Annotated in this window: 58 protein-coding genes, 2 tRNA genes and 1 pseudogene (2 of these 61 cut by a window edge); 33 read left to right on the plus strand and 28 right to left on the minus strand. The window is 61.3% G+C overall.

From position 1 onward, the window contains the following. The 3 genes in view from NKI16_RS21265 to NKI16_RS21275 are tightly spaced (at most 32 nt apart) and all read left to right on the plus strand, a layout consistent with a single transcriptional unit that may run on beyond the window. Positions 1-449, plus strand: partial view of an anti-sigma factor family protein gene (locus tag NKI16_RS21265; protein WP_352471852.1) — the 3' portion only. It extends 325 nt beyond the left edge of the window; 449 of the gene's 774 nt are visible here — the last part of the coding sequence; the start codon falls outside the window, past its left edge; it ends in the stop codon at positions 447-449. Positions 450-473: 24 nt separating this feature from the next. Then, positions 474-1181: a Bax inhibitor-1/YccA family protein gene (locus tag NKI16_RS21270; protein WP_352621753.1), complete on the plus strand. Its 708-nt coding sequence runs from the start codon at positions 474-476 to the stop codon at positions 1179-1181. A gap of 32 nt (positions 1182-1213) precedes the next feature. Continuing rightward, entirely contained in the window at positions 1214-1768 is a 555-nt protein-coding gene (locus NKI16_RS21275) for a DUF2076 domain-containing protein (RefSeq protein WP_352621755.1), read from the plus strand. Positions 1769-1870: 102 nt separating this feature from the next. On the opposite strand, the gene NKI16_RS21280 is transcribed toward NKI16_RS21275, so the two are convergent. The 9 genes from NKI16_RS21280 to NKI16_RS21320 all read right to left on the minus strand — a co-directional run bounded on the left by NKI16_RS21280 (position 1871) and on the right by NKI16_RS21320 (position 11266). Further along, positions 1871-2461: a hypothetical protein gene (locus tag NKI16_RS21280; protein WP_352621757.1), complete on the minus strand. Its 591-nt coding sequence runs from the start codon at positions 2459-2461 to the stop codon at positions 1871-1873. Between the two features lie 203 nt (positions 2462-2664). Continuing rightward, positions 2665-3483 carry an MBL fold metallo-hydrolase gene (locus NKI16_RS21285; protein ID WP_023675062.1) on the minus strand — a complete coding sequence of 273 codons (819 nt, stop codon included), beginning with the start codon at positions 3481-3483 and terminating at the stop codon, positions 2665-2667. Positions 3484-3486: 3 nt separating this feature from the next. Next, positions 3487-4281: a TatD family hydrolase gene (locus tag NKI16_RS21290; RefSeq protein WP_023675061.1), complete on the minus strand. Its 795-nt coding sequence runs from the start codon at positions 4279-4281 to the stop codon at positions 3487-3489. After that, on the minus strand, positions 4281-5831 hold the full coding sequence (gene metG / locus NKI16_RS21295) for a methionine--tRNA ligase (RefSeq protein ID WP_023675060.1): 1551 nt from the start codon (positions 5829-5831) through the stop codon (positions 4281-4283). The genes NKI16_RS21290 and metG overlap by 1 nt, the downstream gene beginning before the upstream one ends. Before the next feature lie 153 nt (positions 5832-5984). Next, positions 5985-7040, minus strand: a complete 1056-nt coding sequence (locus tag NKI16_RS21300; protein WP_023675059.1) for a DNA polymerase III subunit delta' — start codon at positions 7038-7040, stop codon at positions 5985-5987. Continuing rightward, positions 7037-7711, minus strand: coding sequence for a dTMP kinase (gene tmk / locus NKI16_RS21305; RefSeq protein ID WP_352448921.1), 675 nt, complete (start codon positions 7709-7711; stop codon positions 7037-7039). The genes NKI16_RS21300 and tmk overlap by 4 nt, the downstream gene beginning before the upstream one ends. A 64-nt stretch (positions 7712-7775) precedes the next feature. Continuing rightward, positions 7776-8906, minus strand: coding sequence for a D-alanyl-D-alanine carboxypeptidase family protein (locus tag NKI16_RS21310; protein WP_352593887.1), 1131 nt, complete (start codon positions 8904-8906; stop codon positions 7776-7778). A 131-nt stretch (positions 8907-9037) separates the two neighbouring features. Then, positions 9038-10261, minus strand: coding sequence for a septal ring lytic transglycosylase RlpA family protein (locus NKI16_RS21315; RefSeq protein ID WP_352621760.1), 1224 nt, complete (start codon positions 10259-10261; stop codon positions 9038-9040). Positions 10262-10534: 273 nt separating this feature from the next. Then, a complete protein-coding gene (locus tag NKI16_RS21320) occupies positions 10535-11266 on the minus strand; it encodes a hypothetical protein (RefSeq protein WP_352568619.1) in 732 nt (243 codons plus the stop codon). Positions 11267-11726: 460 nt separating this feature from the next. Between NKI16_RS21320 and NKI16_RS21325 the strand changes: the two genes are divergently transcribed. The 4 genes from NKI16_RS21325 to rimO all read left to right on the plus strand — a co-directional run bounded on the left by NKI16_RS21325 (position 11727) and on the right by rimO (position 14822). Continuing rightward, positions 11727-11816: transfer RNA gene (locus tag NKI16_RS21325), tRNA-Ser, on the plus strand. Positions 11817-12098: 282 nt separating this feature from the next. Further along, complete coding sequence (locus NKI16_RS21330; RefSeq protein ID WP_352456770.1) at positions 12099-12506, plus strand: DUF930 domain-containing protein; 408 nt, start codon at positions 12099-12101, stop codon at positions 12504-12506. A 190-nt stretch (positions 12507-12696) separates the two neighbouring features. Continuing rightward, positions 12697-13356: a TerC family protein gene (locus tag NKI16_RS21335; RefSeq protein WP_023675054.1), complete on the plus strand. Its 660-nt coding sequence runs from the start codon at positions 12697-12699 to the stop codon at positions 13354-13356. A 152-nt stretch (positions 13357-13508) separates the two neighbouring features. Next, positions 13509-14822: a 30S ribosomal protein S12 methylthiotransferase RimO gene (gene rimO / locus NKI16_RS21340; RefSeq protein WP_352621762.1), complete on the plus strand. Its 1314-nt coding sequence runs from the start codon at positions 13509-13511 to the stop codon at positions 14820-14822. Between the two features lie 63 nt (positions 14823-14885). Here the strand turns inward: rimO and NKI16_RS21345 are convergent, their stop codons facing one another. The 8 genes from NKI16_RS21345 to NKI16_RS21380 all read right to left on the minus strand — a co-directional run bounded on the left by NKI16_RS21345 (position 14886) and on the right by NKI16_RS21380 (position 23160). Continuing rightward, positions 14886-15953, minus strand: a complete 1068-nt coding sequence (locus NKI16_RS21345) for a BMP family ABC transporter substrate-binding protein (protein WP_352621764.1) — start codon at positions 15951-15953, stop codon at positions 14886-14888. A gap of 47 nt (positions 15954-16000) precedes the next feature. Further along, the gene (locus tag NKI16_RS21350) at positions 16001-16975 is read right to left on the minus strand and encodes an ABC transporter permease (RefSeq protein ID WP_031211313.1); all 975 of its coding nucleotides are present in this window, start codon (positions 16973-16975) and stop codon (positions 16001-16003) included. Next, positions 16975-18087, minus strand: a complete 1113-nt coding sequence (locus NKI16_RS21355; RefSeq protein ID WP_352456777.1) for an ABC transporter permease — start codon at positions 18085-18087, stop codon at positions 16975-16977. The genes NKI16_RS21350 and NKI16_RS21355 overlap by 1 nt, the downstream gene beginning before the upstream one ends. Then, on the minus strand, positions 18084-19676 hold the full coding sequence (locus NKI16_RS21360) for an ABC transporter ATP-binding protein (protein ID WP_502893792.1): 1593 nt from the start codon (positions 19674-19676) through the stop codon (positions 18084-18086). The genes NKI16_RS21355 and NKI16_RS21360 overlap by 4 nt, the downstream gene beginning before the upstream one ends. A 151-nt stretch (positions 19677-19827) precedes the next feature. After that, on the minus strand, positions 19828-20805 hold the full coding sequence (locus tag NKI16_RS21365) for a quinone oxidoreductase family protein (protein ID WP_352456767.1): 978 nt from the start codon (positions 20803-20805) through the stop codon (positions 19828-19830). Between the two features lie 18 nt (positions 20806-20823). Continuing rightward, the gene (gene pcsA, locus NKI16_RS21370) at positions 20824-21600 is read right to left on the minus strand and encodes a phosphatidylcholine synthase (RefSeq protein ID WP_502897613.1); all 777 of its coding nucleotides are present in this window, start codon (positions 21598-21600) and stop codon (positions 20824-20826) included. 35 nt (positions 21601-21635) lie between these two features. Continuing rightward, a complete protein-coding gene (locus NKI16_RS21375) occupies positions 21636-22250 on the minus strand; it encodes a DUF1326 domain-containing protein (RefSeq protein ID WP_352471871.1) in 615 nt (204 codons plus the stop codon). A 13-nt stretch (positions 22251-22263) separates the two neighbouring features. After that, the gene (locus tag NKI16_RS21380; protein ID WP_352456764.1) at positions 22264-23160 is read right to left on the minus strand and encodes a DUF2182 domain-containing protein; all 897 of its coding nucleotides are present in this window, start codon (positions 23158-23160) and stop codon (positions 22264-22266) included. A gap of 103 nt (positions 23161-23263) precedes the next feature. On the opposite strand from NKI16_RS21380, the gene NKI16_RS21385 reads away from it, so the two are divergent. Beyond that, positions 23264-24472: a UbiH/UbiF family hydroxylase gene (locus NKI16_RS21385; RefSeq protein ID WP_352621769.1), complete on the plus strand. Its 1209-nt coding sequence runs from the start codon at positions 23264-23266 to the stop codon at positions 24470-24472. 221 nt (positions 24473-24693) lie between these two features. Further along, positions 24694-25017, plus strand: coding sequence for a heat shock protein HspQ (gene hspQ, locus NKI16_RS21390; protein ID WP_023675043.1), 324 nt, complete (start codon positions 24694-24696; stop codon positions 25015-25017). Between the two features lie 122 nt (positions 25018-25139). Here hspQ and NKI16_RS21395 read toward each other — a convergent pair whose 3' ends face one another. Continuing rightward, a complete protein-coding gene (locus tag NKI16_RS21395; RefSeq protein WP_023675042.1) occupies positions 25140-25769 on the minus strand; it encodes an invasion associated locus B family protein in 630 nt (209 codons plus the stop codon). Positions 25770-26000: 231 nt separating this feature from the next. Here NKI16_RS21395 and NKI16_RS21400 point away from each other — a divergent pair, with 231 nt between their 5' ends. Both NKI16_RS21400 and NKI16_RS21405 read left to right on the plus strand, forming a co-directional pair. Beyond that, a complete protein-coding gene (locus NKI16_RS21400) occupies positions 26001-27821 on the plus strand; it encodes an extracellular solute-binding protein (protein WP_352783316.1) in 1821 nt (606 codons plus the stop codon). 23 nt (positions 27822-27844) lie between these two features. Further along, positions 27845-28522: a DsbA family oxidoreductase gene (locus tag NKI16_RS21405; RefSeq protein ID WP_023675040.1), complete on the plus strand. Its 678-nt coding sequence runs from the start codon at positions 27845-27847 to the stop codon at positions 28520-28522. Positions 28523-28528: 6 nt separating this feature from the next. On the opposite strand, the gene NKI16_RS21410 is transcribed toward NKI16_RS21405, so the two are convergent. Further along, on the minus strand, positions 28529-28963 hold the full coding sequence (locus tag NKI16_RS21410; protein WP_352568630.1) for a hypothetical protein: 435 nt from the start codon (positions 28961-28963) through the stop codon (positions 28529-28531). Positions 28964-29591: 628 nt separating this feature from the next. Between NKI16_RS21410 and NKI16_RS21415 the strand changes: the two genes are divergently transcribed. Further along, positions 29592-31481 carry an ABC transporter ATP-binding protein/permease gene (locus NKI16_RS21415; RefSeq protein ID WP_352621773.1) on the plus strand — a complete coding sequence of 630 codons (1890 nt, stop codon included), beginning with the start codon at positions 29592-29594 and terminating at the stop codon, positions 31479-31481. A gap of 271 nt (positions 31482-31752) precedes the next feature. Further along, positions 31753-33117 carry a magnesium transporter gene (mgtE, locus tag NKI16_RS21420; RefSeq protein WP_352621775.1) on the plus strand — a complete coding sequence of 455 codons (1365 nt, stop codon included), beginning with the start codon at positions 31753-31755 and terminating at the stop codon, positions 33115-33117. Between the two features lie 57 nt (positions 33118-33174). Here the strand turns inward: mgtE and gor are convergent, their stop codons facing one another. The 3 genes from gor to rpiA all read right to left on the minus strand — a co-directional run bounded on the left by gor (position 33175) and on the right by rpiA (position 35977). Further along, entirely contained in the window at positions 33175-34563 is a 1389-nt protein-coding gene (gene gor, locus NKI16_RS21425; protein ID WP_352593576.1) for a glutathione-disulfide reductase, read from the minus strand. A gap of 117 nt (positions 34564-34680) precedes the next feature. Further along, positions 34681-35259 (minus strand): DUF2059 domain-containing protein, encoded by a 579-nt coding sequence (locus NKI16_RS21430; RefSeq protein ID WP_352593579.1) that lies wholly within the window; start codon positions 35257-35259, stop codon positions 34681-34683. Next, a complete protein-coding gene (gene rpiA, locus NKI16_RS21435; protein ID WP_352593582.1) occupies positions 35246-35977 on the minus strand; it encodes a ribose-5-phosphate isomerase RpiA in 732 nt (243 codons plus the stop codon). The genes NKI16_RS21430 and rpiA overlap by 14 nt, the downstream gene beginning before the upstream one ends. Before the next feature lie 144 nt (positions 35978-36121). Between rpiA and NKI16_RS21440 the strand changes: the two genes are divergently transcribed. The 4 genes from NKI16_RS21440 to NKI16_RS21455 all read left to right on the plus strand — a co-directional run bounded on the left by NKI16_RS21440 (position 36122) and on the right by NKI16_RS21455 (position 38346). Next, the gene (locus NKI16_RS21440; protein WP_352593585.1) at positions 36122-36805 is read left to right on the plus strand and encodes a phosphoglycolate phosphatase; all 684 of its coding nucleotides are present in this window, start codon (positions 36122-36124) and stop codon (positions 36803-36805) included. A gap of 103 nt (positions 36806-36908) precedes the next feature. Continuing rightward, positions 36909-36983, plus strand: a tRNA-Val gene (locus tag NKI16_RS21445). 507 nt (positions 36984-37490) lie between these two features. Then, on the plus strand, positions 37491-37742 hold the full coding sequence (locus NKI16_RS21450) for a PepSY domain-containing protein (protein ID WP_023675031.1): 252 nt from the start codon (positions 37491-37493) through the stop codon (positions 37740-37742). A gap of 127 nt (positions 37743-37869) precedes the next feature. After that, entirely contained in the window at positions 37870-38346 is a 477-nt protein-coding gene (locus NKI16_RS21455; protein ID WP_023675030.1) for a hypothetical protein, read from the plus strand. Positions 38347-38357: 11 nt separating this feature from the next. Here the strand turns inward: NKI16_RS21455 and NKI16_RS21460 are convergent, their stop codons facing one another. Together NKI16_RS21460 and NKI16_RS21465 are read right to left on the minus strand one after the other, a co-directional pair. Further along, positions 38358-40262: a L,D-transpeptidase family protein gene (locus NKI16_RS21460; protein WP_352783314.1), complete on the minus strand. Its 1905-nt coding sequence runs from the start codon at positions 40260-40262 to the stop codon at positions 38358-38360. 219 nt (positions 40263-40481) lie between these two features. Further along, positions 40482-41228 carry a 3-oxoacyl-ACP reductase family protein gene (locus NKI16_RS21465; RefSeq protein ID WP_023675028.1) on the minus strand — a complete coding sequence of 249 codons (747 nt, stop codon included), beginning with the start codon at positions 41226-41228 and terminating at the stop codon, positions 40482-40484. Between the two features lie 98 nt (positions 41229-41326). Between NKI16_RS21465 and NKI16_RS21470 the strand changes: the two genes are divergently transcribed. Continuing rightward, a complete protein-coding gene (locus NKI16_RS21470; RefSeq protein WP_023675027.1) occupies positions 41327-41941 on the plus strand; it encodes a TetR/AcrR family transcriptional regulator in 615 nt (204 codons plus the stop codon). Between the two features lie 34 nt (positions 41942-41975). Here NKI16_RS21470 and NKI16_RS21475 read toward each other — a convergent pair whose 3' ends face one another. Beyond that, positions 41976-42884 carry an alpha/beta hydrolase gene (locus tag NKI16_RS21475; RefSeq protein WP_023675026.1) on the minus strand — a complete coding sequence of 303 codons (909 nt, stop codon included), beginning with the start codon at positions 42882-42884 and terminating at the stop codon, positions 41976-41978. Between the two features lie 47 nt (positions 42885-42931). Here NKI16_RS21475 and NKI16_RS21480 point away from each other — a divergent pair, with 47 nt between their 5' ends. Next, positions 42932-43384 (plus strand): MarR family winged helix-turn-helix transcriptional regulator, encoded by a 453-nt coding sequence (locus NKI16_RS21480; RefSeq protein WP_352923656.1) that lies wholly within the window; start codon positions 42932-42934, stop codon positions 43382-43384. A gap of 27 nt (positions 43385-43411) precedes the next feature. On the opposite strand, the gene NKI16_RS21485 is transcribed toward NKI16_RS21480, so the two are convergent. Continuing rightward, positions 43412-44023: a pyridoxamine 5'-phosphate oxidase family protein gene (locus tag NKI16_RS21485; RefSeq protein WP_023675024.1), complete on the minus strand. Its 612-nt coding sequence runs from the start codon at positions 44021-44023 to the stop codon at positions 43412-43414. 159 nt (positions 44024-44182) lie between these two features. Here NKI16_RS21485 and NKI16_RS21490 point away from each other — a divergent pair, with 159 nt between their 5' ends. Continuing rightward, entirely contained in the window at positions 44183-44611 is a 429-nt protein-coding gene (locus NKI16_RS21490; RefSeq protein WP_023675023.1) for a nuclear transport factor 2 family protein, read from the plus strand. A 23-nt stretch (positions 44612-44634) separates the two neighbouring features. On the opposite strand, the gene NKI16_RS21495 is transcribed toward NKI16_RS21490, so the two are convergent. After that, complete coding sequence (locus NKI16_RS21495) at positions 44635-44988, minus strand: gamma-butyrobetaine hydroxylase family protein (protein WP_023675022.1); 354 nt, start codon at positions 44986-44988, stop codon at positions 44635-44637. Positions 44989-45187: 199 nt separating this feature from the next. Here NKI16_RS21495 and moaA point away from each other — a divergent pair, with 199 nt between their 5' ends. Both moaA and NKI16_RS21505 read left to right on the plus strand, forming a co-directional pair. Then, the gene (gene moaA, locus NKI16_RS21500; protein WP_031211306.1) at positions 45188-46183 is read left to right on the plus strand and encodes a GTP 3',8-cyclase MoaA; all 996 of its coding nucleotides are present in this window, start codon (positions 45188-45190) and stop codon (positions 46181-46183) included. Positions 46184-46238: 55 nt separating this feature from the next. Continuing rightward, the gene (locus tag NKI16_RS21505) at positions 46239-46712 is read left to right on the plus strand and encodes a hypothetical protein (protein WP_023675020.1); all 474 of its coding nucleotides are present in this window, start codon (positions 46239-46241) and stop codon (positions 46710-46712) included. Positions 46713-46763: 51 nt separating this feature from the next. On the opposite strand, the gene NKI16_RS21510 is transcribed toward NKI16_RS21505, so the two are convergent. Next, a complete protein-coding gene (locus tag NKI16_RS21510; RefSeq protein WP_352621781.1) occupies positions 46764-47492 on the minus strand; it encodes a DUF1579 family protein in 729 nt (242 codons plus the stop codon). A 198-nt stretch (positions 47493-47690) separates the two neighbouring features. Between NKI16_RS21510 and NKI16_RS21515 the strand changes: the two genes are divergently transcribed. From NKI16_RS21515 to NKI16_RS21565, 11 genes and pseudogenes are all read left to right on the plus strand, one after another. After that, positions 47691-48047, plus strand: coding sequence for a hypothetical protein (locus NKI16_RS21515; protein ID WP_023675018.1), 357 nt, complete (start codon positions 47691-47693; stop codon positions 48045-48047). Positions 48048-48169: 122 nt separating this feature from the next. Beyond that, on the plus strand, positions 48170-49090 hold the full coding sequence (locus NKI16_RS21520) for a DMT family transporter (RefSeq protein WP_023675017.1): 921 nt from the start codon (positions 48170-48172) through the stop codon (positions 49088-49090). Positions 49091-49148: 58 nt separating this feature from the next. After that, positions 49149-49778, plus strand: coding sequence for a molybdenum cofactor guanylyltransferase MobA (gene mobA, locus NKI16_RS21525; RefSeq protein ID WP_023675016.1), 630 nt, complete (start codon positions 49149-49151; stop codon positions 49776-49778). Further along, positions 49775-50284, plus strand: coding sequence for a molybdopterin-guanine dinucleotide biosynthesis protein B (mobB, locus tag NKI16_RS21530; RefSeq protein ID WP_023675015.1), 510 nt, complete (start codon positions 49775-49777; stop codon positions 50282-50284). The genes mobA and mobB overlap by 4 nt, the downstream gene beginning before the upstream one ends. A 213-nt stretch (positions 50285-50497) precedes the next feature. Beyond that, complete coding sequence (locus NKI16_RS21535) at positions 50498-51280, plus strand: ABC transporter substrate-binding protein (RefSeq protein WP_023675014.1); 783 nt, start codon at positions 50498-50500, stop codon at positions 51278-51280. Positions 51281-51398: 118 nt separating this feature from the next. Further along, positions 51399-52112: an ABC transporter permease gene (locus tag NKI16_RS21540; protein ID WP_023675013.1), complete on the plus strand. Its 714-nt coding sequence runs from the start codon at positions 51399-51401 to the stop codon at positions 52110-52112. Beyond that, positions 52109-52936 (plus strand): ABC transporter permease, encoded by an 828-nt coding sequence (locus NKI16_RS21545; RefSeq protein WP_023675012.1) that lies wholly within the window; start codon positions 52109-52111, stop codon positions 52934-52936. Before NKI16_RS21540 ends, NKI16_RS21545 begins: the two co-directional genes overlap by 4 nt. Positions 52937-52994: 58 nt before the next feature. Then, positions 52995-53870 (plus strand): annotated as a pseudogene (locus NKI16_RS21550) (NAD(P)-dependent oxidoreductase); the annotation flags it as partial. Between the two features lie 9 nt (positions 53871-53879). Beyond that, positions 53880-54584 (plus strand): DNA alkylation repair protein, encoded by a 705-nt coding sequence (locus tag NKI16_RS21555; protein ID WP_352621783.1) that lies wholly within the window; start codon positions 53880-53882, stop codon positions 54582-54584. Then, positions 54544-55125: a GNAT family N-acetyltransferase gene (locus tag NKI16_RS21560; protein WP_023675009.1), complete on the plus strand. Its 582-nt coding sequence runs from the start codon at positions 54544-54546 to the stop codon at positions 55123-55125. The genes NKI16_RS21555 and NKI16_RS21560 overlap by 41 nt, the downstream gene beginning before the upstream one ends. 68 nt (positions 55126-55193) lie before the next feature. After that, positions 55194-55501 carry the 5' portion of a DUF3299 domain-containing protein gene (locus tag NKI16_RS21565; protein ID WP_023675008.1) on the plus strand. The gene runs 265 nt beyond the window's last position, so 308 of the gene's 573 nt are visible here — the first part of the coding sequence; its start codon is at positions 55194-55196; its stop codon lies beyond the right edge, outside the window.

Raw genomic sequence — 55501 nt, forward strand, 5'->3', positions numbered from 1 at the left:
GACCGATATCGGTGACGGAAGTCGTCGCTTCGACCCATCCGCCGGCCTATGTGGAGGACGCGGTCCGGGCGCACCGCACGACGCTCGTGCGCGAGGCGATGTCGTCGCAACCCGAAGCACCCGGCTACAATGCCGACGAAATCCGCGCCGCGACGGCGATCGTGATGCCATCGCTGCCAGCGGACTGGACGGTCCGTGACGTGCAGATCTATCCATCGCAATTCGGACCGAGCGTCGAGATGGCTGTCGAGACGAAAGAGATGGGGCTGGTCTCGTTGTTCGCGATCAGGCCCGGAACATTCGACGTCGTCAAGCCGACCGTCGTTCCCTCGGGCGAAGTTTCCTCGGCTTATTTCCAGATCGGCGAGGTCGCCTACGCGGTCGTCGGACGCAGCGATGTCGGCGGTCTCGATCGCACGGCCGAAGCGCTCGCCAAAACGCTTTACTGATCGACCTGCAAGAAGGAGAACCACATGAACAATCTCGGATATATCGGGGCCGGAGCCCGAGCCGGAGCCGTCTACGATGAAGGCCTGCGCCGGCACATGCTGCGCGTCTATAACTATATGGGCCTTGGCCTCGTCGTTACGGGCGTGATCGCGTTCGTGGTGGCTTCCACGCCCGCCCTTTACGTGCCGATCTTCTCCACACCGCTGAAATGGGTGGTGATGCTGGCCCCGCTGGCCTTTGTGCTCTTGTTCTCGTTTCGGATGCAGGCGATGTCGGCAGCCGCCGCCCAGGCGATGTTCTGGGCATTCTGCGCGGTCATGGGCCTGTCGCTGGCTTCCGTGTTCCTGGTCTTTACCGGCACCAGCATCGCACGCACCTTCTTCATCGCCGCCACCATGTTCGGCGCGACCAGCCTTTACGGGTACACGACCAAACGCGACCTGACGCAGTTTTCGTCGTTCCTGATCATGGGCCTGATCGGCGTGGTGATCGCCAGCATCGTCAATATCTTCCTGGGCTCGACCGCGCTCCAATTCGCGATCTCTGTGATCGGCATCGCCGTCTTCATCGGCCTCACCGCCTGGGATACCCAGACGATCAAGGAGCAGTATGCGGAAAACTTCGGCGCGGAATCACAGCAGAAACTCGCTGTCTTCGGTGCATTCTCGCTCTATCTGAACTTCATCAACATCTTCCAACTGCTGTTGAACTTCACCGGCGAGCGCGAATAGCCGGCGTTGAACCAAGACCGGAGTTGGACATCATGGACAGAAACGATCAGCAAGCGATCGGACAGCTCTTCGAGAAGTTGGCAAGCGCCGAGCGCCAGGCGCCGCCGCGCGATGCCGAAGCAGAGCGCTTCATCCAGGACCAGATCACCCAGCAGCCTGGGGCGCCATATTACATGGCCCAGACGATCGTGGTGCAGGAGCAGGCCCTGAACGCAGCTCAGGCGCGCATAGAAGAACTGGAGGAGCAGGCGCGGCAGCCGGCCGGCGGTGGACCGCTCAGCGGCTTCTTCGGCCGCAGCGGCGGCAGGCGCTCAGGCTCGGTTCCGCGGGTAGGGCGCACCGCCTCCGTTGCAACTGAAGGGCCGCAGGACACGCCACAACGGGCAGGCGGCGGTTTTCTTGCCGGCGCCGCGCAGACCGCGATGGGCGTGGCGGGCGGCGTGCTGCTCGGCAACGCGATCGCCGGCGTGTTTGGCGGCAGCGAAGCGAAGGCAGTTGAACAGCCGACGCCGAAGCCGGACGAAGCCGATCAGGCAGGCGATTCCAGCTCCGATAATGGCGGTGACTTCGGTGATATGGAGTTCTGACGAGCGACCCAGCCTGTGCCTGTGCTGGCGCTGGTGACGATTGCGGGTCAGCATAGGCGAGGTGGCGAGGGCAACATCCGGGAAGCGAGCCCTCGCCGGCGGCTAATAGCCCAGGCGCTTCAGTTCAGCCTTGACCGCCGCGATCGTCTTGAAGCGGAAGTGCTTCGTTGGGCCGTCGCGCCAATGGCAGTCGCATGTGGCATCGAACTTCCGGCTCGCTTTCAATTGGGTCAGCGCCTTCTGGCCTGGCTTGGGGCCATCGAAGATGCGAACTTCGTAGAGCGTCCCTTCGACATCGTAGTGCATCTGAGCCCAGGAAAGTATCACGATCAGTTCCTTTGCCGGGTCGTGGTCGGCGTTGGCGAGGCCGAGCGCTATGTCCGGTGTGTCGCCCTCTTGTTCACCGATCGTGACCTGGATTGCGCGATATCTGTTGTCAGCTAGCCGTTGCAGCGCGACGAGCGGGCGTTCCGGATAGTCCTCAGCGGTCTGGTAATCGACGAAGAGTGTCTGGAGGCCGTTCCAGCTCACGGCTGTGGTGTGCGGATCAGCATTGTCGGCGAACCCAACAACACGTTTGGCGAAAGCCAGGTCGTTCTCGCCTGGCGCACGATCAAAGTCCTGCGCTCGCGCGCCAGTGAGGGCGCAGGCGAGGGTGAGGGCAAGACTTGCAAGCAGCGGAAGCGTCTTCATGATTCGCAACCCTAGCATGCCCGTTGCCCCACAGCGCTGTTGCGAATGTCTAAGAGTGACCGGCCTGATCTCGCCGCCAACGGATGCTATAGGCGTAGTCGCATAAGATAGATTATGGAACTAGCTTGGCCGATTGGATGTGACGTGAAGATAGCACCTCGCGAGATCCAACTCGGGAACCCAGGCCGTAAAAACTTAGTCTTTCACGCTGATTCGTAAGGGATTTCGATCGTCATGCCGTCATAAGCAGGCTCGACGTTGGCCGGCGTCTCGGCCATTACCGTAGCGTAGTCGAGTGGCACATGCATATGCGTCAGCACCGCGTTCTTCGGCGCCAGTCTTTCGATCCAGCCAAGCGCCTGGCCAAGCGACAGATGGCTCGGATGGACGGTGTATTGCAGCGCGTCGATGACCAGCATGTCCAGCCCGCGCAAACGCTTGGCGGTCGCCTCCGGAAAGTCGCTGACGTCAGGGCAATAGGCCAGCCCGCCGATGCGGAAACCCAGCGAGGTGATGTCGCCATGGAGCTGCAGCAGCGGTTCGAGGGTGAGGGCGCCGCCCTCGCCTGCGATCACCACCGGCCTGTGGTGGTCGATGATATGGGCGTTGACGATCGGCGGATACGAACTGCCTTTCGGTGTTTCGAAACAGTAGCGGAACGCCTCGCGTAGGCGCAGCATGGTAGCCTGATCCGCATGGATGTCGATCCGGTGGCGCTGCTCGAGCACGAAGCCGCGCAAATCGTCGATGCCGTGGATATGGTCGGCATGCGGATGTGTATAGACCACCGCATCGATGCGCTTGACCGATGCCAGCAGCATCTGCTCGCGGAAATCCGGGCCGGTGTCGATGACGACCGTGGTCCGGGCGCCACTCGCCGCGATCCGCTCGACGAGCGCTGCGGTGCGCGTGCGCCGGTTCCGGGGGTTCGCGGGATCACAATTGCCCCAGTCGCCGGTGATGCGTGGCGTGCCCGGCGATGAGCCGCAGCCGAGGACGGTAAGACGTAACCGGTCGCTCATGCGTCAGGCGCCCGGCGCGCTCGGGCGCGGCATTTTCCTGAACAGCCGGAAGAAATTATCCGTGGTGATATTAGCGATCTCGGCCTCGCTGAAGCCGATCGTCTCGGCCAGCACCTTGGCTGTATGCGCGACATAGGCAGGCTCATTACGCTTGCCGCGAAACGGGATCGGCGCAAGGTATGGCGCGTCGGTTTCGACCAGCAGACGGTCGCGCGGCACATCGGCGGCGACGGCGCGCAGCTCGGCGGAGTTCTTGAAGGTCAGGATGCCGGAAAACGAGACGTAGCCGCCGAGCGCCACGCCGATCTCGGCCAGCCGGCGCCCCGACGAAAAACAGTGCAGGATGAAGGGGAAGGCGCCCTTCCCCGTTTCTTCTTCGAGGATATCAGCCATGTCGTCGTCGGCGTCGCGCGAATGGATGACCAGCGGCAGACCGGACACGCGCGCCGCGGCGATGTGGGTGCGAAAGCCCTGCGCCTGTGCGTCGCGCGGCGCATGATCGTAGAAATAGTCGAGTCCGGCCTCGCCAATCGCCACCACTTTGCGATGAGCAGAGAGCCGCACCAGATCATCGACAGTGACATCAAGCTCTTCGGCCGCATTATGCGGATGGGTGCCGACCGAGCAATAGACCTCATCGAAAGTCTCTGCAATCTCAAGCACTTGGTTAAATCGCTTCACCCTCGTCGAGATCGTCACCATTCGGCCGATGCCGGCCGCTAGGGCGCGGGCGACAATGGCTGTCCGCTCTTCGGCGAAATCCGGAAAGTCGAGGTGGCAGTGACTGTCGACCAGCATCAGGCGTTCGCGTCCTGCTTTTCGTAACGCGGAAAGACCGCCTCCGGCGCGGGCAATGCCGTGCCGGGCACCAGCGCATAGTCGGCGTGGACATGCGCAAAGTCACGGTTGTCTGCCGGCACCGCCAGCAGGTCGAGCAGCTTAGCAGCCGACCCCGGAACAAAGGGCTGGCAGAGCAGCGTCACGCGCCGGACGACTTCGATCGTCGTCCACAGAACTGTCTTCATACGCTCTGGATCGCTTTTGCTTAGCGCCCAGGGTTGCTGAGAGGCGAAATAGCGGTCAGCTTCGGCCACCACTCCGAAGATCGCCGCCAGCGCCAAATGGATGCCCTGATCCGCCATCGCCTTTCGCGCGACGGCGAGTGCCCCCACCGCTTGGTCGAGGATGGCGCTGTCGGCTTCGGTCAGTTCGCCGCGCTTTGGCACCGCGCCGCTGCAGTTCTTGGCGACCATCTTCAGCGAGCGCTGCGCCAGGTTGCCGAGGCCATTGGCAAGGTCGGCATTGGTGCGGTTGACGATCGCATCATGGCTGTAGCTGCCGTCCTGGCCGAACGGCACTTCGCGCAGCAAGAAATAGCGCACCTGGTCGAGGCCGTAGTGCTCGATCATCGCGAACGGGTCGATGACGTTGCCGACCGACTTCGACATTTTCTCGCCGCGGTTGAACAAAAAACCATGCGCGAACACGCGCTTCGGCAATTCGATGCCAGCCGACATCAGGAAAGCCGGCCAGTAGACCGCGTGGAAGCGGACGATGTCCTTGCCGATGACGTGCGCGTTTGCCGGCCAGAACGACCATCTCTCATTGGCCGGATCCGGATAGCCGGCGGCGGTGATGTAGTTGGTCAAGGCGTCGACCCAGACATACATCACATGCTTCTCGTCGCCCGGCACCGGGATGCCCCAGTCGAACGTGGTGCGCGAGATCGATAGGTCCTTCAGGCCGGACCTGACGAAGCTCATCACCTCATTGCGCCTCTCGGCAGGACCGACGAAATCGGGCTGGTTTTCGTAAAGTGCAAGGAGCCTGTCCTGATAAGCCGACAGCCGGAAGAAGTAGCTCTCTTCCTCGACCCATTCGACCGGCGTCCCCTGCGGCCCATAGCGGACATTGTCGGCACGCACCTCGGTCTCTTCTTCGCCGTAATAGGCTTCGTCACGCACCGAGTACCAGCCGGCATAGCCGCCCTTATAGACGTCGCCATTGGCGGCCATCGCCTTCCAGATCGCCTGCGAGGCCTTGTAGTGCCGCTTTTCCGTGGTGCGGATGAAATCGTCGTTGGAGGCATCGAGCGCGACGGCCATGCGCTCGAAATCGGCCGAGTTGCGGTCTGCCAGCTCGCGCGCTGAAATACCTTCTCTCTTCGCCGTCTGCAGCATCTTTATGCCGTGCTCGTCGGTGCCGGTGAGAAAGAGCACGTCCTTACCGTCGAGCCGCTGGAAGCGGGCCAGCGCGTCGGTGGCAATCAACTCGTAGGCATGGCCGATATGCGGTTTGCCGTTCGGATAGGAAATAGCCGTCGTGACGTAGTATTTTTCGCGTGCCATGGATGAGCCGTCATGAATGTCTGAATGAAAGATGTCGCGGTGAGATATCGCATCGAAACGGCAATTGCCATCCGACGCCAATGTGGTGGCTTCGAAGTTCCTGCGATTGATTGGGATCAATACTCAGGGGCTTCAAAGCCACGCCAGCGGCCGTCACATTCGCATTGCAGAATTCAGGCGGTCGATCATGGTCAGGGCGTGCTGCTTTTTGTCGAGATTGTAGGTCTCGGTTTCAGATATAGCGTTCAAAGCCTCGTGCCAAGTATCCGACAGCGTTTTGGCCCGCGCGAGATCGCCGGCGAGCGCGGCCTGGCTGGCGCCGGCCGACAGCAGATCAAGCGCGCGGCGATTGAATATCTCGAACGGGATCGCCTGGTCGCGGCCGGCGACCGCCTCGGCAAGACGGTAGGCGCCTCCGACATCTATCTTCTTGGACATCACCAGGGCGTCGAGGGTGGCGGCGATTTCGAGCCCTCCATACTGCGTCAACAGGATCGCATTGCGCGCGCTGCCCCCTGCCCGCTCCGCCAGCGCCGCGCGCGCGCCAGGATCCTCCGGTGGCGGCGGCTCGATGCCTTCCAGAACCGTCATCAAGCTCTCGGCATCGAGCGGCGCCAACCGCACCATCTGGCAGCGCGACCGGATCGTCGGCAGCAGACTGCCCGGCGCATGGACGATGAGGATGAACAAGGTGCGCGCGGGTGGCTCTTCAAGATTCTTCAGCAAGGCATTGGCAGCATTGGTGTTCATGTCGTCGGCGGGATCGACGATAACCACCCGGTAGCTGCCGTCGTGCGAGGTCAGCGACAGAAAACGGCTGACCTTGCGGATTTCGTCGACCGTGACCACTGTCTTGAAGCTCTTGGTCTTGTCGTTCGCCGGGCGTGTAAGATGCAGCACCGAAGGATGCGCGCCGGTGGCGATCTGTCGAAACAGCGACGAAGCCGGATCTGGAACGGCAAGGCTTTCCGGCGCCTGCTCGAAGGCCGGGTGCTTCAACAGATGATGCGCCAGGTGAAAGGCCAGCGTCGCCTTGCCGATGCCAACCGGTCCGGCAAAGATCAGTGCGTGCGGCAGCTTTCCCGAGCGGTAAGCGGTGGCGAGCATGTTGGCCGCCTGCAGGTGACCGACAAGACGCGGCGTCTCGGATGGCTCGGGCACCCCGTCCAGCGTATCGTGCTGTTCGGGCGCGATGCGTTCGAAAATCATGCTGGCGCCGCCTGCCTTCTTTGTGCCGGCATCATCCTCTCGAGAGCCGCGAACACCGCGGCGGTAACGACATCCTCCACCGCATCTAGGTCGGCTGAGGCATCGACGACAACGCAGCGTTCGGGTTCAGCTGAGGCGATCGCGAGAAACGCCTCGCGCCGGCGTTGGTGGATGGCCAATGTTTCTTTCTCGAAGCGGTCCGGTCCGTCACTGCTGCCCCGCCGGGCGGTAGCGCGCCTCAGGCCCTCGGCGGGGTCGATGTCGAAGATCAGTGTCATGTCCGGCACCATGCCGTTGATGGCGACCTTCTCCAATGCGTCCATGAATGCCGGGTCGAGGCCGCCGGTGACGCCCTGGTAGACGCGCGAGGAATCCATGAAACGATCGCAAAGCACGACCGAACCGCGCTCGACTGCCGGCCGGATGACCTGTTCGACATGGTCGGAACGCGCAGCGGCGAAAAGCAGCGCTTCCATCTTGGGGCCGAACGGCTCGGCTGCGCCTGAAAGCAGGACATGCCTGACCGCCTCCGCGCCCGGCGAGCCACCCGGCTCACGTGTCACCAGCACATCGTATTTCTTGGCGCGCATCTTCTTTGCCAGCCGCTCGATCTGCGTCGACTTGCCTGCTCCTTCGCCGCCTTCAAAAGTGATGAAAAATCCGCGCGCCAAAGCCTTTGTCCATACTTCGGGGACCGTATAGTCCCGGCGGGAAAAAAGGTCCACCGCGACGGTGCTAACGTAGCCAGCCGACGGCCAGTTCCTTGGCGGCGTCGAGCGCGCGCTGCGGCAGCGAACCGACACCGATCGACTCGGCGGCAAACAGCGGCGTCTCCTGGCTCAGCGTATCGCCGATCCAGACGCGCAGCGTACCCACCGGCTGCCCCTCCTCCACCGGCGCTGCCACCGGTCCGTCATAGACGATCCTGGCGGTGAGCTTGTCGCGGTTGGTGATCGGCAGGAAGATCTGCACCGGTCCTTTTGCCTTTAACGCGACACCGGACTTGGCGCCGCCAAAGACCTGGGCTTCGCCAACCACTTCGTCCTTGGCGAATACTTCAGTCTTCTCGAAGGAGCGAACGCCCCAGTCGAGCAGCTTTCGCGCTTCCTCAGCACGCTCACGGTCGTTTGCCAGGCCGCTCATCGCCGCGATCACCCTTGTGCCGTTGTGGCTGACCGAGCCGACAATGCCGAACCCGGATTGCTCGCTGGCACCGACCGCGAGCCCGTCGGCGCCTATGTCCATGGCCAGTAGCGGATTGCGGTTCCTCTGGGAAATCTTGTTCCAGGTAAAATCCTTCTGGCCGTAATAGCGGTAGAGATCCGGGTAGTTGCGCCAGATATGCAGCGCCAGAAGCGCAAGTTCGCGAACGCTCGTTTGCTGCTCATCGGCCGGCAGACCGGTGGAATTGACGAAAGTCGATTTCTGCAAGCCGATCTGGCGGGCACGCCCGGTCATCTGCGCTGCGAAGTTTGCTTCGGACCCGGCCATCCCTTCAGCAATGACGATACAGCCGTCATTGGCCGCCTGCACGGTCACGCCCTGGATCAGGTCTTCCAGCCGGATCGTCGACTTGAGCTTGGCGAACATGGTCGATGTCCCCGAAGGAGCGCCGCCTTTGCGCCAGGCGTTCTCGCTCACCACGAAGGTATCATCGAGCGTCATGCGCCCTGATTTGATGGCGTCGAAAACCACTTCCATCGTCATCAGCTTGGCCAGCGAGGCCGGCGGAATCAACCTGTCGGCGTCCTTGGAAAACAGCACGGTTCCGGTTTCGGCATCGATCATGAAGGCCTGCGCGGCCTTGGTCTCGAAAAGCTGTGCTGAGGCCGGCGCAAGCGAGAGCAGCAGCAGGCCGAGCGCCATAAGCCCGGTGAAAGGGTGAAAAGATTTCATCAGGTTCGACCAGTGAGCCGGCGCTTTTGCAAGTTGGCAGAAGCTATCAGGCTTTTGCCTGGCGGATCAATCGCGCGCGAAAAAACCAGGCAGCCCCGAGCTCAGTTGCGTACAGCAAGCGCATCCGGCGCACCATGCGACCACGCTGCCTGCAGCATCTCGTCCAGGCTGCCACGACCGTCGGCAAAGAGGTTGACCGAGTACCAGTCCTTGCCTTCAAGTTCCGAGCGCTGGATCTCGGTCTTGCCGAAGCTGGAAAGCTGGGCCGCCACACGCTCCGCTTCGGCGGCATTCTCGAACGAACCCGCCGCGACATAGTCCGTGGGCGACCCGGTTGGAGGAGCTTGCCGCTTCCACGATTGAAGAATTTCGGCGGGCGACATGCCGGCGCCATCCAGCTCGGCAAACGCGTTGGAGGCGCGTTGCACGCGCTCGTCCGCGTAAGACAGCGACGCCACGGTGAACGGCGATTGCGCCGGCAGGTTGATCTCCGGGCGCTCCGGCACGATCGGGCCGAAATCGGGCAGTACAATGTCTCCCAAAACAGATGCTTGCACTGCCATGACAGGCCCTGCATCGGATCCCTGCCCGGAATTCGTCAGCTGACCGGGGAACGGCACGGCAGCAGCGCTCACCGGCAGGCTTGGCGACGGCCCATTCATCGCGACCATGACACCGCTGGGCAGGCCGTCCGACGGATCCGGCGCCCTGTAGCCTGGACGATACGAAGCCATAAGATACTGCCCGTCATTGCCTTCGAGCGGCGCACGGCCGACATATTCGACCTTCACCTCGGCCGTACCGATGTTGGCATAATCGAGCATTTCAGCAGCGCGCTTCGATACATCGATGATGCGTCCATCATGATAGGGTCCGCGGTCGTTGACGCGCACGATCACCGAGCTGCCGGTCTTCATGTTGGTGACCCGCGCATAGCTCGGCAGCGGCATGGTCGGATGCGCCGCCGTCAGATCTGCCATGTCGTAGACTTCGCCGTTGGCGGTCAACCGGCCGTGGAAGGCCTCACCGTACCAGGATGCGAGGCCAACCTTGGCGTAACGTTTGTCTTCCTTCGGATAATACCACTTGCCGCGCACCTGATAGGGCTTGCCGAGCTGGTCGCGTCCGCGAGACGTCTTGAACATGACGCGCGGGCTGGCTTTCACGCCGTATTCGGCTTCAGAAAAATATTCCTTGGAGCGAGGTTTCTTGTTGACCATCGCCTTTTGCTGCGGCCCGGCACATGCTGCAAGAAAGGCTGCCGACAAGGCAAACAGCGCGAAAGCGGAAGCGCGACGAAGACGCGGGCGCGCCGTGGTCTGCATATTTTGATTGTCCCCTATAGCATCGACGAAGGCACCGCAGCATGAACGTCAGCGATGCCAAAGCACCCACTCCAGAAACGCCGGCGACGCCCTACCCCAATCCTTTTTGTGCGCAGGAATTGTTTATCACCGTATTAACCGATTGTGGTCGGAACCGGGCGAGATTGTGGCACGGACCGCCTCGCTGATCGGCATGAAAATCATCGCTTATCGATCAGAAACGCCGTTCGTGGCGCACTTTGCCCCTGGCTTGGCGTGTCTGCGAGCGCAGATTCAGGGACCGAATATCACAAGTTCGGTGAACGTCAGATCTCCAGGTGCGGGTGGTCTGGGACCTTTGAAGTATTTCAGCCCCTTGTTGGGGCGGTACCATCCCACCAAGCCTGGAATCGGCTCCTTGGCGTCGACAAAGCAAACCAGGATTCCGCTTCGCAAGAGAAAGCGCCCCATCGCACCGGCGCAGCGGCTCAAATCCGCAAGCGAGCGGCAATAGATGACCTGATGGCATCGGATAACACCGTGCAACATTCGGCGCGGCATCAATACCAGGGGGAACGCTGCTCCATCGCAGATGCAGATCAACGACAGGCAGCCCAGCGCGGCGTGTTCCGAGAGTATGTATCTCTCACTCTCGGGCAGCATCGCCAATTCCGGAAGATCGGGACGCCCTTCGACCACGCGACATGACCGCTGCGCCGAACTCAAAGCCGGCAAGAAGGTAAATTGTCCGCTGGAGAAGAGCCGAAAGCCGAGCGCCCGGTTGGCTTTCAATGTCGCTTGTGCAGGCGAAATGTTCGTGTAGGTCACGTCCTTCCGCTTGAGAACCGCCGCAACCAACATGGCGCCATAGGGACGGAAATCTGCATCGACTGACCAGCTTGAAAGATTGCAGCGAATTTCCTCGCTCTCCGACCCCTGATAGCGAGCATAAAGGGTGAGCACAACGCCGACGATCCGACCGGCATGCTCCAAAGCAAAGCCATATTGTGGGAACTCGGCAACCACAGGCCGCTGCGACAAGCGGGTCAGAGCGTGTATCCAGTAACTCCGGTTACGCGCCGGAAAGCCCCTGCACAGGCAATCAACCACTCCCTCCCAGTCGGTTTCGCGGATTGGTCTACAGCGAAGACCGGGCGGGAGAGCGCCAAGTACGGCCAAAATCAACTCCAGAATACGATTTACTTACATGTGCCTAATGCGCTCCACATATCAGCGCTCAACGATTAATAGTCCGTGCGGGTTTTAAAAACGATTTTCCACACTCAGCACAAACACAGCTCGCCATGACGCTGCTCACCGTCCTGGATCGCGCCGAAAGGTGCGGCCGCCACGGTTGACTTGGCGTTGAATGCGGCTTTACAGGAATGGAGCGCGAACCGGTCGGGAAACGTCCTGGTGCCAATCCGGTACCGACAGCTCGAACCCGCTCCTCTCGCGATATCCTAAGTGATTGAAAAATCACCTTGGAGGGATGGCCGAGCGGTTTAAGGCACCGGTCTTGAAAACCGGCGTGGGTGCAAGCCCACCGTGGGTTCGAATCCCACTCCCTCCGCCATATCCGTCCAATTTCTTCAATCCTGCAGGCATGACGTCGAGTTTTCCGCTCGTCGGATTCTCGACTGCCTGGGTTTAACAGGCCGGTCCGGTTAGGGGAGAACCGCCGCTCTGCCCCATGCCGCGCGCCACCTCTCGCGTCGCTGAAATGCGACAGGTGCTGATCATGGCAACGATACCAAAGTACCGGTGATACTATTGCGTAATCAACAACCTGCCACAAAGCGAAGACTGTCACCCGCCGCGCAGCCGCGGTTCGTCGGGTTGATTTCTCCGCCCGAATATGGTGCTTCTCCCGCCCATGAATAAACTATTTTCTGCGGTCCTCGCATGGACGATAGTGGCTTGGCCGGCCAGCGCAATGGACAGCGCATTGCGCGCCGGCCTGCTGAAACTCGATCCGCAAACCCGGCTGGAGCAGCGATGCGACGCCGAAATTCTCGACCGGATTACCCGCGACGACCACAAATACAAAGCCGATCGTGTCGTCGCCTACGCTTTTGCGACGCCCGAAATGGGCGCCGATGCGATCAAGAGCCCGGGTGCTGCGTTTCGCAGCAAGGGACAGTGGTACCGGCTGAAATTCAAATGCGAAACAGCGCCGGACCATATGGAAGTCCTGCAGCTCCGCTATCGGATCGGTGATGAAATTCCGGAAAGCGACTGGCCCAAATACAATCTCTATAACTAGGCATTCGCGACCTGTGGCCGCATTTTGCCGGTGTTCGGGCCGATCGTCGCAAACTCTGTATATTGCCGCAATAACGGGCGGTTTGCCGACCTTGTTCCAACCAGTCCCTTGACGCGCAGGAACCATACACGTTAGGCCCTCCAGGCATTCGACGCGAACGGTCGGCCAACCAGCAAGGGACTTCCAGTCGATGGAAATTTTCACTGCCGCGGGCTTCTCTGCCCTGCTCCAGGTCATCGCCATCGACCTCGTGCTTGCAGGCGATAACGCCATCGTCATCGGCTTGGCCGCGGCGGGCTTGCCGGTCGAGCAGCGCAAGAGAGCGATTCTCATCGGCGTGGTGGCGGCGACGGTGCTGCGTATCGGTTTTGCTGCGATCACCGTCACCCTGTTACAGATTGTCGGCCTGCTGCTTGCCGGCGGCATCTTGCTGCTGTGGGTGTGCTGGAAGATGTATCGCGAGCTGCGCACGTCGTATGCCGACGAGGTGGAGGCGACCGAAGCGCTGTCAAATTCCGATATCAACAGCGATGATATGGTGGCCGGCAAGGCGCGCAAGAAGACCTTGGGTCAGGCGGCATTGCAGATCGTCATCGCCGACGTGTCGATGTCGCTCGACAACGTACTCGCGGTCGCCGGCGCGGCGCGCGATCACTTCCAGGTGCTGGTGATAGGCCTCGTCCTGTCGATCGCGCTGATGGGCCTTGCCGCGAGCTTCATCGCCAAGCTGCTGCACCGCCATCGCTGGATCGCCTATATCGGCCTTTTGATCATCTTCTATGTCGCACTCGATATGATCTACCGGGGCGCGGTGGAAGTCTTGCCGCATGTCAGCAGTGCGGTGAGCTGACACGCCGACTCGAATTCTCATCGGCCGGCCTTTCAGCTTCGGCGAGCCTTCGGCGACGCTGGCGGTTGCGTTTCGCCGCAGCCGCTGCCCATACCAATGCCGCGACAAGTGTGGTACTGCGCCGCCAATCCTGAAAATCCGGAAAAGCTTTGATGTCCGCCCCTCGCGTCAGTTTCGTCAGCCTTGGATGCCCGAAAGCCCTTGTGGATTCGGAGCGCATTATCACGCGCCTGCGCGCCGAAGGCTACGAGATCGCCCGCAAGCACGACGGCGCCGACCTGGTCGTCGTCAACACCTGTGGCTTCCTCGATTCGGCTCGCGACGAATCGCTCAACGCCATCGGCTCGGCACTTTCGGAGAATGGCAAAGTTATTGTCACCGGCTGCCTCGGCGCCGAGCCGGACATCATCCGTGAAAGACATCCCAACGTCCTCGCCATCACCGGACCACAAGCTTATGAAAGCGTGATGGCGGCGGTGCATGAGGCTGCCCCCCCGAGCCATGATCCCCACATCGACCTTTTGCCGCCGCAAGGGGTCAAGCTCACACCGCGCCACTATGCGTATCTCAAGATTTCGGAAGGCTGCAACAACCGCTGCACCTTCTGCATCATCCCGGCGCTGCGTGGCGACCTCGTATCGCGGCCGGCGGCCGACGTGTTGCGCGAAGCCGAGAAGCTGGCCAAGGCCGGGGTCAAGGAGATCCTCGTCATCTCGCAGGATACCAGCGCCTACGGCATCGATATCAAATACCAGACCAGCATGTTCGGCGATCGCGAAGTGCGGGCGAAATTCCTCGATCTATCGGAAGAACTGGGCAAGCTCGGTGTCTGGGTGCGCATGCACTATGTCTATCCCTACCCGCATGTCGCAGACGTCATCCCATTGATGGCCGAAGGTAAGATCGTTCCCTATCTCGACATTCCGTTCCAGCACGCCTCGCCGCAGGTGCTGAAGAACATGCGCCGGCCCGCTCATGGCGAAAAGACGCTCGAGCGTATTCGCGGCTGGCGCGACATCTGCCCGGACCTTGCCATCCGCTCCACCTTCATCGTCGGCTTCCCCGGCGAGACGGATGACGATTTCGAGATGCTGCTCGACTGGCTGGACGAGGCCAAGATCGACCGCGCCGGCTGTTTCAAATACGAGCCGGTCAGAGGCGCCCGCTCCAACGAGCTCGGCCTCGAGCAAGTGCCGCAGGATATCAAGGAAGCCCGCTGGCACCGCTTCATGCAGCGCCAGCAGAAGATTTCGGCAACGCAGCTAACCAAGAAAATTGGCAAGCGACTGCCGGTCCTGATCGACGAGGCGCATGGCAATTCGGCCAAGGGCCGGACCAAATACGATGCGCCCGAAATCGACGGTTCGGTCCATATCCAGTCGCGGCGGCCACTGCGCGCCGGCGACATCGTCACGGTCAAGATCGAGCGCGCCGACGCTTACGACCTTTACGGCTCAGCAGTCTGATATTCCGTCCAAAATGAAAAGGGCGCCGCGTGGCGCCCTTTCGTTCGATATGTTTCCGACCGCCTACTGCGGCAGCTTGTCGTCGACGCCCTTCACGTAGAAATTCATGCCGAGCAACGTGGCGTCGTCGGCGACCTCGCCCTCCTTCAGCCAAGGTGTGCCGTCCTGCTTGGCGATCGGCCCGGTGAAGGGGTTCCAGCCGTCGGCGATCTTCTTGGTGGTGGCTTCGGCCATCGCCTTGACGTCGTCGGGCATGTTGGTGAACGGCGCCAGCTTGACGGCGCCGTCCTTAATACCGAGCCAGACATTGTCGGGCTTCCAGGTGCCGTCGAGCGCCGCCTGGACCCGGCTGATGTAGTAGGGACCCCACTCGTCGGTCAGCGCGGTCAGCTGCGCGTGCGGCGCGAACTTGATCATGTCGGAGGACTGCCCGAAGCCGTGCAGCTTGCGCTCCTCCGCCACCTGCAAGGCAGCGGTCGAGTCGGTGTGCTGGACGATGATATCGGCGCCCTGGTCGAACAATGCCTTGGCAGCATCGGCCTCCTTGCCCGGATCGAACCAGGAGTTCACCCACACGATCTTCGCCTTGAAGTTCGGGTTGATCGACTGTGCGCCGAGCATAAAGGAATTTATGCCCATCACCACTTCCGGGATCGGGAAGGAAACGATGTAGCCGGCGACGCCCGACTTCGATTGCTTGGCGGCGATCTGGCCAAGCACGTAGCGGCCTTCGTAGAAACGCGCATTGTAGATGCCGAGATTTTCGGCCGTCTTGTAGCCGGTGGCGTGCTCGAACATCACCTTGGGGAATTTCTTGGCGATCTTTACTTCCGGGTCCATGAAGCCGAAGGACGTGCCGAAAATGATCTTGCATCCCTCGCGCGCCAGGCGCTCGAAGGCGCGGTCGGCATCGGGGCCTTCGGAGACGTTTTCGAGATAGGCGGTCTCGACCTTGTCGCCGAGTGCCTTTTCCACCTCGAGGCGGCCTTGGTCGTGCTGGTAGGAGTAGCCGAAATCGCCGATCGGGCCGGTGTAGACCCAGCACGCCTTCAGCTTGTCCGCCGCCTCGGCTGAGGCCGCCAGCGACAATGCGGCCGTCGTCGCCATCAGGGCAATAAGCAGTTTTTTCATTGTGTTACCTCTCTGAGTTAAGCCTTGGAGCTTCCGTCTTTTTGCTGTCAACGATCCGGAACGAATGGCTGGCCCAAGGAGGCCGGCGTGTTCATCATCGTCAAACGCTTGTTGCGCGAGATTAGAACGAGAACCACGACGGTTGCCAGATAGGGCAGCGAAGAAAGCAGTTGCGAGGGAAACGATTTTAAGAACGCAATTAACTTGTAGAGCAACCAGGGCGCGTCGACGAAGTCCTGCAGATTTATGGCTTGGACGTGAAGCTGGCCAACCCAGATCGCGCCGAAAATATAGGCGCCGGCCAGCACCCGCCATGGCCGCCAGGAGGCGAAGACGACCAGAGCCAGCGCGATCCAGCCGCGGCCGGCGGTCATGTTCTCCACCCATTGCGGTGTGTAGACCAGCGATAGGTGACCGCCGGCGAGGCCGGCACAAGCGCCGCCGAAAATCACTGAGAGATAGCGGTAGCGGATGACGTGGATGCCAAGCGCATGGGCGGAGGCATGGCTGTCGCCGATCGAGCGCAGCGTGAGCCCGGTGCGGGTCTTGAACAGGAACCACATGACGGCGGCGGTCAGCGCGATCGAGATGTAGAAGATTGGATCCTGGCCGAACAGCAGCCTGCCAACGACCGGGATTGCGGTCAGGCCGGGAATATCGAGGTTTGGCAGCCTTTCGCCGGGCTGGCCGACAAAATTCGTTCCCATCATGCCGGAAAGGCCGAGGCCGAGCAGTGTCAGCGACAGGCCGGTGGCCACCTGATTGGTGGCCAGCGACAGCGTCATGACGGCGAACAGCAGTGAGAACACTGCCCCCATGGTGACTGCCGCCAACAGCCCTATCCAAGGCGAGCCGGTGAGATAGCCGGCGCCGAAACCGCCGACGGCACCCATGATCATCATTCCTTCGACGCCGAGATTGAGCACACCCGAACGTTCGACCACCAGTTCGCCGATCGCCGCGATCAGCAGCGGCGTCGCCGCCGTCGCGATGGTCAAGAGGATGTTGACGGTGATGTCCATCAGCGGGCTTCCTCCAGCTTCGGCCCCGCCTCGAGCTTCGGCGCGGAAAAGCCGGTCAGGCGAATGCGGTAATGGATGAGCGTGTCGCAGCCGAGCACGAAGAACAAAAGCATGCCCTGGAACACGCGCGCCACCTTGTCGGAGATGCCGAGCGCGCTTTGCACTGCCTCGCCGCCCAGATAGGTCAGCGCCAGTACAAGGCCTGCGGCGACGATGCCGAGCGGATTGAGCCGGCCGAGAAATGCCACGATGATAGCGGTAAATCCGTAGCCGGGCGAGATCACCGGCTGCAATTGTCCGATGGCTCCCGAGACCTCCGAAATCCCTGCAAGTCCGGCCAGTGCGCCCGACAGCAGGAAGGCAAAGAAGACCATGCGGTTAAGGCCAAACCCGGCGAAGCGCCCTGCCCTCGGACTTGAGCCGAGCACGCGGACCTCGAAGCCTTTCAGCATACGGCTCATCAGGATCCAGATCAGTATCGCCGCGATCAGCGCGAAGACAAATCCCCAGTTTGCCCGGCCGGATTCCGGGAGGAGTTCCGGCAGTATGGCCGAGTCGTTGAACTGGATGGTCTGCGGGAAACCGTGGCCCTGCGGATCGCGCCACGGCCCGCGTACGAGCCAATCGAGGAAGAGCTGGGCGACATAGACCAGCATCAGGCTGGTCAGGATCTCGTTGGTGTTGAAGCGCGTCTTCAGCAGTGCCGGGATTGCAGCATAGGCGGCCCCACCGACCATGCCGAGCAGAAGCGTCAGCGGCAGCACCAATGGGCCTTCGAACTGCGGAAACAGCACGGGGATGATCGAGCCGACAATGCCGCCCAGGATGAACTGGCCTTCGGCGCCGATGTTCCAGATGTTGGCCTTGTAGCAGACCGACAGTCCGACCGCGATCAGGATCAGGGGGGCGGCCTTGATCGCCAGCTCATGCAGCTGCCAGACCTGGCTGATCGGTTCGATGAAGTAGATGCGGAACGCAGTCAACGGGTTGACGCCGAGCAGCGCGAACATGATGGCACCGGCAATGATCGTCAAAACGAAAGCGATGAAAGGCGAGAGTGCCGAAAACAGCATCGAGCGCTGCGGGCGTTTTACAAGTTCGAGGCGCATCAGGCCGTCTCCAGCGTATGTTCGGCATGACCGGGTTCGGCGCCGCCCATCAGCAGCCCGATTTTCTCGAATGTCGCTTCAGCTATCGGCAGCGGCTTCGACAGTTCGCCATTGTGCATGACCGTGATCGCATCGGAAATCTCGAACAGCTCGTCGAGGTCTTGGCTGATCACCAGCACCGCCGAGCCGCTGCGCGCCAGTTCGATCAGTGCCTGGCGGATGTGGGCCGCCGCACCCGCGTCGACCCCCCAGGTCGGCTGATTGACCACCAAGACGCTAGGCCGGCGGTCGAGTTCGCGGCCAACGATGAATTTCTGCAGATTGCCGCCCGAAAGAGCCGCAGCCTCCGGATCCGGCGCGCTCTTGCGCACGTCCATTGCCTTTATGATGCGCTGGGCAGCGGTATGGATCGCATCGCCCTTGACCATTCCACCGGCGCCGACAAACATCTTGCCATCGGTGGCGTGGCGCGACAGAAGCAGGTTCTCCGAAAGCTTCATGCGCGGTGCTGCGCCATGGCCGAGCCGCTCTTCCGGGACGAAGGCAGCGCCCATCAGACGCCTGCCGGTGATGGTGAGGCCGCCGGCATCCTTGCCGCGGATGCGGACCGAGCCGGCATCCTGCTGCAGCACCTCGCCGGAAACGGATTCGAAGAATTCGCCCTGGCCGTTGCCGGCCACACCGGCAATGCCGATCACCTCGCCGGCGCGGACCTCGAGATTGATGTTCCTGAGCGGGATCGAGAACGGGGTCGCCGGCTTGCGGGTGAGTTCGCGGATTTGAAGCAGCACCGGCGCGGTCTCGATACCCTCGGCCGGCGCCCGCACCACGGCCAGCACCTCGTTGCCGACCATCATCCGCGCCAACGAAGACGCGGTTTCCTGGCGCGGATTGCAATGGCCGACCACCTTGCCGTGACGCAGCACGGTGGCGCGGTCGCAGATCCGTTTGACCTCTTCCAGCCGGTGCGAAATGTAGAGGATGGACTTTCCTTCCGAACGCAGCCGTTCGAGCGTCTCGAACAACTTATCGGCCTCCTGCGGCGTCAGCACCGAAGTTGGTTCGTCGAGGATGATAAGTTGCGGCGTCTGCAGCAGGCAGCGGATGATTTCGATACGCTGACGCTCGCCGACCGACAGATCACCGACCAGCGATAGCGGATCGAGAGGCAGGCCGTAACTGTAGGAGAGCGCCCTCGCCTTGGCCGCGATCGTGCTGATCGGCGAGCCGTCATCCAGCGACAGCGCGATGTTCTCAGCCGCCGTCAGCGCTTCGAACAGGGAAAAATGCTGGAAAACCATGCCGATGCCGAGCTTTTTTGCGGTGCCGGGGCTGGTGATCCTGACCGCCTGGCCATTCCAGAAAATCTCGCCGGAATTCGGTTCCAGCGATCCAAACAGCATTTTCACCAGGGTCGACTTGCCGGCGCCGTTTTCGCCAAGCAACGCATGGATCTCGCCCTTGGCGATGTTGAGATCGACATGGTCGCACGCCGTCAACGTGCCGAATATCTTTGTGAGGCCGCGAACCTCAAGCAGGTTTGCGCCGTCCTGATCTGCACTCACGGTGCCTCCATCTGGTTTGCCAGACATGTTCTGTGTTCCCGCAAGCATCGTATGCGCGGGCTGCTCTCTACGGTAAGCGCCTCACGACTTGAAAGAGCTTCAAGAATTTCAGCGGAAACTCAAGCGGTAAAGAGCAGTTCGCAAGAACGGCGGCGTCGGCGGCCCGAAACTGCCGCGCCTAAGGGATAAGTATTGTTGTCCCGGTGGTCCGGCGCCCTTCGAGATCGGAATGCGCCTTGCCGGCCTCGCTGAGCGCGTAACGCTGGTTTATCTTGATCTTGACGGCGCCGCTGAGCACCACGTCGAACAAGGCGGCGGCGGAAACCTCGAGGTCTTCGCGCCTGGCATTATAGACGAACAGCGTCGGCCGCGTTGCGAACAGCGAGCCCTTCTGCGCCAGCAACGAGATGCTGAAGGGCGGGATCGGCCCAGACGATTGACCGAAGCTGACGAAAGTGCCGAGCGGCCGCAGGCAATCGAGCGAGGCTGGAAATGTGTCGTTGCCGACTGAATCGTAGACAACGTCGCATTTCTTGCCACCGGTGATAGCGGCAACGCCGGCCACGAAATCCTGTTCGCGATAGTTGATCACGTGGTCGAAGCCATGCGCCTTGGCGAGCTCGATCTTGTCGGTGGAACTCGCCGTGCCGATCACTGTCGCGCCGAGATGCTTGGCCCATTGGCCGAGGATCAGCCCGACACCGCCGGCCGCCGCATGAAACAGGATCGTGTCGCCGGCTTTCACCTTGAATGTACGGCGCAACAGATATTCGGCGGTCATGCCCTTTAGCATCATGGCTGCGGCCTGTTCGTCGCTGATGCCGTCCGGCACCTTCACCACGCGGTCGGCGGCGATCACGCGCTGCCCGGCATAGGCGCCGGTCGTCACGGCGTAGGCGATGCGATCGCCGGGTTTGAGCCAGTCGACATCCGAGCCGACATCCAAGACCACGCCGGCCGCCTCGCCGCCAGGGATCAGCGGAAATCCGCCCTGCGGCGGATAAAGGCCAGAGCGATAATAGACGTCGATGAAATTGAGACCGATCGCGGTATGCTTGACCAGGATCTGTCCAGAGCCCGGCTGCCCGGGATCGGCATCCTCATAGGTCAGGACCTCCGGGCCGCCATGGGCATGGATGCGGATCGCTTTGGACATTTTCTGGCTCTCTTGGGATCAGGCTTTCTTATCCGGCTTGGCGCCGAGATTTGGGAAGAACTGCATGATAGCGCCGATGCAGGCGAGGTAAAGCCCGGTGAACGTAATCCCGAACTTGATGAAATCGCTGACCTGCTCGCCCAGCACGCCGATCTGGTCGTAGAAGGAGGCAAGTGCGGCCTGCGCCAGCGCCAGCCCGCCGAAAGCGCACCAAAGCAGCGTCATGCCGAGATTGATTGGCCGCAGCCGCTTCACCCGCACCGGATGGATGAAATTGATCGGCACGAAGGTGAGAATGCCGGCCACCACGACCACGGCGAAAGAAACCCATTGTCCGGGCTCGATGACGAACAGCGTGAACACCACCATGTTCCAGACGACCGGAAAGCCCTTGAAGAAATTCTCCTTCGTCTTCATGCCGGTATCGGCATAGTAGATTGCGCTCGACACCACGATGATCGCCGCCGACAGGAACGACAGGCGCTCGCCCATGAAACCGCGCTGATAGAGCGCGAAGGCCGGAATCAACACGTAGGTCACGTAATCGATGATGTTGTCGAGCAGTTCGCCCGACCAAGTCGGCAGGATTTCCTTGACATCGAGCTTCCTGGCGATCGGCCCGTCGATGCCGTCGACGAAAAGCGCCAGCCCCAGCCACCAGAACATCGCCGTCCAGCGCTGCTCGCTTGCTGCCACTAGCGACAGAAACGCCAGAAATGAGCCCGACGCGGTCAAGAGATGGACCGAGAACGCCCGCGCCTGAGGCCATGTGACTTTCTTCTTCGGCCGCGGAATCCGGTCGGCGATTTTCCTGGCCGTCGTCTTCTTGCTCACGGGCCCCGCCAGTCCAGCTTGCAGATTTCGGCCGAACGGCCAGCAAAGTTCCAGTTGCGGCCAAAGGCCCGCATTTTGCTCTTGTCGGATTTGGCGACGATGATTTCCGGCGCAATCCAGTATTCCGAATTGCTGATGACCGTATCCTTGTCGCGATCCTTGCCGGTGATTGGCGTCACCGCACCATCGATGATCTTCGGTATCTGAAAGATGCGTGTTTTTTCACGCGTCTCGTAGGTGATCGGCACCTGCTCGGCGCCGAGGAACTGTCCGACCAGGATGGAGAGCAGCGATGTGGTTCCACCGGCCTTGCCGGTGAATATCTTCGTCAGTCCCTTCACAGCGTAAACCGAGGCGCGCTTGTCGATGAACAGGCCCGCTGTCCAGTTGCCGCGGCTCATATAACCGGGGATTTCCATGACCAGCCCAAGATTGAGACCGGACAGGTCGACCTCTCCGAAATGGCCGGCATCGATCCGGAACCCCGCCCAGGTTTGGCAATAGCCTTCCGTAGGCGGATGATTGCCGAGCGACAGAACGCAAGGGCAAAAAACCGTGCAATTGCAGGAAAGGATGAGCTCTCCCTTCATTGCCCAGTTTTGATCTGTCATCGAATTCTCCCCCTCATGCCGAGACTACTAGTAGCGCGGCTGCCCAGACAAGAAGTATCGCACCGCCCAACCGCGTCGGCAGATTGCCTGCCGTCTGTTTTTCGACCAGGCTGAACAAGCCGATCAGCGCCATCCAGAACACGTTCATCACACCGACGGCAAACATTACCAGCATCAGCGCCCAGCAGCATCCAAGGCACCACAGGCCCTGCTCCATACCGAGCCGGAAAATGCGAATGGGCCTGGCGCTCCAGTTGGCGAACAGGACCGAGAACGGATTTCTGCACTTCTCCAGACAGGCTTCCTTCAGCCAGCTGAACTGATAGAGACCAGCGATCGACAGCGCGGCTGCTCCGGCAATTCCAAGCAGCGGATCGAGCATCTGCCCGGATGACACGAATGCATGGACTGCGAGCGTCAGGGCAGCGAATATTGCCGAGGCGGCAAGCCAGACGCTCAAATATCCAGCGACAAGGATCAGCGGATGGGCAACAGGTTCCCCCTTGATCCTGGCGGTATCTGCGATCTCGCAATACGTGCGGATCATCGGCGCCGCGGAGGGCAGCATGGTCGCGATGGCCATCAACAGCCACATCGCGGTGAGTGCCCCGCCTTGCGCGCCTACGCTTGCGCGAAGCGGCGCCGGCGCAAGGCAAAGGGCGAAGAAACGCGCAAGGAAATCCGGCAGCGGCAGTTGCGGCAGGTTCCCCAGCATCGTGTCGCCGGGTGCATCGGTGCCCGGGAGCCGGCTTACGGCACCACGAACTGCCATTGCGCCGAGAAGGAGCCAGGCAAGGGCGATGCCCATGCCGGCAACGACGCTCACCGTCAGTCGAGGGCTGCGCGCAACGCTCGCCATCGCGCGGCCGGTGCCGTCGAGGTGGCTGAAATCGTCTTGTTGGCCGGTCATGGCAACCGAATGGGCCGAATCGCCGCGTTGATCAAGCCGCATCACCTGACCTATATGGACCAGCAGGTCGGACGGGCCTCACCTCGCAATTCGGAAGCCGAATTTGAACCATCGGGAAACAGCACGGATACTGGTCGCCGGCAGCGGCCCTGCGGGGCTGATCGCGGCGCTTGGCTTTGCCGAGGCGGGCTTTCCCGTGACGCTCGTCGGACCCGATGCAACCGGCCCCGACGGCCGGACGACAGCCTTGATGAACCCTGCCCTGAAGATGTTCGAACGGCTAGGGATCTTCGACGGAATCAGGCCGCACGCAGCGCCGCTCAAGGTGATGCGTATCGTTGACGCAACCAACCGGCTGATCCGCAGCCCGACAGTGACCTTTCGCGCCAGCGAGATCAACGAAGAGCAATTCGGGCTGAACTTGCCCAACAGCGTTCTCAACCGCACGCTAGCCGAGGCTGTCGCGCATTCGGGCATCGAATGGCGAAAGTCGATGGTGGAGGCATGGCGCCTCGATGCCGACCATGCCCATGCCGTTCTCGCCGACGGCAGCGAGGTTGAGGCATCGTTGGCAGTTGCCGCCGATGGCCGTCAGTCGCCGGCCCGCGAGGCAGCCGGCATCCGGACCTCGATCCGATCCTATCCGCAGGCGGCGTTGGTGCTCAATTTCGGTCACCGCAGCGACCATGCCTTCACCTCGACCGAATTCCACACCGAGACCGGTCCGTTCACACAGGTTCCCCTGCCCGGCAACCGGTCCAGCCTTGTCTGGGTGCTCGAACCCGATATCGCCAAGGACCTTGCAGCACTCGACGACGCCGAGCTTTCGACGCGGGTCGAACAGCGAATGCAATCGATGTTGGGCCGCGTGTCGGTTGAGCCCGGCCGGCAGATCTACCCACTTTCAGCGGTGAGCCCGTGGCGGTTTGCGCATCGCCGCGTGGCACTTGTCGGTGAAGCCGCCCACGTGTTTCCTCCAATCGGCGCGCAAGGCCTCAATCTCGGCATCAGGGACATCGACGACCTGATTGGTGCCGCAAGCAGAAACCGCTCGGACCCGGGCGCCGCCAAGGCGCTTGCAGCCTATGATTTCAAGCGGCGGCCGGACATTCTGGCGCGCAGCAGCGCGGTCAACCTGCTCAACATGTCGTTGCTTTCCGACATGCTGCCGGCTCAGATGGTGCGCAGCGCTGGCCTTGGCGCGCTTGAGGGGTTTGCGCCGTTACGGGCGTTTTTCATGCGCGAGGGTCTTCGACCCGGCAGCGGTTTTGCGGCGTTTTTTGGCGGATTGCGAAAACCGGCTGAGCGATAGCGATCTTGGCCACCGCCCTTGATCCGCATCTCGCGATGCTCAACCCGGCAACAAGGGGATCGGGATTGAATTGACGCGGCGTCTGCGCCAAATAATGACGATGTCGACCTTAAGGTCTGGGCCAATCTTTGCCGGACCGGTGCGTAAGAATCTAAAGTCCTGGAGCGTTCCTTGCGTGTTCCAGGATGCGTGGCGTTCAAGAAGTTCAAGTGGTGAGTGCGATGAAGACAGCCAAATTCTCGATCGGACAGGTGGTTCGGCACCGGCTGTTTCCGTTCCGCGGCGTCATTTTCGACGTCGATCCGCAATTCGCCAATACTGACGAATGGTACGAGGCGATCCCCGCTGACGTGCGGCCGCGCAAGGACCAGCCTTTCTATCATCTGCTCGCCGAGAATTCCGAAACGGAATACATCGCCTATGTGTCCGAGCAGAATTTACTCGAGGACCGGTCGGGCGAACCGGTCCGGCATCCGCAGATTGGTGAAATGTTCGACAAGAAGCCGGACGGGCGCTACGAGCCGAAGCACCAATTGAGACATTGACTTAGTCGGAATCTGGCTGGACTGGGACAGGCTTGAGACATGGCCGGACCCGACAAACAGCCGGTCCAAACGAAAAAAGCGGGGCATGAACCCCGCTTTTTTATTCGTCCGAAACCCCTCGATCAGTTGGCGGCCTTCGCCTTTTCCTGCTCTTCCTTGAGCTTCTTGGCAAAGTCCTGATTGTTCTTGGCGACGAACTCCTGGAGCTTCTTCTGTCGGTCCTCGATGTCCGACTGCTGCAGCGGCGGGCCGTCGAAGGCGCCGCTGAAGCCGGTCAGCGCGATCTTGATCGGGTTCGGCTGGTTCTGGAAATTGACCGAGGTCAGCGTCAGGTTCGAACCTTTCTTGAAGGACGCGACGAGCTGATCGGTCAGCGGCACTTCCGCCACGCAGCGATCCGGAAAACAGATCACATAGTCGAGCTTCTGCGCCTTGCCGCCGTCGATCTGGAGGCCGATGCCGGGAGGAACGAGACGGCCGGTCGGAACCGTCACCTGGAACACCTTGCGGTTCACCTTGCCCTTCAATTCGATCAGGCTGACGCCGGTGATGAGCTGGCCGTTGCCGGCGGTGGTGATGTTCTGGACATTGCAGATGTCGACGTCTTCCTGCTTGGTGCAGGCCTTGAACCAGCCTTGCGGAATCTGCTGTTGCTGCTGCGCGGAAGCAGCGGGAATCCCGGCGCCCAGAATGCCGACCACGCCAGCGGCCATGACCGACAGGCGGTACGCGTTGCTGTTCAGGCTCGTCATGTCGTGCATTCCTCTCAAATGATCCCGGAACCGGCTTTTTTCATGCCGTGTGGTCCAGCTACCTGTTGCCGAAATGAGGCAACAGAATGACTTCGGACGGCGTGTTACACTGCAAGCGGTGCCGAATCCAGCCCGGGTCTCGCGAATCTTGGCCGAGGGATAGGCTCAAGGGGTTGGCCGGTGCACGACCGGCTCATGTATGCTGCGCATCGAATCGGGAAGGAGACGGTCATGGGCCGCGTTGTCGTTTGGCTGATCGCCGCAATCTTGTTTGTCGGCCTTTCCCTGCAGCCGGCCCTGTCGGAACCGGTGCACGCGCTTGCCATGCAGGGCGAGCCGGCGCTGCCGGCCGACTATGATCATTTCAACTACGTCAATCCCGACGCGCCGAAAGGCGGCAGCATTACCTATTGCGTCGTCGGCAGCTTCGACAATCTCAATCCGTTCATCCTGAGAAGCCTGCGCACCACCGCGCGCGGCATGATGGATCAAGCCTTTGGCAATCTTGTCTTCGAGCCGTTGATGCAGCGCAACTACGACGAGGCCTTCAGTCTCTACGGCCTGCTCGCCGATACCGCCGACATGGATCCCGAGCGCAAGAGCATCGAATTCCACCTCGATCCCAACGCCAAATGGTCGGACGGCGAGCCGGTGACGCCGGAAGACGTGTTGTTTACCTATGACGTCTTCACCGAGAAGGGCCGCCCACCTTACAGCCAGCGAATGAAAGCGATTGCCAAGCTCGAAAAGACCGGCGACCGCAGTGTGCGCTTCACCTTCAACGACAAGGCCGACCGCGAATTTCCTTTGATCATTGCGCTGACGCCGATCATCCCGAAACACGCCTTCAACAAGGACACCTTCGACAGGACGACGCTAAAGCCGGTGATCGGCAGCGGGCCTTACACGGTGGCGCAAGTCGTGCCCGGTCAGCGCATCGTGTTCAAGCGCAATCCGGACTATTGGGGCAAGGACGTGCCGTCCAAGCGCGGCTTCGACAATTACGACCAGATCACCATCGAATATTTCCTCAACGCCAACGCCAAGCAGGAAGCGTTCAAGAAAGGCATCTGCGCCATCGACGACGACAGCGACCCGGTCAAACGCGAGCGCGATCTCGATTTTCCGGCCTTCCACAGGGGCGAGGTCATCGCCGAAACTTTCGATACCGGCATTCCGCCGGTGGTCAACGGTTTCCTGTTCAACACGCGGCTGCCAAAATTTTCCAATCCGGTCGTGCGGCGCGCGCTCGGCATGCTCTACGATTTCGAATGGGCCAACAAGAATCTGTTCGGCGGCAAATACACGCGCACGATGAGCTTTTGGCAGAATTCCGAGCTGTCCGCGCTCGGCCACCCGGCCAGCGAAAAGGAAAAGGCCCTGCTGGCCCCCTACCCCGGCCGCGTGCCCGCAGATGTCATGGACGGCACCTACAGGCCGCCCGTTACCGACGGCTCCGGCCAGGACCGCAAGGTGCTGAAGGCGGCATTCGAGCTGCTGAAGAGCGCGGGCTATACGGTGCAGGACGGCGCGATGCTCGATCCCGAGGGAAAGCCGTTCGGTTTCGAGATCCTGACCGCCTCGCAGGACGAAGAGCGACTTGCCGCTATCTATCAGCGCACCCTTGAGAAGCTCGGCATCGATGTCGGCATCCGCAGCCTCGACGGTGATCAGATCCAGTCGCGCAAGCAGCGTTTCGATTTCGAGGTGCTGGTCGGCTCGACCGGTTTCAACAACTCGCTGTCGCCCGGTATCGAGCAAACCGGGCGCTGGGGATCCGCTGCCGCCAAGGCCGAAGGATCGTTCAACCTCGCCGGCGTCGCCGATCCGGCGGTGGATGCGGCGATCGAGGCGATGCTGAGAGCTCGTTCGAAGGAGGACTCCGTCGCCGCCGTCCGCGTTCTCGACCGGCTGCTGATCTCCGGCAACTACATGGTGCCGACGCAGCACAACAACCAGCAATGGCTCGCTTATTGGAAGTATCTGGAACATCCGCAAAAGACGCCCATATACGGTTATCAGTTGCCGACCTGGTGGCGCAAACCGAAGTGACCTCTTCAGAACAGGAGATCAAGATGAACGACGAGAACTCGATTACCGTCGATGTGGTCTCCGACGTCGTGTGCCCCTGGTGCTTTATCGGCCAGAAACGGCTCGACAAGGCGATTGCCGCCGTCGATATCGACGTTCACATACACTGGCGGCCCTTCCAACTCGACCCAACAATCCCGCCCGAAGGCAAGAACCGCCGCGACTATATGGTGGCGAAATTCGGCAGCGAGCAACGCATCCGCGAAATCCATGCCCGGATCGAGCCGCTGGGCGAGGCTGAAGGGATTTCCTTCGCCTTCGACGCTATCAAGGTCGCGCCCAATACGCTGGATGCGCACCGTCTCATTCGCTGGGCCGGGACGGCCGGCGAGGCCATTCAGAACCGGGTGGTGCGCCGGTTGTTCCAGCTGAATTTCGAGGAAGGCGCCAATCTCGGCGATCATGCCGTGCTGATCGAAGCCGCCCGCGAAGCCGGCATGGATGCCTCCGTGGTCGAAACGCTTCTGCCGACCGACGCCGATGTCGAGGCGGTGCGCACCGAAATCGCCACCGCTTCGCGCATGGGCATATCGGGTGTGCCGTGCTTTCTGCTTGAAGGCAAATATGCGGTGATGGGAGCCCAGGACGCCGATACGCTTGCCGATGCGCTCCGCCAGGTCGCCGCGGCCAAGGCGCGCGGCGAACTGGAAACAGCGAACTGAGTCGGACTACTTCACCGTCACCTTGGCCTTGCTGACGAAAAAGCCATGGCCATGCTTGCCGGTGCAGGTCAATCCCTTGGTGGATGACTGGCAGGAAAACGGGCCCTTACTCCAGCTGGCGCCGTACGCCAGCCTGGTGACGTCGCCGCAGCAGCCTTGCTCGCCCGGATTCTTGATCAGCGTCGCCGGACCTTTCGGACCGAGGATGACGGTGACGTAGCTGGGCTCGACGCGCGAACAGCTCAGTTCCGGTCCGCCATCCTGTGGCTCGTAGGTGCTGGTGCCGCCCTTCGGCGTGTAGATGCAGCCAATATTGCCGGACGGCGTGTTGAACTCGATCTGTCCCTCGGCGTTTGCGGGAACAGTCTGGCTGCCGGCATATGTTTGCGGCAGCCAGAAAAATGTTGCGAGCGTCGCGACAAAAAATGTCCGTGCAAGCATGGCGAACTCCCCCTGGTTCTAACCTGGATGCGTCCGGCCAGGTTCAATCCGAAGCGCGTGTTTGTCAAACGCGGTTTGTGCGCGCTCTTAAAACGGCACGGGCCAATTGATATTGATCTTCATCCTGGACTGTGTCGGCAAAGTCATTGCTTGGCCGACTACGGGGTCCTGACAAGGCGGCTTCAACCACGAATCATACGGTCACGCTCTGGCCGCCGACGAAGCCGGACTGGCCGTGAAGGCGATTCAGGCCGTGAAGATCGACCGCTGGACGGCGCTTCTATGTTCACAAAGCTGTGTGAAGACCTTCCCTTGGGGAAGGTCTCTACTTGCTCCGGCGCAAGCAACTAACTAGTTGAAATTGCGTTGGTATTCAGCCCCTCGAAGCATGACGACATAGCGCCGTGATCGTTCATTCTGTTGCTCCACTGCAACGGCCGGTGAGCTAAGCCACCTGCGACTGGTGAAAAGCTAATGGAAAATGATCAATTGGTGTTACTGTCCGTAACAAAAGAAAAATCGTTTGGGCGGGATAGTGATTCGGGTCGATAGACCAACGCGACATTCAATATCGGAAAAATGGCTCCGCGGTGCCGCAAGGCCGTCGCCCCTGACGCCCGTATCGTCGATGCGCAGCTTCTGGGGACTGATGCGGGCCTACTGGTTCTCGGACCGGTGGGTGGAAGCCTGGACGTTGACGCTGGTGATTGCGCTGCTCACCGCGCTCTCCAGCAAGTCAGGCGTGTGGTTTGCCGTAGCATCCGGAGAGCTGGTCAACTCGATCGCCTTTTTCCATGATGCCGCGAACACCACCCCGCTTCAGACACTGCTGACCAATGCCGGGATACTTGTCCTCCTGGTCTTGCTTAAGGATGCGGGTTTTACCGGTATCCGCAGCCTGGTATCCGCAACGTTGCATCGCAAGTGGCGCGGCTGGCTGGACAGCCAGTTCAACGAAGCCCTGCTTGATTCCAATCACACCCATTTCCACGCTCAGCATGGCTCGTCAGGTGCCGCCGCTCCCGACAATATCGATCAGCGCATCCAGGAATCGATCAAGGATATGACGGGCGGAGCCATCGGCCTCGCGATGGGGGTTCTGGCCGTTGCTACTTCATTGTATTTCGTTGGCCAGCAACTGCTTGCACACTCGGCGGAGGTCAAAGGGCTGGAGTTCCTCGGCAGCTATGGCAGCGCCGTCCTCGCCTTTCTGGCGGTCGCCACCTACGTGCCGTTGAACACCTGGATCGCGGTCAAGCTGGGCAGGCTGCTGGAACGACTCAATGTCAGGATGCAGCAGGCCGAAGGCAGCTATCGCGGCGAGCTGATCACATTCCTGCGCCGCAGTTTTCATGTCGCCGCATCGCAAGGCGAGAACGTGCAGAAGGCAGTGCACACCCAGCGCTATGTCGACATCGACCGCACCTGGGCGCGGCTGAACATCGTCAACACAGGCTACAATTCGTTCGAACTGATCTACAATTTCATCGGTGCCCGCATTGTCGCCTACGGGCCAGGCTTGGTTCCCTTTATCCATAACGGCTTCGATCTCAAGGGCTACATAACCGGCTCCGAGATGGTCAACTCGCTGATCAGTCAATGCTCGTGGTTCATCCACGTCATGCCTGCCATCGCCGCGCTGCGGGCCAACAGCCAGCGCGTCACCGAACTCGCAAACGCGATCGAAAACGTCCAGCACCCGCAAGAATTCTATCAGCAGACCGGCCGGTCCGACTTCCGCTACGACCGCCAAAACCCGGTCTTCGGCCTGACCATCCAGAAACTAGAGCTTGCGCATCAGGGCGAGGACGCAACGCCCTTCCTGAGTGCCGCGAATTTGCGCTTCCGGCGTGGCGAATGGACTTTCCTCAAGGGCGAATCCGGTTGCGGCAAGACCTCGCTGATCAAGGCGATCAACGGCTTGTGGCCTTACGGTCGCGGCACCATCGTCTTCCCGGAGGGGGTCAGGACTTTCTACGCCGCCCAGGAAGTCAAGCTGCAGCAGGTTTCGCTGAAGCAACTGGTCTGCCTGCCCGGTTCCGAGCATGATTACGCCGACGTGCAGGTCGCATCCGCCCTGCACAAGGCCGGCCTCGGCGACTTCATCGAACATCTGGCCGATGAGAGCCGTGAAGGAAAGATCTGGGATCAGGTTCTTTCGGGTGGGCAGAAACAGAAGCTCGTGGTCGCCCGCATCGTGCTGCAGCAGCCGGGACTACTGTTCCTCGATGAAGCCACCGGCGCGCTCGATCCCGAAGGACGGATCGCCTTCCACCAGGCGATCAAGGACAATTGCCCTGATGCAACTGTGATCTCGATCATGCATGAGGCGACGCCGCCGAGATCGCTCGCGGGCACCGAATTCTACCACAGCGTGGTTGCGATCGCCGACGGCGTCGCTACCAAGAAGCCGCTGGTTCCGAGCTTGCCGGTAGAGCTCACCACCATCCTCACGCAGCCGACGCGGCCGGCCGAGGACAAGTGGCTGCGCTTTCCCCGCCGGCTGAAGCAGAGATAGCCGCGGCACCATTGCCAGCGTCCAGCCAGCCTGCCACGTAGCCCGATCACAGTCTCGCGATCCAGTCGGTTTGCCGCCGTTTTAACCCGCTCTCGCGATTGACTCGGCAAGGCGCGCTCCTATGTTGCGCCGGCTTGCAGAATCTCAACTCGAACCCGCGAGCAGAAAGGTCACCGCGCCATGCCTGGCGACAGTCACAGTCGAACGCAACCGCCGTCCGCTTGACGTGACCTGACAGGCTCACGTCCTGCCGGACGGCAAGGAGTGAGCCATGAACGAGTTTTCCCCCCCAGCGGGCGGCGATGCCATCGCCATCGCTCGCGTACTTGCCAACGAACACGTCGCCGACATCGTCGAGGCCTTGAACCAGGAGCCCCGCGAGACGGCATCGGAGCTGCTTTGCGAAGTGCCGTTCGAGCGGCTGGTCGAGATCTTCGACCAGCCTGAACTCGACGGCGCATCCGAACTGGTCGAGGCGCTGCCCCGCATCAAGGCAGGCAGACTGCTTGCCGCCATGTCGGTCGACCGCGCCGCCGACATACTGCGCGATCGGAACGAGCCGGCTCGTTCCGAACTGCTCGGCGGCCTGGCGCCACCGCTGCGCGCGACGCTGCTTGCCATTCTCGGCTATCCCGAGGGCAGCGCCGCCTCGCTCATGACGACCGAATATGTCAGCGTGCCGCCGGACTGGAGCGTGGCCCGCACGCTGGATTATATCCGCAAGGTGGAGCGGACGCGCGAAACCGTCTACGCGATCTACATCGTCGATCCGCAAACGCATGTCCTGTTGCGCTCGACCAGCCTGCGTCGACTGATCGCTGGCGGGCCCGACGAGCTGATCATGGCAATCGCGCCGGATCGTGCGCCTATCACCGTTTCACCGCTGACCGATAGTGAAAAGGTTGCTCAGTTGATCTCGAAATATGATCTGCTCGCCGTTCCGGTCGTGGACAACGGCAAACTGCTCGGCATCGTTACCATCGACGATATTATCGACACGATGATCGAGGAAACGACGGAGGATGTGCATCGTTTCGGCGGCATGGAGGCTCTCGACGAGCCCTATATGAAGATGGGCTTTCTGGCGATGATCCAGAAACGCGCCGGCTGGCTGTGCGCGCTGTTTATCAGCGAGATGCTGACCGCCAACGCGATGCAAAGTTATGAGGGCGAGCTGGAAAAGGCGATCGTGCTGACGCTATTTATTCCATTGATCATGAGCTCCGGCGGCAATTCCGGCTCGCAGGCGACCTCGCTCGTCATCCGGGCGATAGCGCTGCGCGAGATCGGCCTTGGCGACTGGTGGCGGGTGGCATTGCGCGAGCTGCCCACCGGCCTGCTGCTTGGCTCGATTCTTGGCGTGGTCGGCGTCTGCCGCATCGCGCTCTGGCAGTATCTCGGCTTCTACGACTACGGCCCGCACTGGCCGCTGATCGCAATGACGATCGGCGCCACGCTGGTTGGCATCGTCACCTTCGGCTCGCTGTCTGGATCGATGCTGCCGTTCGCCCTGAAGCGCATGGGCTTCGACCCGGCCAGCGCATCGGCCCCGTTCGTCGCCACGCTGGTCGACGTCACCGGGCTGGTGATCTATTTTTCTGTGGCGCTGGTGATCCTGCGCGGAACGTTGCTGTAAGAAAACTCACGCACTTCCATCGCGGCAATTTCGTTGCCGCGATGGGTTGTCGTCGCGTCAGACGCGCTCACCATCTCTCACCCGGTAAGCCGGTTTGTACATGGTGACGAGTTCTTCCGCGGCGGTCGGATGCACCGCCATGGTGCGATCGAAATCATCCTTGGTCAGGCCGGCCTTCAGCGGTATGCCGAGAAGCTGCGCCATTTCGCCGGCATCCGGCCCGAGGATGTGGGCGCCGAGGACCTTTTTCGAGGCGCCGTCGACGACCAGCTTCATCAGCATCTTTTCGTCGCGGCCGGAAAGTGTGTGCCGCATCGGCCGGAAGGTGGCGCGGTAGATTTCAACATCCGAAAAGTGCTTTGCCGCCTCATCCTCCGACAGGCCGACCGTACCGATCTCGGGCTGCGAAAAGACTGCGGTAGCGATCGTGTCATGGTCGGGCGCCGTCGGCTTGCCCTTGAAGGCGGTCTCGACGAAGCACATCGCCTCGTGGATTGCCACCGGCGTCAATTGCACGCGATGGGTGACGTCACCGATTGCCCAGATGTTGTCGATGTTGGTGCGGGAGTATTCGTCGACGTGGATTGCCCCGGTTTTGGTCATCTCGATGCCGACGCCTTCCAGGCCCATGTTCTCGGTATTGGGAATGCGGCCGATGGCGAGCATGACCTGGTCGACCGTCAGCACCGTGCCGCCGGTGACAAGCGCGTCGAGCCGGCCGTCAGGCCGCTTCCTGACCCACTCGGACACGGCGTGGCAGAGGATTTTTATCCCCTTCTTTTCCATCGTTTCGTGCAGCATGCGTCTGAGGTCCATGTCGAAACGGCTGAGGATCTCCTTGCCGCGGTAGACCAGCGTCGTGTCGACGCCGAGGCCGTGAAAGATGTTGGCGAATTCGACGGCGATATAGCCGCCGCCCTCGATCATGATTGCCTTCGGCAGTTCCTTGAGGTCGAAGGCCTCGTTGGAAAAGATGCAGTGCTCATGGCCGGGCAATGCCGGATGCGGCGCCGGTCGCCCGCCGGTAGCGATCAGGATCTGGTCGGCGGTAACGGTGCGATCCTCACCGAGAAGATGCACCACATGCGGATCGACCAGCACCGCGCGCGAGTGAAAGACTTCGCCGCCGGCGCCCTGCACATTGTTCTGGTAGACGGACTCCAGCCGGCTGATTTCGCGGTCCTTGTTGGCGACCAGCGTCTGCCAGTCGAAACGCGCCTCAGGCACCGTCCAGCCATAACCGGCGGCGTCGGCGAAATGCTCGGGGAATTGCGAGGCGTAGACATAGAGCTTCTTCGGCACGCAGCCACGGATCACGCATGTGCCGCCATAGCGGTATTCCTCGGCAATGCCGACACGCTTGCCGAGTGCGGCCGCGACGCGCGCCGCCCTCACCCCGCCGGAGCCGCCGCCGATGACGAAAAGATCGTAGTCGTAACCGGCCATGGCTGAACTCCTTGCCCCTCAAACCCCGAGACAGGTAGGCTGCCGACTATCAAAAGAAAAGCCCGGATTTGCCGGGCTTTTGGTCCAGTGGCGGTCAGGCGGCTCGGAAGTCCGCAATCAATTCGGTGTAGCGTCCGCGGGAGCTGCGCCATCGGCCGGAGCGGTACCGTCGGCAGGTGCAGCCGGCGCCTTGGCATTCGCCGCTGCACCCAGGGTCTCGCCGACCTGCTGGGCGAGATCGCGAGCCAGGCCGTTCTGCCAGATCTCGGCAGCCTTCACCAGTTCGCGCGTCACGATCGGGCCGTTGTCGAGCAGCTTCTTGCCGGCATCGGAATTGTAGAAGGCGGCGATTTCAGTGAGTTCCTTTTCCGAGAACACCTTTGCATAGGCGAGCGCTGCTTCCTTTTCCAGGTCGGCGCGGCGCGATGCCAAGCCCATTGCCTTCTCGTTGATCGTCTTGGCGATCAGTTCCTGCATGTCCGGGTTCTTCTGGATCAGCTGCTGCTCGAGCGCCGCCGCCGCTTGCGGCAGGATGTTGTCGAACGTATCCGTCGCATGGATCGCCGCGACCGCGGCGCGCGCCGCCTTCAGATGGGCATCGGTGACGTCCTGCGAAAACGCCGGCGACGACAGCGCGAAAACGGCCGAGGCCGCCAGAATGGCAAAAAAGCGGCCAACCCGGTTATGCAACATCATGATCGGTAAAACTCCCTGATTTTCGGGCGGCATGGACGGTTTGGATGCCGTCGCCGCCGGCTATGATGGCCGTTGATGCCAGCCCGATGAAAAGACCATGCTCGACCACGCCCGGAATGGCGTGGAGAGCATTCGAAAGCGCTCTTGTATCCGGAATGCGGCCAAAAGATGCATCGAGGATAAAATGGCCGCCGTCTGTAACAAATGGCTGGCTCCCCGTCATCCTCAATGTAACAGGGCCGGAAAGGCCAAGGTTTGCAGCCGCCGCGCCGACCGCAATTTCGGTGGCGCGCAGGCCAAACCGGTTGACTTCGATGGGCAGCGGAAAACGGCCGATCATCTCGACCATCTTGGAGCTGTCGGCGATGACGATCATGCGGGCGGAGGCCGCCGCGACGATCTTTTCACGCAGCAGCGCGCCGCCGCCGCCCTTGATCAATGTCAGCGCCGGATCGATCTCGTCGGCGCCGTCGATGGTGAGGTCGAGCTCGGGGGTTTCCTCGAGGGTCGATAGCGGCACACCAAGCTCGCTGCAAAGGACGGCGGTGCGCTCCGAGGTCGGAACGCCGATGACAGTCAGGCCGGTGGCGATCTTGTCGGCGAGCAGCCGCACGAACTCGTCTGCTGTGGTGCCGGTGCCGATGCCGAGCCGCATGCCATCCGTGACATGGGCAAGCGCTGCCCGCGCGGCCTCAACCTTCAATTGCCTCGCATCCATGCCGGGTCCCGAGATTTGTTTCAGCGCTCGTAGCATTTTTGCCGGGCTGGTCAAAGGACCTTGCCCGCGCTGGATAAGCCGTCTTGCCTGAACGGGCCGCAGCGGTTATCGCCTGCCGGCAATCAAATTGTCACAGGACAGGCCATGACCCGACCGATCATCGTGTTCGACCTCGACGGGACGCTGATCGACACGGCGCCGGACCTGCTCGACAGTCTCAACCACAGCCTTGCCGCCAGCCAGCTCGCGGCCGTCGACGAAGCCGGCTTCAAGCGCTTCGTCGGCCATGGCGGCCGGGTGATGATCGAACGCGCTCACGCAGCGCAGCACAGATCGCTGGCAGTCGAGGAGCACGACCGCCTGCTCAAGCTGTTTCTGGACCATTACACCGTTAACATCCCCGGCAAGTCGCGCCCCTACCCCGGCGTCCCCGAGACGATCGCACGGTTCGAGGCAGCCGGTTACCTGCTGGCCATCTGCACCAATAAATACGAGGCCAATTCGGTGGCGCTGATCGAGGCGCTCGGCATGACCAGGCATTTCGCGGCTATCTGCGGTCAGGATAGTTTTCCGTTCCGCAAGCCCGACCCGCGCCATCTCACGCAGACCATCGCGCGCGCCGGCGGCGACCCGCACCGTGCACTGATGGTCGGTGATTCGCAGACCGACATCGACACGGCGAAAGCCGCCGGGATTCCGGTAGTGGCAGTCGATTTCGGCTACACCGACCGCCATGTGCGAGAGTTCGAACCGTCGGCGGTAATCTCGCATTTCGATTCGCTGACGCTCGATCTGGTACAAGGACTGATGGCCGCCGCAGAAGGCTGAAAGCTGCCCATCGGGCGGACCGCCAAATGCCGACCGACAAGTGGTTGACTTAGCAGGCCGGCCTCCCTTATATCGCGGCGCGCTTGGCCTTCGGGCAACGAGCGGGCGATTAGCTCAGCGGGAGAGCACACCCTTCACACGGGTGGGGTCGCAGGTTCAATCCCTGCATCGCCCACCATTTGCTTTCCTGAATCAATTCAAGCCAAGCCAGAGCGGCTAGCAGCTGCAGGTAGCCCCCCTCGCCGCCAAAATTCTTTTGGGCGAAATTCAAAGCGCTGCCTCTCGTATAGCTCTGGAACTGGCAAACGTTGGAGCCGGCCCGCACCTTCATCTGCTCGATATCCCAGAACGAAACCTCGATGCGGTCGTCGGCGCAATAGACCGTATAGCGTTCAGGTTCTAGCGCCTCGGCTTTCTGGACAGGCATCGAAATGGCCGGAATGGAAAATATGAAAAGTACAAATATGATGGCATGACGCATTTGCATGTAAAACCCCGAATGACCACCGGCACTATTACGGCCGCGATGTTGAGGCGACGCATCATGATTTTAAGCAGTCGCCGTGTTCTTTCGGCAGCCATAAATCAGGTACGGACGGCGCCTCCTTGTAGCGCAACGGTCCGCTATCCCGGAACAAACCTGCATAGAAACGAGTTTCTGCTGATCGAGATGTGAGGGAAAGCCATGTCCAGACTTGTTTTGGCGGCCGCCGTGCTGCTTGTCGGCGGATCGGCCTTTGCCGCGGACGAAAATCCGGTGCCGCCGCAGAATGCCAAGAAGCTGTCGGAAATCATCGCCAAGGTCGAGCAGCGCGACGACTTCCGCTACATCAAGGAAATCGATTGGGACAGCGATGGCTACACCGTCATTTATTACACGAGCGACAAGGCGAAAGTCGAAATCACCTACGATCCGGTGACAGCCGCGCCGAAATGAAGCTGGGCGCCAACGGTCCAGATTCTAAAAAATGGCGCGCCTCGAAGGCCCCCGGCCTTCGGCAGACGCTTGCGTAGATATGACTTTGATGGCTGACTGAGTGCTATCATTGCGCGCGGGGGTGGGCATGGCGACGGTAAAGCACGTATTGAAACGCTTTCTGATGATGCTCGCGGGTTATTTCATAGCGGTACTGGTTGGGCTGATCGCGGTGGCGGCGATCTATGGCGGGCTGAGTTCGCTGCCAAATGCGCCGAATTATTTCGACGTCATGGGTGTCACCCCCGTTGCGGTGCTGCTGTTGCCGCCGCTAGGCATGTTCATCTATTTTCTGACGATCGTGCTGACCGGCTTGCAGACGCTGATCTTCGCACTGATTGCCGAGTTTTTCTCGCTGCGCAATTTTTGGCTGCACATGGTCTTCGGCGGGGCGGCCGCGGTTGGCGGCTTCGCCTTGATCTGGCCCAGTGTACCGGATGACACGAACCCGGAGCGCTGGGCCGATATCGGCATCATTGCCGCCGCAGGCGTTGTCGCGGGCTTGGTCTATTGGCTCATCGCCGGACGCGATGCCGGTTTCCGGCGTCCACTGTTTCAGCGCTAGAACCGCATTCGTCAGCTTGCCGGCGAACGCACCGCTTCCGTGCTGTCGAGCGCCTGCTGCAGCCTTGTATCGCGGCCGTAGACGTCATTGAAATATTCTACCTTGCCGGACAGGTCCGGCCATGCGGTGAAATAGGCGACATAGACCGGGATCTTGCGTGTCACGTCCTCGGTCGAATGTCCGTGTTTCAGTTTGTCCTCGATGTAGTCGACCGAGGTGCCGAGCACGGCAGCGGCCATGCCGCGCGGATCCTGCAAGCGAACGCAGCCATGGCTGAGCGCACGCATGTCGCGCTGGAAAAACGACTTCTGCGGCGTATCGTGCATGTAGATTGCATGCTTGTTGGGGAACAGTATCTTCAGCTCGCCCAGCGCGTTGGCCTCGCTCGGCAGCTGGCGCACGCCGTAGGGTATCTTTGCGCCGTAGGCGCCCCAATTGACCGAGGACGAGGGAATGCGCTTGCCGCGGGCATTGACCACCTCGTAGCCGGCGCGGTCGAGATAGCCAGGATCCCGGCGCAGCCGCGGCAGCATCTCGTTGACCAGGATCGACTGCGGCACGCCCCAATAGGGATGGAAGTCGACCTGCTCTATCTGGTCATAGAAGAAAGCAGTCTGGTTGGTGGGCCTGCCAACCACGGCGCGGGTCTTCAGCTTCTCCTCGCCATCATCGATATAGCTCGCGGCGAAAGCCGGCTGGTTGATGAAGACGCGCGGGCTGCCAAGGTCGGAAGGCAACCAGCGCAACTCTTCGAGCGCAACCCGAACCTTCTGAATTTTGTCGGCCTTGGACGTTCCGGCCAACGATGCAACGGTACGCGGGCCGATGACGCCGTCGCCTTTCATGCCGGCCCGTTTCTGCACCGCCTTGATCACCGGCACCAGCTCCGGATCGTAGACCTCGCTGGTAGCGAGCCTCGCCAGGACCTCGCCATAGGCGCCGCCCATCTCGTCATCGAGATTGCGCGCGATCTTTGTCAAAAGCTTCGGCAGCTCGGGGCTGGTCTGCCCCGGCTTCAACAGCAGATTGGGATCGATGGCGATTTCGTCTTCGGCGCTGGCCTGGAGCGCTTCCAGTTCGACGCGCAGCGCCTGATACTCGGAATTCTGTGGATGCCGCGACTCGAGATAAGTGCGCACTTGCTGGGTATGAGCCAGCGTCTTCAGCACCCCTTCCATGTCGAGCGGCTTCGGCGGAAAATCGTAGTAGCCGGTCATGCGGTTGGGATCGACGCGGCCGCTTTGTGCGTCACGGGCGTAGCGCAGGACACGCGCCGACAGCGCCATCTCGAAGCGGACCAGCTCTTTCAGGCGTTCATCGACATTGCCCGCCGATGTGCCTGCTGCCGGAACTTCGACGGTGTAGTCGGCGGGCTTCAGGCCGTAGCTCGCGGCCTCGCCCAGCACCCGCACGGCATCCTGGGCACGGCTGCTGGGACTGGTTCCCGTCACCCAGATGAAATCCGGATTGGCCGAGTAATAGGCGATCAGCGCCTTGGCGATGTCCTTCTCGGCGTAGAGATCATAGCCGTCGAGGCCGGCAATGGCTTCGCGGAATGCAGCCCCGGTGGCCGCCGGCTCGAAAGCAGCGTCCTGAGGCGTTGCTGGTTCAGGCGCTGCCGACAGTGCCGAAAAATCGACGCGCACCAGCGGATCGCTCTTGTAGGTATAATAGGACGGGCCGCTGATTTGCGCACCACCACCGCCCCCACCACCGGAAGCGGCCGGCGCCTTGGGCTTCGGCTTGTATTTTGACGGTGGCGGCGGAAAGTTACCTTTCGGCGGTGCGTGTTTGACGCCGCCGCCGAAAAGCATGTCGAAGAACCCTTGCGCTTCAGCCTTCGGCGCCCCGAAGGCCAGCATTGCCGCGGCCACCGCAAACGGCAGCACGGTTGCTTTGTTTCCAAGGAGTTTCATGGATCACCCGCTCCGGTTGAACCGGATCCCGTTCCGCACCGCTTTCACGGTCTCGCCCACCCCATGGCGGATGTAAGGCGTGACTACACTGATTCATACTGATTTCGTTAAGCTTTCATAAATTTCGGAACGTCTGTTGCAGAACGGTTTCACAACGTCGTGACGGGGGAGCGAATCCGCCGTCGCTCCCGACCAATGGTAGTGCCCGTGAGCCAAACCTCAAGCGTTGGCGCCGCCGTCGATGGTCAATGCCGCGCCTGTCACGAAGCGCCCTTCGGGGCCGGCAAGCCACGCAACCATGCCGGCGATCTCGTCGGCCGTGCCGAAGCGAGGCATCGCCATCTTCTGGCGCTGATGCTCGGCGTGCGGGCCGCCTGCCGGATTCATGTCGGTATCGGTCGACCCCGGATGGACGACATTGGCGGTGATGCCGCGCGGACCGAGATCGCGTGCAAAGGCCTTGGTCAGGCCAACCAAGGCAGCCTTGCTGGCCGAATAGGCGCTCAGGCCGGCGTCCGTGGCACGCTCGGCCAGATTGCTGCCGATCGAGATGATCCGGCCACCCTCGCCCATATGCGCTGCTGCCGCCTTGGCGGCGACGAACGGGGCTCTGAGGTTGACCTCCATTGTCTCATCGAAATCGGCAAGCGACAGGACATCGATCGGCGCAGCGCGCCAGATGCCGGCGCTATTGACCAGGATGTCGAGCCGTCCGAAGGCTTTTGCTGCCTCATCGACTGCCGCCTCGATCGCACCAGCATCGCGATTGTCGGCCTTGATGGCAAAGGTCCGGCCGCCGGCCGCCTCGATTTCCCTGACCACCGCACGCGCCCCTTCCTCGCCATTCACATAGGTGATCGCCACGCCTGCGCCGTCGGCCGCGAGCCTTCTTGCGATCGCCGCACCAATGCCGCGGCTGCCGCCGGTGACGAGGGCGGCCTTGCCGTTCAAGCTTCTGGATGACATCTGCTTCTCCATTTTGTAGTGATTGATACATAAATATCTGCCAGCCTTGCTGAACCACGTCAACTGAATTATGTATCGATCAATACAGAAAGGATGCCATGCCGGAACGAGGCCGCCCCCGCACCTTCGATCGAGCCGCCGCCTTGCGGCGCGCAATGGAAGTGTTTTGGGCCAAGGGTTATGAGGGCGCGTCGATAAGCGACCTGACCGCTGCAATGGGCATCAACTCACCCAGCCTCTATGCCGCCTTCGGCAGCAAGGAAGCGCTGTTTCTCGAGGCAACCGAGCTTTACACGCGGGTCGAGGGAACCGAGATCTGGTCCGCGCTGGACAAGGCGCCGACCGCGCGCCAGGCGGTCGAGCGGTTCCTGCGGCAGACGGCCAGGGCCTATTCACAGACCGGTCGCCCGCAAGGCTGCCTTATCGCGCTCGGCGCTTTGCACCAGGATTCAAGCCGCGGCGCCATCTGCGATGATCTGCGCCGTCGCCGCGCCGAAAACCGCGAAGCCTTGCTGAGACGCCTCGAGAGTGGCGTGGCCGAGGGAGAGTTGCCGGCCGATTTCGACTGCGGTACGGCCGCGACCTTCTACGCGACCGTGCAGCACGGCATGTCGATCCAGGCGCGCGACGGCGCGTCGCGCTCGGCTCTTCTGGCGACGGTGGCCGGGGCGATGGCAGCTTGGATAGCGATGGCCAGCACCGGGGCGGCGTGACGGTCGAAACCGGCTGACAAGAACGATATTCAGGTCACTGCAGAGACGGCTCCAGTCTGCCGGCAACGAAGCCAACGGCACGCTCCGCCACACCCCTGTCGGCGAGAATGCGGCGGTGGCCGAGCCCGTCGGCCCAGTAAAGCCGCACATGGTCGCCGGCGCGCGCGTAGAGCCTTGCATGCTCGGCGGACACTTCGCGGTCGTTCGGCGCGTGGATCACCAGCGTCGGCAGCGGCGTGCTTGCGAGCTGGCGGTCACCGGTGAACTCGTGCAACGGCCGGCCGGCGATGCGCTCGACCCGGTCGGCCATGGCGGCCTGCGAGCGCGAGCCGACATTCAGCATGCGGCTGAAATCAGCGAAGATCGCCGGCAGCGAGCTCGGCGCGGCGATAAGCACCAGCCGCCCGGCCGCCAATCGCGGGATGTTCCTGATCGAACCGGCGACGGCGTTGGCGGCAACGGCACCACCAAAGGAATGGCCGACAATGGCCGCGAACGGGCCGAACCATTCGCCGGCAACCCGTGCCGCATCGACCGCACTGACCAGGGTAAGCCGGCGGCCCTGCGACTGGCCGTGGCCCGGCAGATCGAGCGAGACCACCTTGTAGCCGGCATCGCGATAGGCTTCGATCAGCGCGCGCATGTATTCGGTGCGCGAACGCCAACCATGGATGACGAGCACGGTGCCGGCAGTCGCCCTGCCCGGCTCGGGCCGGAATTCATGCACCATGACGCAGCCGGTTCTGGTCTTTAGCCGGTGATGGCGTGCCTGGGTCATGAAATCGGCGGCGCGATCAATTGCGCTGCGCTCGCCTTTGCTCAAGCTCTTCTCGTGCGGCGTGCGGCAGAACAGCTCGAATGCAGCACGCCCGGTGAGTCGCGGTGCCACATGCTCAGCCACGCCGAACGTGCCGCGGATGACCTTCAGTCCAAATGATGCCATAGTGGCGATCCATTCATTGGTTCAAGCATGAACATAATAGTTCAAACATGAACATTAAGCAAGACCTGCCCTGGGACAACCCGCGTTTTCGCAACTGGGTCGCGGTGGCGCGCGCCTGCCATGTGGTGGAACGCACCCTGGCGGTGAAGCTTGCGCCGCTCGACCTGAAGCCGGCGCAGCTCGACGTGCTGATGAACCTCTACCGTCATCCCGGCATGTCGCAGCACGACCTTGCTCGTCGGCTGCTGGTCGGCCGCTCCAACATCACTATGCTTTTGCCTCAGCTGGAGGCCCGTGGCCTGCTGCGCCGCGAGGGCGACGAGAAGGACAAGCGCGTGCTGAGGCTGACGTTGACAAAGGCCGGCGAGGCACTGCTGATGCAGGCGCTGAAGGTCCATATGGCGCTGATCGAGAAGGCGATGAGCCAGTCGACGCCGGAACAATGTGACATGATCGGCGAACAGATGCGTAGGATTGCCGAGGTTTTGAAGACCGCCTGACAGCCCAGTGCTCCACCACCAAATGCTTCACCACATCGATTTTTTCGCGCGCTCGGGCCATTCCTTGTCGTAGACCTCGCCGTCAATGTTCTTGCGGCTGGTGATTTCCAGGATTTGGCCGGGAGTCGGCAGCGATCTCGGGTCGACATGCCTTGCCGGATTCCACAGTTCCGATCGGTGGATGGCGCGGGCGCACTGGAAATAAACCGCATCGATCTCGATGATCGTCACCGAGCGCGCCGGCTTGCCCTCGACGGCGAACGAGGCGCAGAGCCCGGTATCGGTGGTGATGTGGGCGCGGCCATTGACGCGCAGCGTCGTGCCGGAACCCGGCACCAGGAACAGGAGCGCGACGCGCGGATCGCGAAGGATGTTCCTTAGCGAATCGGCACGGTTGTTGCCGCGCCGGTCCGGCATCATCAGCGTTTTCGGATCATGGATGCGGACGAACCCGGCGAGATCGCCGCGCGGCGAGCAGTCCAGCCCTTCTGGCCCGCAGGTTGCGAGCGCGGCAAACGGCGAAGCCTCGATGATAGCTGCGTATTCGCGAATCAGCTGGTCGAGTTCCTTGACCACCGACGCCTCGCCGGGCAGGCCATAGAGCGCTTCAAGCTGTTCGATGCTGGTGATCATGGACATGTTTTCGTCTCCAAAGCTTTGCCGGCGCTACTCCAGATGGATGACGTTTTCACGACAAGTGCCCGTTTGCCGGTCATCAGGAAACGGGTGTCGAGGCAACGCAAACAAGGGCAAACCGCTTTACCTGCATGATCGTGCCAATGGATACGGAGGTCAAAAATGGATAAACCGCTCGACCGGCGACGCACCGCCATGGAACTTATTGAAAACATGTTCAATGTTGAAATGCGTTTCCTGCAATCAGGGTCGGAGAGCCTTGATGTGCTTGCCGGCGCATTTCATGCCGAGATTGTCGTGCATGAGCCGCGCTCCCTGCCCTATGCCGGTGACTGGAACGGCCTCGACGGCGTTGGCGCCCTTTTCCGCAAAATGCGGGAAATCTGGAGCGACGTGGCGGTGGAGGACCTTCAGGTCGCCCAAAACGATGACACGGTGTTCATGAGCTGCTCGCTTTCGCTGACATCGCGGGCCAATGGTGCAACCATCAAACAGCCGTTTGCCGAAGTCTTGCGCTTCAAGGATGATCGGCTGATCGAAGGTACGCCGTTTTATCACGACACCAGCGAGATACTGGCAATCCTGCGTTGACCTGAGAGTCCTGCGGGATCCATTCAACGGTCGCGGCTCAGCCCCTTCTCTTCCAGTTCGGCGAGATAGGCGGCCCAGCGTGCATCCTTCTCATGACCCAGCGTATGCAGGTAATTCCAGGTGAAGATGCCGGTATCATGGAAATCGTCGAAGGTGATGCGCACGGCATAATTGCCGACCGGCTCGATCTTCAGAATCGTTACATTGCGCTTGCCGGGAACGGTGACGCGCTGTTCGGGCGAATGGCCCTGCACCTCGGCCGATGGCGAGGCGACGCGCAGCAGCTCGGCCGACAATTCGAACGGCTGATGGCCCGGAAAGGTGACGGAAAGCAGCTTGCGGTCCTTCGAGACCCTGAGTTCTTTTGGCGCTGTCATGCTGATGGATCCTGCGGAATACCACCCTTCCCTACGCCGCTTCGCGTCGAGGGAACAGGCCGTTTCAGAACTTCCGACATGATCTGTCGGCGTCGGAATGTTACCGATGATCGCGAGCTTCTATCTTGAATGCCAAGTTGGCTCGTATCACATAGCCATATATAACGAAGCCGTTCACGCCCACGGGAAGCGCACAAGCATGGATATGATCGATCCTTTCGGTCGCACGATCACCTACCTGCGCGTGTCGGTCACCGACCGCTGCGATTTCCGCTGCACCTATTGCATGGCCGAGGACATGACGTTCCTGCCGAAGAAGGACCTGCTGTCGCTGGAAGAGCTCGACCGGCTCTGCACGGTCTTCATCGAAAAGGGTGTGCGCAAGCTCCGCCTCACCGGCGGTGAGCCGCTTGTGCGCAAGAACATCATGCACCTGGTACGCCAGCTTTCGCGGCATCTCGAGAGTGGTGCACTGGAAGAGCTGACGCTGACCACCAACGGATCGCAGCTTTCCCGCTTTGCCACCGAGCTCGCCGACTGCGGCGTCAAGCGCATTAACGTCTCGCTCGATACCCTCGATGCCGACAAATTCCGCCAGATCACCCGCTGGGGCAATCTGGACAAGGTCATGGACGGCATCGACGCCGCGCAGGCGGCCGGGCTGAAGGTAAAGCTCAACGCCGTGGCGTTGAAGGACTTCAATGACGCCGAATTGCCGGAAATGCTGCGCTGGGCGCATGGCCGCGGCATGGATCTGACGGTCATCGAAACCATGCCGATGGGCGAGATCGACGCCGACCGCACCGACCAGTATTTGCCGCTGTCGCTGCTGCGCGCGGCTCTCGAACGCCAGTTCACGCTAAGCGACATTCCCTACAAGACCGGTGGCCCGGCCCGCTATGTCCAAGTCGCCGAGACCGGCGGACGGCTGGGCTTCATCACGCCGATGACGCATAATTTCTGCGAAAGCTGCAACCGGGTCCGGCTGACCTGCACCGGCACCCTTTACATGTGCCTCGGCCAGGAAGATGCCGCCGACCTGCGCGCGCCGCTGCGTGCGTCGGAAGGCAACGAGCTGGTCGCCGATGCCATCGACGAAGCAATCGGCCGCAAGCCCAAAGGCCACGACTTCATCATCGATCGCCGCACCAACCGTCCGTCGGTGTCGCGGCATATGAGCGTCACCGGCGGCTGATTTTTCGCCGATTTCGTGCAAGAATAATCGCCTTGGTATCGGCGCGAGGCAAAGCGTGCAGCGGTTTTTTGCAGTCCTGACGTTTTTCGGAGTGATGGCGGGGACCACGGCAGTTGCCGCGCCATTTACCTACACGAACGAGCGCTTCGGTACCATCTGCACCTTTCCGGATGAAATCTTCACTCTTCGCCAGCCTGAGCCGGACAATGGCGATGGACAACAATGGCTCACTGCCGATGGCGCCAGCCTGATCTGTTCGGGTATCCTCAACATCGATGATGACACCCCGACAGCCTTCGTCTCCGCCGAGAGGGCCAGCAAGGAACCTGGCTACAGGATCACCTACAGCAAGACCGGCAAGGACTGGGCGGTGCTGTCGGGCATCAAAGGCGGGAACATCTTCTATGAACGCCGCCTGTTCGGAAAAGACGGTGTCATCCGCACGGTCTGGATCGACTACCCGCCAGCCCTGAAATCGAAATACGACCCGCTCGTCGATGCGATCGCCGGCAGCCTCAGGGGACCGTGAGCATCCGGCGACGTCAGAACTTATTGGCAGCCTATTGTTTTTGCTAGCGAGTCACGGTTGTTGGCGCGTGTAGTCATATCGTACGGCAAGCCATTTTTTGCCGCTGCCATTGGCCTGGAGGAAATGTTGCTCGGCCACTTCGTGATTGTCGCCGTCCCTGGAAATGACGAAATCGGAGGCCGTGAACCGCCCTTCGACCTCCGGGCCGAAGCCGACGAAACCAAGCGGCTGGAACAGCAGTGAAATCTTGCCGTCCTCCTCGCCACCAAAACTCCAGGCGGGCATGATCCCTGCCGGGAAACGGGTGTCCATGGAGACATACTTCCAGCGGCCCTCCACCCGGTCATAGCTCAAATAGGCTATCCGCTGGAAGTCCGGCATTTTCGACCCGGGCGCCGGGCGCATCACCTCCTGCATGAAGGGACCGATCATCGTGCGCTCGGCCACCAGCCCCGTCATCACGATCGGCTGGGCGCCGGGCGTTGGCCAGATCGTGTTGACGACGGACCATTTCCCGACGCGGCGAGCGAGCTCATCCGCTTCGTGACCCGGCGTGGACATCCGTTCGACTGCCGACGCCGAAGCGCCGTTCTCGGCGAACGCAGGCGCTATCGCCATGAGGATAACCGCCAGGGCAGAGGAGAACCCGAAAGCCGACGAAACATGCCGCCTGCTGCCTGTGCCAAGCCAGTCCGCATTGCCTCGTGCATTCATCATGGACCATCTCCCCAACACGATCAGAAGCTTACAATGACCAATTTGGTGAATCTTGCCGAGCAAATTTGATCTCGTCGAAAAATTCTCCTCGAGCCGCAGTGTGACAAATTTGCCCTCCGAACCCATCCTTTAGAACGGCACCTTTTTTGGGGTCACACCCAGAAAAGGTCTTGTCCGCAAACGGTCACCGGATTTACCGCAAGCCCATTCGGGCCTAGCCTCTGCTCTGGAGCGGTTCTTCGCCCAGTGGGGGAATACGATATGCGCAAACTCATTCTTTCTCTTGCATTGCTCAGCCTCGCGGCCCTGCCCGCGGCGGCTCAGTCGATCGGCGGCACCTATGCCGTGGCCGGCACCAATTTCGATGGGTCGTCCTATGGTGGCGACGCGACGATCACGCTGACCAGCGAGACGACCTGCACGATCCATTGGGAGACAGGCGGCTCGTCCTCGGACGGTATCTGCATGCGCAACGACGATGCCTTCTCCGCCGGCTATGTCATGGGCAAGGCGGTCGGTCTAGTCGTCTACAAGGTGCAGGAAGACGGCTCGCTGCATGGCCTGTGGACGATTGCCGGCAAGGAAGGCAACGGCACCGAGGTACTGACGCCCAAATAAGCCCTGCCGCTCTTGCGCGGCAGATGTCACGGGCCACAGAAAGGCTGTGGCCCAGCCCTTTGACGTTGCTGTCTTGTGGGTGCCTGCTAGACGCTCGCTGCAGGACTCACCCGGTAATCGCCTTGCCTCTTTCGCCAAACCTCCGCGGCGCGTTGTTCATGATGGTGGCCATGGCTGGTTTCACTCTCAACGATGCGATCACCAAATTCTCATCGGAATCGATGAACATGGCGCAGGTCATGCTGATCCGCGGCGCCTTCGCTTCGCTGTTCGTTGGCCTGCTTGCGTGGCAACGGGGCGCGCTTGCCCGGCCAGGTTCGATGCTGCAGCCGACCGTTGCGCTGCGCGTCGCCGGCGAGGCCGGCGCCACCGTGTCGTTCCTGGTTGCTCTGGCACATCTTCCGATCGCCAATGTCTCCGCCGTACTGCAGGCGCTGCCGCTGGCGGTGACGATGGGCGCCGCGCTTGTGTTCAACGAGGGCGTCGGCTGGCGGCGCTGGCTGGCCATTGCCGCCGGTTTTGCCGGCGTGCTGATCATCGTGCGGCCCGGCTTCGAAGGGTTCAGCGTCTTTTCTCTGCTGGCGCTGGCCAGCGTCGCATGCTGCGCGGTGCGCGATCTCGCTACCAAGCGGATCCCGCAGGCAATTCCAACATTGCTGGTGTCGACCGCCACCGCACTTGCCATGACAGTTCTGGGCGCGGCACTGCTTTCGCCGATGGGCGGCTGGACACCGATGACAGGACAAAGCACGGCGTTCCTGGCGCTGGCGGCGGTGCTCGTGCTCATCGGCTATCACTTCATCATCACGGCGATGCGGGTGGGCGATATCTCCTTCATCGCGCCGTTTCGCTACACCGCCCTGCTCTGGTCGATCTTGCTTGGCTTCACGATCTTCGGCGATGTCCCCGATCTGCCGATGATCCTCGGTGCCACGATCATCATCGCGTCAGGCCTCTATGCACTCTACCGCGAACGGATCGTCGGACGGCGAAAAACAGCCGCCGAAAGCACTGGACCGGACATGGCGCTGGACGGCATATAGAGTGACTGTCGACGACTGTCTGATTTGAAAACTGGATTTTGGGTCTAGGCAGCAAACGATGGGCCGACATATCGCAGGGATCATTCTGGCCGGCGGCCGATCGAGCCGGATGGGTGGCGGCGACAAGACGCTGCTTGCGCTTGGCGACGGTACCCTGCTCGACCGTGTCGTTTCGCGCCTTGGCCCGCAGGTCGGACCGCTCGCGCTAAACGCCAATGGCGATCCGACACGGTTTGCCGCGACGGGGCTTCCGGTGCTTGCCGACACTGTCAAAGGTTATGCCGGGCCGCTTGCCGGGATCCTGACCGGCCTCGAATGGGCTTCCGACACGACCTGCCAGGCGCTGGTCACGGCTGCCGGCGATACGCCTTTCCTGCCCAGGGATATGGTCGAGCGGCTGCTCGCGGCAGCCGACGAACGCCCCGGCTCGATTGCGGTCGCCTGTTCCGGCGGCAAACGGCATCCGACCTTTGCACTCTGGCCGCTAGGGTTAGATCAGGTCTTGCGACAATTTCTCGTCGAGGAAGACAACCGGCGCGTTGCGGCGTTCATCGACCGGCACGGTTTTGTCGAGGTGGAATTTCCCATCCTGAAATCCGGCGGGGCCGAGATCGATCCGTTCTTCAACATCAACACTCCCGACGACCTTGCCCAGGCCGTGCATCTGTTGCAGAGCATCGAGCCATGAAAAGACGTATTTTCGGCATCACCGGCTGGAAGAACTCCGGCAAGACGACATTGACCGAAAAGCTGGTAGCCGAACTCGTCCGGCGCGGCTGGAAAGTGTCGACGGTAAAACACGCCCATCATGATTTCGACATCGACAAACCCGGAGCGGACAGCTTTCGTCACCGGCAGGCGGGAGCGATGGAGGTCGCGGTCGTGTCGGGCAGGCGCTGGGCGCTGATGCACGAATTGCGCGGCGAGGACGAGCCGACGCTAGACGCGATCCTGTCACGGCTGGCACCGTGCGACATCGTGTTGGTCGAGGGTTACAAGCGCGAAGCGCACAAGAAAATCGAGACGAGACGGCTCGAGGCCAAGGACCGGACACCGCTCTCGGCAGGCGATCCACACATTGTCGCCATCGCCTCCGACTTCCCCATTGTCGGCGAAGACCTGCCGGCCTTCGATCTCGACGACACGAATTCGATAGCTGACTTCATCGAGCGCGCCACAAGCCTGTCGCGCTGAAAATGCGGCAGAAGACAGTTTCCGCCCACTTGCTTTCCAATTTAGGCGTCTGACCCAGCATCATCGCTTTCTGAACATGACCTTCCCTCAAGCGACGGTTTTGCAGTTGCTTTTTCTTGGGAAAGAATGGGAATATCGCATCAGCGGGCGGTCAAAAGCACCGCCCACAGAGCCGTTCGGGAACGACGGCCGGGACCAACAGAGAGGACCATTATGCGTATTGCACTGCGTATCGCGCTTGCCGCTTCGGCTGCGCTGCTGACGCTTGGCGTTGCCCAGGCCCAGGAAAAGACCTTGAGGATCGGCACCGAGGGAGCCTATCCCCCATTCAACAATCTGACAGCCGACGGCCAGCTCGTAGGCTTCGATATCGACATTGCCAAGGCGCTCTGCGACGAGATGAAGGTGAAGTGCACCTTTGTCGCGCAGGACTGGGACGGCATCATTCCCGCCCTTCAGGCAGGCAAGTTCGACGCCATCGTCGCGTCGATGTCGATCACGCCGGAACGCGCCGAGAAGGTCGACTTCACCCACAAATATTACAATACGCCGCCGGCGATTGCCGCGCCCAAGGACACCGACATCAAGGGTGTCACCAAGGAAGATTTGGCCGGCAAGACGATCGGCGTGCAGGCGTCCACCACGCATTTCAACTATTCGACCAAGACTTATACCGACAGCACCGTCAAGCCGTACCCGACCGCACAGGAATACCAGCTCGATCTGGCCAATGGCCGGCTCGATGCCGCCAATGACGACATCGTCGTGCTGCAGCAATGGCTGGATTCGCCGGACGGCGCCTGCTGCAAGCTGGTCGGCACAATCAAGCCGGTCATCGAAATCCACGGTCCGGGCGCCGGCATTGCCGTGCGCAAGGGCGAGACCGATCTGGTCAACCAGTTCAATGCGGCGATCGACGCCATCCGAGCAAACGGACAGTACAAGGAAATCAACGACAAATACTTCAAATATGATGTTTATGGCGGCGAGTCCTGATCGACCGACATACGAGGACTTGAACGGCGGGAGATTCCCGCCGTTCTTATAAGGATGCCGCGCACGAGGGGTGACGCGGCACGGGTCTCAAAGAGCCTTAAGGAGAACAGGCAGGCGGATGCAGAGCGCACTGACGCTTCTCAGTTGGGGACCCGAAGGCTGGCTCGACGACATCGCCGCGGGTGTGTTTGTCACAGTATGTCTTGCGCTGGCCACTCTGCCCTTCGGGCTGACGCTCGGCTTTTTCGTGGCGCTGGCCAAACAGTCGGAAGAGCCGTCGCTGAGACTGGCCGGGAACATCTACACCACGATTTTTCGCGGAATACCCGAGCTGCTCACGCTGTTTCTGATCTTCTTCGGCATCCCATTGATCCTGCAGTACATTGTCCGGCTGGTGAGCCCCGGAACGTCCGCCGACGTCAACAGCTTCGTCGCCGGCATGATCGCGCTCTGCTTCATTTTTTCCTCTTATTCCAGCGAGGTGTTTTTATCCGCCTTCCGCGCCATTCCAAAAGGGCAATATGAGGGAGGCTATTCGGTTGGCCTGTCCAGCGGCCAGACGATGCGGCTGATCGTGCTGCCGCAGTTGATCCGCATCGCGTTGCCCGGACTTGCCAATCTCTGGCTTATCCTGCTCAAGGACACCGCGCTCGTCTCGGCCGTCGGCCTCAACGAGATCCTCCGGCAGAGCGGGGTTGCCGCTCGCGTCACCAAGCACGCGTTCCTGTTTTACGGTTTTGCCGGCCTCATCTATCTCCTGCTGGCGATCGTCTCCTCCTTCGGCATCAACGCGATCGAACGAGCGGTCGGCGGCAGCGAGGTCAAGAGATGAGCCTTGCCACCGACACGCTGAAAGTCGACCGGCCGCCGCCGCCCGCACGCGGCTGGTCGCGCCAACGCATCCTCGGCCATGTCCTGGTCGGCCTGTGGATCGCTCTCGGCATTGGCATGGTCGTCTACCTGGTCGCTGCGTGGAACCCGGAGTTCTTCCAGAAATATGCACCCGGCTACATATCCGGCCTCGGCATCACCCTGTTGCTGGTTGCCATCTCGATTGTGCTTGGCGCGATCCTGTCCGTGCCGATCGCCTATGCACGCATGTCGAAGAACCCGATCCTTTCGGGGTTCGCCTATGCCTATGTCTATTTCTTTCGCGGCACGCCGCTGTTGGCGCAGACCTTCCTGGTCTACTATGGGGTCGGCTCCTTCCGGCCGGAGCTCGAGATGGTCGGACTGTGGGGCTTCTTCCGCGAAGCGTTCAACTGCGCGATCTTCGCCTTTTCGCTGAATACGGCGGCGTACCAGGCCGAGATTTTGCGTGGCGCGATCGAGAGCGTGCCGAGGGGCCAGTGGGAAGGTGCCGCCTCGCTCGGCCTGCACAAACTGCAGACGATGTGGAAGATCATCCTGCCGCAGGCGCTGATCGTCGCGTTGCGCCCGTATGGCAACGAGATCATCCTGATGATCAAGGGCTCGGCAATCGTCGCCATCATCACGGTCTACGATTTGATGGGCATCACCCGGCTCACCTATGCGCGCACCTTCGACTTTCAGTCGTATATCTGGGCGGCGATCATCTATCTGATCATCGTGGAAACATTGCGCCACGGCGTCGAGTGGATCGAACGGCGCATCACCATCCATCTACACCGCTGACTCCCATCGCCTTGCCTGATCCGGTAAGAAGACCGCAAAGCAGGCTTCTAAGGGATTCGAAAACATGGCTTCGGTGGCATTTCTTGGTCTTGGCGTCATGGGCTATCCGATGGCCGGACATCTCAAGAACAAGGGCGGTCACGACGTCACCGTCTACAACCGCACCAGGGCGAAGGCCGAGCAGTGGGTTGCCCAGCATGGCGGCAGCTTCGCCGCGACACCAGCAGAGGCGGCCGCGGGCAAGGACTTCGTCTTTTCCTGCGTCGGCAATGACGACGATCTGCGCTCGGTGACGACCGGTGCCGAAGGCGCCTTCAATTCCATGAAGAAAGGCGCCATCTTCATCGACAACACCACGGCATCTGCGGAGGTCGCGCGCGAACTGGCGCAGCAGGCGCAAGCGCTCGGGTTTTTGTTCCTCGACGCCCCGGTCTCCGGCGGTCAGGCAGGCGCCGAGAACGGCATGCTGACCGTGATGGTCGGCGGCGAGCCCGACGCCTTCGACAGGGCCAAGCCAGTCATAGATGCTTATGCCCGCATGGTCGGATTGATGGGACCGGCCGGGGCTGGCCAACTCACCAAGATGATCAACCAGATCTGCATCGCCGGCCTCGTTCAGGGCCTGGCGGAGGGTATCCATTTCGGCAAGAAGGCTGGGCTCGACATCGACAAGGTAATCGAGGTGATTTCCAAGGGTGCGGCCGGTTCCTGGCAGATGGAGAACCGCCACAAGACGATGAATGCCGGCAAATATGATTTCGGCTTCGCCGTCGACTGGATGCGCAAGGATCTTGGCATCTGCCTCGCCGAGGCCGACCGCAACGGCGCCAAACTGCCGGTGACGGCACTTGTCGACCAGTTCTACAAGGACGTGCAGGCGATGGGCGGCAAGCGCTGGGACACGTCCTCGCTGCTGGCGCGGCTGGAGAAATAGGATTTCACCGTGGCCGAGCTTTCGCCTCAATCCAGCGCCGATGAAATCGTCGCTCATCTGCGCTTGATCGCCTCGGAGGAAAATCGACTTGGCATGCTGCGCTACGGCATCAAGATCGAACGTGCGCTCGGTATCTCGCATGGCGTGCAGCGGCAGATTGCCAAGAAAATCAAGCGCAACCATGAGCGTGCCTTTGAGCTTTGGCAGACAGGCATCGTGGAGGCGCAGTTCATCGCTTCCGTGACAGCCGATCCGGAGCGGTTCTCCGCCGCGGATGCAAGACGATGGGCGGCGACTTTCGACTCGTGGGATATCGTCGACGGGGTCTCCGATCTCTTTGTCGATACGGATTGCTGGAAGGAATTGATCGCCGAATTCGCGGTCGACGAACGGGAATTCGTTCGACGCACGGCTTTTGCGATGATGGCCTGGTCGGTAGTCCACCGGAAGAAGGAACCCGAGACGACCTTCCTCGAATTCCTGTCGATCATCGAGGCGCATGCGACCGACGGCCGCAATTTTGTGAAGAAGGCCGTGAACTGGGCGCTTCGTTCGATCGGCAAGCGATCGATGAATTTGCACGGCCCTGCCCTTGCCCTGGCGCAAAAATTGGCGGCCTCGACAGACAGGACTGCTCGCTGGATCGGCAAGGATGCCGTGAAGGAACTTTCCGATGCCAAGACGCTCGAGCGGCTCGCCGCCAGAAAAGCTTGACCTGAGCGAAGTGCGCTTCACGGAGGTGACGCAATCGACGCGCGCCGATTTCGAAAACCTGTTCGAGCAACCCGGCGGGCCGAAATACTGCTGGTGTATGGCTTGGCGCAATCTCGACCGCCGCGAGCATGTCGAGAACGACGAGAAGAAACGCGCGATGATGACGCTGATCGACGCCGGCACGCCGGTCGGCATTGTCGCCCAGATCGATGGCCGGACCGTCGGCTGGTGCTCGATTGCGCCGCGCGAGACCTACCGCAAGCTGTCACGGCAGCAGGACGATAGCGAGATGGGCATCTGGTCGATCGTCTGCTTCTATGTACCGAGAGCGCTGCGCGGCGGCGGGCTGGCAAGCGCATTGCTCGACGCGGCCATCGATCACGCCTTTGCCAAAGGCGCCAAGACGATCGAAGCCTATCCCGTCGACCAGGCTTCGCCGAGCTACAGCTTCATGGGTTTTCGCGACATGTTCGTCGCCCGCGGCTTTCGCGAGATCGGCATGACCGGCTCGCGCCGGCATGTGATGCGGCTTGAACGTTGACCTTGGCGACAGCGGCAGCTTTACTTGCTGGCATAGGCCGCTGATCAAGGCTCAACAATGGAGCAGCAATGAGCAACCGTCTCAAATCAGGAGCGATCCTGGCGGCCGCGGTGTTCGTGTCCATTGTGGCAGACAGCGCTTGCGCCGGGACGATGCATATTTTCTGGAAGGATCTGCGCCCGGCGACCCAGGCAGCCGCCGAAAGCGTCGGACTGCCAATGATCGCGGCCAAAATGCCGGATCATGGCGAGACGCTCTCACTCAACTTGCAGGACAAGACCGTGCAACTCGCAGGCTATGCGCTGCCAGTCGACCGCGATGGTGATCTCGTCTACCAATTCCTGCTGGTGCCGTGGACGGGAGCCTGCAGCCACAT

Origin of the sequence: Mesorhizobium sp. M0698 (assembly GCF_040320455.1) — a bacterium.
In the GTDB taxonomy this organism is placed as follows: Bacteria; Pseudomonadota; Alphaproteobacteria; order Rhizobiales; family Rhizobiaceae; genus Mesorhizobium.

What these genes read in the sequence shown, in the direction of transcription:
- NKI16_RS21270 (WP_352621753.1), top strand. Translation starts at nt 474, where the DNA reads ATGAACAATCTCGGATATATCGGGGCCGGAGCCCGAGCCGGAGCCGTC.
- NKI16_RS21275 (WP_352621755.1), top strand. Translation starts at nt 1,214, where the DNA reads ATGGACAGAAACGATCAGCAAGCGATCGGACAGCTCTTCGAGAAGTTG.
- NKI16_RS21280 (WP_352621757.1), bottom strand. Translation starts at nt 2,461, where the DNA reads ATGAAGACGCTTCCGCTGCTTGCAAGTCTTGCCCTCACCCTCGCCTGC.
- NKI16_RS21285 (WP_023675062.1), bottom strand. Translation starts at nt 3,483, where the DNA reads ATGAGCGACCGGTTACGTCTTACCGTCCTCGGCTGCGGCTCATCGCCG.
- NKI16_RS21290 (WP_023675061.1), bottom strand. Translation starts at nt 4,281, where the DNA reads ATGCTGGTCGACAGTCACTGCCACCTCGACTTTCCGGATTTCGCCGAA.
- metG (WP_023675060.1), bottom strand. Translation starts at nt 5,831, where the DNA reads ATGGCACGCGAAAAATACTACGTCACGACGGCTATTTCCTATCCGAAC.
- NKI16_RS21300 (WP_023675059.1), bottom strand. Translation starts at nt 7,040, where the DNA reads ATGATTTTCGAACGCATCGCGCCCGAACAGCACGATACGCTGGACGGG.
- NKI16_RS21310 (WP_352593887.1), bottom strand. Translation starts at nt 8,906, where the DNA reads ATGGCGCTCGGCCTGCTGCTGCTCTCGCTTGCGCCGGCCTCAGCACAG.
- NKI16_RS21315 (WP_352621760.1), bottom strand. Translation starts at nt 10,261, where the DNA reads ATGCAGACCACGGCGCGCCCGCGTCTTCGTCGCGCTTCCGCTTTCGCG.
- NKI16_RS21330 (WP_352456770.1), top strand. Translation starts at nt 12,099, where the DNA reads ATGGTGCTTCTCCCGCCCATGAATAAACTATTTTCTGCGGTCCTCGCA.
- NKI16_RS21335 (WP_023675054.1), top strand. Translation starts at nt 12,697, where the DNA reads ATGGAAATTTTCACTGCCGCGGGCTTCTCTGCCCTGCTCCAGGTCATC.
- rimO (WP_352621762.1), top strand. Translation starts at nt 13,509, where the DNA reads ATGTCCGCCCCTCGCGTCAGTTTCGTCAGCCTTGGATGCCCGAAAGCC.
- NKI16_RS21345 (WP_352621764.1), bottom strand. Translation starts at nt 15,953, where the DNA reads ATGAAAAAACTGCTTATTGCCCTGATGGCGACGACGGCCGCATTGTCG.
- NKI16_RS21350 (WP_031211313.1), bottom strand. Translation starts at nt 16,975, where the DNA reads ATGGACATCACCGTCAACATCCTCTTGACCATCGCGACGGCGGCGACG.
- NKI16_RS21360 (WP_502893792.1), bottom strand. Translation starts at nt 19,676, where the DNA reads ATGTCTGGCAAACCAGATGGAGGCACCGTGAGTGCAGATCAGGACGGC.
- NKI16_RS21365 (WP_352456767.1), bottom strand. Translation starts at nt 20,805, where the DNA reads ATGTCCAAAGCGATCCGCATCCATGCCCATGGCGGCCCGGAGGTCCTG.
- NKI16_RS21375 (WP_352471871.1), bottom strand. Translation starts at nt 22,250, where the DNA reads ATGACAGATCAAAACTGGGCAATGAAGGGAGAGCTCATCCTTTCCTGC.
- NKI16_RS21380 (WP_352456764.1), bottom strand. Translation starts at nt 23,160, where the DNA reads ATGACCGGCCAACAAGACGATTTCAGCCACCTCGACGGCACCGGCCGC.
- hspQ (WP_023675043.1), top strand. Translation starts at nt 24,694, where the DNA reads ATGAAGACAGCCAAATTCTCGATCGGACAGGTGGTTCGGCACCGGCTG.
- NKI16_RS21395 (WP_023675042.1), bottom strand. Translation starts at nt 25,769, where the DNA reads ATGACGAGCCTGAACAGCAACGCGTACCGCCTGTCGGTCATGGCCGCT.
- NKI16_RS21400 (WP_352783316.1), top strand. Translation starts at nt 26,001, where the DNA reads ATGGGCCGCGTTGTCGTTTGGCTGATCGCCGCAATCTTGTTTGTCGGC.
- NKI16_RS21405 (WP_023675040.1), top strand. Translation starts at nt 27,845, where the DNA reads ATGAACGACGAGAACTCGATTACCGTCGATGTGGTCTCCGACGTCGTG.
- NKI16_RS21410 (WP_352568630.1), bottom strand. Translation starts at nt 28,963, where the DNA reads ATGCTTGCACGGACATTTTTTGTCGCGACGCTCGCAACATTTTTCTGG.
- NKI16_RS21415 (WP_352621773.1), top strand. Translation starts at nt 29,592, where the DNA reads ATGCGCAGCTTCTGGGGACTGATGCGGGCCTACTGGTTCTCGGACCGG.
- mgtE (WP_352621775.1), top strand. Translation starts at nt 31,753, where the DNA reads ATGAACGAGTTTTCCCCCCCAGCGGGCGGCGATGCCATCGCCATCGCT.
- gor (WP_352593576.1), bottom strand. Translation starts at nt 34,563, where the DNA reads ATGGCCGGTTACGACTACGATCTTTTCGTCATCGGCGGCGGCTCCGGC.
- NKI16_RS21430 (WP_352593579.1), bottom strand. Translation starts at nt 35,259, where the DNA reads ATGATGTTGCATAACCGGGTTGGCCGCTTTTTTGCCATTCTGGCGGCC.
- rpiA (WP_352593582.1), bottom strand. Translation starts at nt 35,977, where the DNA reads ATGGATGCGAGGCAATTGAAGGTTGAGGCCGCGCGGGCAGCGCTTGCC.
- NKI16_RS21440 (WP_352593585.1), top strand. Translation starts at nt 36,122, where the DNA reads ATGACCCGACCGATCATCGTGTTCGACCTCGACGGGACGCTGATCGAC.
- NKI16_RS21450 (WP_023675031.1), top strand. Translation starts at nt 37,491, where the DNA reads ATGTCCAGACTTGTTTTGGCGGCCGCCGTGCTGCTTGTCGGCGGATCG.
- NKI16_RS21455 (WP_023675030.1), top strand. Translation starts at nt 37,870, where the DNA reads ATGGCGACGGTAAAGCACGTATTGAAACGCTTTCTGATGATGCTCGCG.
- NKI16_RS21460 (WP_352783314.1), bottom strand. Translation starts at nt 40,262, where the DNA reads ATGAAACTCCTTGGAAACAAAGCAACCGTGCTGCCGTTTGCGGTGGCC.
- NKI16_RS21465 (WP_023675028.1), bottom strand. Translation starts at nt 41,228, where the DNA reads ATGTCATCCAGAAGCTTGAACGGCAAGGCCGCCCTCGTCACCGGCGGC.
- NKI16_RS21470 (WP_023675027.1), top strand. Translation starts at nt 41,327, where the DNA reads ATGCCGGAACGAGGCCGCCCCCGCACCTTCGATCGAGCCGCCGCCTTG.
- NKI16_RS21475 (WP_023675026.1), bottom strand. Translation starts at nt 42,884, where the DNA reads ATGGCATCATTTGGACTGAAGGTCATCCGCGGCACGTTCGGCGTGGCT.
- NKI16_RS21480 (WP_352923656.1), top strand. Translation starts at nt 42,932, where the DNA reads ATGAACATTAAGCAAGACCTGCCCTGGGACAACCCGCGTTTTCGCAAC.
- NKI16_RS21485 (WP_023675024.1), bottom strand. Translation starts at nt 44,023, where the DNA reads ATGTCCATGATCACCAGCATCGAACAGCTTGAAGCGCTCTATGGCCTG.
- NKI16_RS21490 (WP_023675023.1), top strand. Translation starts at nt 44,183, where the DNA reads ATGGATAAACCGCTCGACCGGCGACGCACCGCCATGGAACTTATTGAA.
- NKI16_RS21495 (WP_023675022.1), bottom strand. Translation starts at nt 44,988, where the DNA reads ATGACAGCGCCAAAAGAACTCAGGGTCTCGAAGGACCGCAAGCTGCTT.
- moaA (WP_031211306.1), top strand. Translation starts at nt 45,188, where the DNA reads ATGGATATGATCGATCCTTTCGGTCGCACGATCACCTACCTGCGCGTG.
- NKI16_RS21515 (WP_023675018.1), top strand. Translation starts at nt 47,691, where the DNA reads ATGCGCAAACTCATTCTTTCTCTTGCATTGCTCAGCCTCGCGGCCCTG.
- mobA (WP_023675016.1), top strand. Translation starts at nt 49,149, where the DNA reads ATGGGCCGACATATCGCAGGGATCATTCTGGCCGGCGGCCGATCGAGC.
- mobB (WP_023675015.1), top strand. Translation starts at nt 49,775, where the DNA reads ATGAAAAGACGTATTTTCGGCATCACCGGCTGGAAGAACTCCGGCAAG.
- NKI16_RS21535 (WP_023675014.1), top strand. Translation starts at nt 50,498, where the DNA reads ATGCGTATTGCACTGCGTATCGCGCTTGCCGCTTCGGCTGCGCTGCTG.
- NKI16_RS21540 (WP_023675013.1), top strand. Translation starts at nt 51,399, where the DNA reads ATGCAGAGCGCACTGACGCTTCTCAGTTGGGGACCCGAAGGCTGGCTC.
- NKI16_RS21545 (WP_023675012.1), top strand. Translation starts at nt 52,109, where the DNA reads ATGAGCCTTGCCACCGACACGCTGAAAGTCGACCGGCCGCCGCCGCCC.
- NKI16_RS21560 (WP_023675009.1), top strand. Translation starts at nt 54,544, where the DNA reads ATGCCAAGACGCTCGAGCGGCTCGCCGCCAGAAAAGCTTGACCTGAGC.